This window comes from Streptomyces sp. NPDC029956 (assembly GCF_055574655.1).
The window spans coordinates 49,824-103,336 of record NZ_JBVHZJ010000030.1 but is presented as its reverse complement, the minus strand read 5'-3'; the positions used below and the strand labels follow the sequence as shown (position 1 = coordinate 103,336).

Below are 53,513 nucleotides of genomic sequence, written 5' to 3'. Positions count from 1 at the left end.
GTGCGGTGTAGTCCTAGACACCTCCACCACACCGGAGGTCTTCGCCATGATCAAGCCCGGTAAGCGTTAACAACGTTCGTGATCAATACACCTAGGGCCGCGGGGCTCAGGGGTGCACGACTCCGGAGCCACCACTCCGGGTCCGTGACTCCGGAGTGCCGTCCGGCTCCCGCGGCTTCGGGGTCTACGACTCCGGTGTCGCGTCCGGCTCCGGCGGCTTCGGGCTCGCCCTCTTCTTGGGCTTGCCCGAGGCCGCCATTCCCGCTGCCGTGGGCATGAAGTCGGAGAGCAGTTCGTGCGTCTCCTTGACCAGCGGGCGCAGGATCCGGAAGCGGGAGAGGGAGATCGCGCGGGCGGTGACCGGCGCGAGCCGCTCGACCAGCCTGCGGCTGTTGGCCGCGCCCTCCGAGCGGTCGTACACCCAGAAGAGGACCAGGCCCATCTGCTGGAGCCACAGCAACTGCGGGAGGGCTTCCCTGAGTTCCGGGTCGACCTTCACCGAGGCGCCGGAGATGACCCGCCGGTGGACCTCGATCGCGGCCTCGCGCGGGCCCTCCGACTCGGGTGAGAAGGGGCTGAGCGGGCTGTCCGGGTCGGCGGCGTTCTTGAAGAACTGCGACGCGAACTCGTGGTACGGCTCGGCGATGTCGAGCCACCCGAGGTAGACCCCCCGGATCCGGGCCGTGAGGTCCTTCTCGCCACCGGTCAGGATGGGCTCGACGGCCGCCTGGTGCTCCTCGGCGATCCGGTCGTAGAAGCCCTGGACGAGGTGTTCCTTGGACGAGAAGTAGTAGTACGCGTTCCCGACGGAGACCCCGGCCTCCTGGGCGATGGCCCGCATCGTCGTCTTGTCGTAACCGCGCTCCTTGAACAGCCGGAGCGCGGTTTCGAGGATGAGCGTGCGGGTCTGCTCGCTCTTCGGGGCCTTCTTGTCTTCCTTCACGTCCGTCACACGGACGAGCCTAGCCGGGCGGACCGGGCGCTTCGCAGCGCCCGTCCACGCAGGGCCCCGCCCCGTACGGACCGGCCCCGTGCGGCCTGGCCTCGTGGTCCGGCTCCTTCAGGGCCTCGCGCCACTTCGCCGCCGCCAGGACGGTCATCCGGGCGAAGGGCTGCCCTGTCGGGGTGGCCAGCCAGTGGGCCTTGGCCCGGTGGTCGGCGAGCGCCCAGAGGCAGACGATCCAGGCGGAGGTCTCCCGGTAGACCTGGCCCCGGTCCCCGACCACGGTGATCTCCCGCAGGGTCGCGGTGTGGTCGAGCTCCGGGAAGCGGCGCCGGGCCTCCTGCGACCCGGCCGGTACGAGGTCCAGCGGGACGAGCTGCCGCTGGCGCAGCAGCCAGTGCCTGAGGTGCACACAGAGCGGGCAGTCCGCGTCGTACAGCACGGTCAGACGTCCCACGGGGGGCGGCACGGTGGTCGCCCCTCAGCCCTGGGGTGCCGGCGGGGCCCAGGGGCCGCCCTTGGGGGTCGCGGTCCAGCCCTGCGGGCCGACCGGCGGCACCTGCTCGCGTTCCATGACCCCGCGGCGCCGGATCTTGTTGAGGACGTAGACGTTCCCGAGGTGCATGAAGCCGAGGACGAGCAGGACGACCCCGAGCTTGACGGAGAGCGCCTCGAAGAGTGCGCGGGCGTCGAGGACGGTGTCGTCCTGGTTCAGGTAGAGGGCGACGAAGCCGAAGTTGACGAGGTAGAAGCCGACCACCAGGAGGTGGTTGACGGCGTCGGCGAGCTTCTCGTTCCCGTGCAGGACGTCCGCGAGGAAGATCCTTCCGTTGCGGCTGAGCGTGCGTGCGACCCAGACGGTCAGGGCCACGCTGATCAGCAGGTAGACGATGTACGCGATGACAGTGAGGTCCATGCCCCACCCTCCCTTGAACGCGTTCAAAAGCTGTTGGTCATGACTGTAGACCTCTCTTTGAACGTGTTCAAGTCAAGGGTGGGGACGGGTGGGCGGCGCGGGGGACCCCGGCCGGGAAACTCCCTGGTCGCCTGCGGTCCCGCCGCCTAGGGTCGGTCGGATGACGCTCTCTCATGATCTGGCCGGTCAGGGCCCCTCGACCGTCCTCCTGCTCCACTCCGGGGTCTGCGACCGCCGGATGTGGGACGGGCAGTTCCACGCCCTCGCGGAGGCCGGACACCGGGTCGTCCGCTGCGACCTCCGCGGCTTCGGCGACACCCCCGTCGACGCCGCGCACAACCACGCCGACGACGTGCGCGACCTCCTCGACCACCTCGGCATCGAACGGGCGGCCGTCGTCGGCTCCTCCTTCGGCGGCGAGGTCGCCCTGGAACTCGCCGTCCGCCACCCCGGACACGTCTCCGCCCTCGCCCTGCTCGCCTCCGGCATCCCCGGCTTCGAACCCGGCGACGAGCTGCGCGCCTGGGGCGGCCGCGAGGACGAACTGCTCGAAGCGGGCGACCTCGACGGCGCCGTCGAGCTCAACGTCGACACCTGGCTCGGCCCCGAGGCCGGCACCGAGGCCCGCGCGCTCGTCCGGGAGATGCAGCGGCACGCCTTCGAGGTCCAGCTCGCCGCCCCCGAGGAGTTCGACCCGGTCACCCCCGAGGTCACCGCCGACGACCTCGCCGGGATCAAGGTCCCCGCCCTGGTCGCCGTGGGCGCCCACGACGTCCCCGACTTCCGGGCGGTCGCCGACGACCTCACCCGCCTGCTGCCCGCCGCCCGCCGCGTCGACCTCGACTGGGCCGGGCACCTCCCCGCCCTGGAACGTCCGGCCGAGACGGCCCGCCTGCTCATCGCCTTCCTGGCGGAGGCCGACCGGTAGGGGATCCCGCGGTCAGTGACCGGCCGGGGTTCCCGTGGTGGCCGGTAGGGGCTCCCGTGGTCAGTGGCCGGCCGGGGCTCCCACGGCGCCGAGGGCCTTGGCTATCTCCTTGGACAGGGCCCGGTGGCGCACCGCCCCCGCCAGCCGGCCGAGCCATCGCCCGGCCTCCTCGCCCCGGCCTCCCTCGCACGCGCCGAGCGCGGCGACGGCGGCGGTGGCGAGGGGCCGGCTGCGACAGGCGGTGCCGGAGCCGCCGGCCGAGGCCGTGCCCGCGTGCAGGGCGACCGCGCCCACGAGCGGGACGACCCAGTCGGCGTCGATGTCGAGCGCCGACCGGAGCAACCCGCGCAGCAAGGACGTGTTGGTGTCCCCTGCGATGTCCTGTCTGACCATGACCAGCGGGGCGAGGTCGCTCACGCGGTGCTCGGGCTGCGCGGCGGCGCCCTCCAGGAGGCGCCGTACCAGCTCCTCCCCAAGCCTCGTCTCCGCGAGCAGGACGGCCGCGCGCCGGCGCCACGCGCGCGTGGGCCGCGTTCCGTCCAGGAGCGCGCAGTGCCCGAGGAGGAGCGCCGCGCCCGCACCCGTGAGCAGATCGCCGTGGGCGGCGCGCATCGCAGGGCCGTACGCGTCGAGCCCGTCGAGGAGATGGTGCGGGAGCCTGCCGGGCACGATCGTCGGCTCCCGCCGCAGCAGCGCGTCCATCCGGTCCCGCAGCGCCGCGAGTTCCTCGCCCGGCGGGAGGGACACCGACTCGGCCGACCGGCGCAGCGAGCCGACCCGGGCCCGGTCGAACTCCTCCGCCTGCTCGGCCGCGGCGAGGGCGATCGGCACCAAGGAAAGGAACGCGCCCTGGAGTTCGTGCGGTGCGACCTCGGCGTCCTTCCCGACGAGCCGCACCAGCAGGACGTCCGACTCCGCGGTCGTCCAGCCGAGCTCCCGCCCGGACAGCTCCGCGAGGGCCGCGCCCGCCTCTTCCTCCGCGCCGCGGCAGGCCCGCAGGTGCAGCGCGAGGGCGTGGTCCCGGTGCTTCCGCGCGTCCGGACCGCTGCCCGGTCCCGTGTTCCCCATGCGTACGAGGCTAGAAGACACGACCGACGCAGGCACCGACACCGGCACCGGCCACCGACACCGCCCCGACCCGCCCCGCCACCGCCCCCGGCCCCCGTCCCGGCCTCAGCGGAAGCGCCGTACCCCCGGCACGAGCGCCGTCGCGGCGCAGCAGCCGCCCACGGCGACCGCCGCGACGATCAGCGGCACCTCCGGCCCCCAGGCCGAGGCCGCGAGGGGCGCCAGCGCGTACCCCAGGGGCATCGCGGCCAGCGAGAGCAGCCAGTCGTACGAGGTGACCCGGGCCAGCGCGTGGGCGGGCACGGCCCGTTGGACGGCGGTCGCCCAGACGGGGGAGAGGAATCCGAGGCCCGCCTGCGCGATCCCGTAGGCCGCGATCGTCAGCGGCGCGGGTGCGGCGACCGCGAGCAGGACCAGTGGCAGCGCGTACGTGGCGAGCCCGAGGTTCGCCGTGAGGACCGGGCGCCGGGGTGTGACCCGGTCGGCGATCAGCGCCCCGAGGAGGAAGCCGACGGCGCCGACCTGGAGCAGGACGACCCAGACGGTGCCGCCGCCGAGCTGCTGTACGGCGATGGCGGGTCCGAGGGTCATCAGGACGGCGGCGGCGCCGTTCCAGGCGCTGTGGCCGATCAGGCTGGTCCAGTACCAGTCGCGGGAGCGGACCTCCTGCCAGCCCTCCGCCAGGTCGGCGCGGAGCGAGCGGCGGGGGATCGGCACCCGCTTCACCTTCACCGCGGTCAGGAGGAGCGCGCTGACGGCGAACGTCGCCGCGTCGAGGATGAAGGCCCAGCCGGGGCCCACGGTCAGGACGAGGGTGCCGGCGAGCGCGGGGCCGCCGAGTCGGGTGGCGCTCTTGGCGGCGCTCATCGCGGCGTTGGCCCGGTGCAGCGACTCGGTCGCCACCGTGCCCTTCACCAGGGGCGCGTCGGTCGGCATGGCGAAGGCCCCGGCCGCGCCGCCGAGCGCCTCGGAGACCGCGAGGACGGCCAGGCTGGGCGCATCGCCGAGGAGTTGGACGCCGACGACCAGCTGGGTGCCGCAGCGCACGAGATCCGTGGTGAGCGCGACCGTACGGGCGTCGAACCGGTCGCCGACCACGCCGCCGAGCGGCAGGAGCAGCAGCTTGGGCACCATCGCGCAGCCGAGGACGAGGGCGAGCGCGGAGGTGGAGCCGGTGGCCTCGAGGACGGCGAGGGCGAGGGCGGCGGGGATGGCGGCGTCGCCCAGGAGGGAGAGGAAGCGGCCGGTGAAGAGCAGCCGGAAGGAACGGGTGCGCAGGGGGTGCGGGGCAGGCGGCGGTGCCGTGGTGGTGGCAGCAGTCATGACCGAAGAGTATTTCGGTGCCGAATAATTCGTCAACGAAATACTTCTCGGGTGATTCCCGGCCCGCCGACGTACGATCACCCCATGGCGCAACCCGAGGAACGGCGTACTCCGAGCGAGCCCCTCACTCCGAGCGAGCCGAGTGCCGCACACGAGCCGAATGCCGCACACGCGGGGAGTACGGCACACGAGCCGAGTGCCCCGCACACCGCGCACACCCCGCACACCGCGCGCGACTGGACCGACGGGCACGTCGCCCGCTGGCAGCCCGTCCTGCCCGACCTCGACCCCGTCGTCGAAGGCGCCGTCACCCGGATGAAGAAGCTCTCCGTCCATCTGCGCCGGGTCAGGGAGCAGTCCCTCGTCGACTTCGACCTGGAGCGCCACGAGTTCGACACCCTGCACAAGATCGCCGGCCGGGGAGGCAGCGCCGCGCCCTCCGAACTCGCCCAGGACCTCGACCTGGCCCCCGCCTCCGTGTCCGGCCGCCTCGACGCCCTGGAGAAGCGCGGCTTCGTCCGCCGCACCCAGTCCACCACCGACCGCCGCCGGGTCGTCGTCGAACTCACCGCCGCCGGCCGCGAGACCTGGCTCGGGGCGATGGACGTCCTCGGCCACGAGGAGTACCGCCTGCTCGGCGTCCTCTCCCCGGAGGAGCGTGCCCTCCTCAACGACATGCTGCGGCGCGTCATGGTCGAGGCGGAGTCGACGGAGCCGGCTCGCCACTGGTAGCCCCCCGGCCGCCGAGACCGGTCCCGGACGCGACGAAAGGGCGCCCGCGTCCGGACACGACGAGGGGGCGCCCGCGGGCGCCCCCTCACCGGTGACGACCGCTCACATGCTGAGCGACCGCGCGTAGTTGAGCTGTCCCATCACCCAGTGGATGGTGTCCGGGCCGCGCGCCGGGATCATCGTCGCGTGGTGCTTGCCGCCGCTGGTCACCGTGACCTGGATGAAGCCGGTGGTCGACTTCTCCTTCATCAGGAGGAACAGCAGGCCCAGCAGGCAGAAGATGAAGAAGATGACCGCGAGCACGATCGCGACCGTCGGCATCTTCTCCTCGGTCCGCGACATGTCCATCGCGTTCCACACGGAGCCCTTGAGCGGCATCGCGCCGGCCGGCGTGATGATCTGGTCGCCCACCACGGTGATGTCACCGAGGCTCAGCAGCGGCGTGCCGCCGCCCTGCGGGACGCCGGGCACCTGCTGCGGCGGCACCGGCACCCCGCCCGGCAGGGTCGGCTCGTACGCCGGAGGGTGCGGGTACCCGTAGGCGGGCTGGCCCGGCTGCTGCTGCCCGGGGCCCCACTCGTACTCCTCCGACCGGTATGGGTTCGGCTCGCTCATCAGTCCCCGTCCTTCACAAAGAAAAAGCCCGCTCCTGCACGCCGCAGCGTACAGAAGCGGGCCGAAGCACCGAACCGGGAGCCGGAAACCCGGCCCCCGGAACGCCGGTGATCAGAAGCGACGCGTGATCAGCGCGCGCTTCACTTCCTGGATGGCCTTCGTGACCTCGATGCCACGCGGGCAGGCGTCCGTGCAGTTGAACGTGGTGCGGCAACGCCACACGCCGTCCTTGTCGTTCAGGATCTCCAGGCGCTGCTCGCCGGCCTCGTCACGCGAGTCGAAGATGAAGCGGTGCGCGTTGACGATCGCGGCCGGACCGAAGTACTGGCCGTCGTTCCAGAAGACCGGGCAGGACGACGTGCACGCGGCGCACAGGATGCACTTGGTGGTGTCGTCGAAGCGCTCACGGTCCTCGGCGGACTGCAGGCGCTCGCGCGTCGGCTCGTTGCCCTTGGTGACCAGGAACGGCATGACGTCCCGGTACGCCTGGAAGAAGGGCTCCATGTCGACGACAAGGTCCTTCAGCACCGTGAGGCCCTTTATGGCCTCGACGGTGATCGGCTTGTCGGGGTTGAGGTCCTTGATCAGCGTCTTGCAGGCGAGCCTGTTCTTGCCGTTGATCCGCATCGCGTCCGAGCCGCAGATGCCGTGCGCGCACGAGCGACGGAAGGTCAGCGTGCCGTCGACGTCCCACTTGATCTTGTGGAGGGCGTCGAGCACACGCTCCTTCGGATCGATCTCGATCTGGAAGTCCTCCCAGACCGACGCGTCCGACACCTCGGGGTTGAAGCGGCGGATCCGCATCGTGACCGTGATGTACGGGGAGGCGGCGGACTCCGCCTCGACCTTGTCCAGTACGGGGGTAGCCATCAGTACTTACGCTCCATCGGCTGGTAGCGGGTCGTCACGACCGGCTTGTAGTCGAGACGGACGGTCTCGGAGCCGTCCTCGCCGACCTCGCGGTACGCCATGGTGTGACGCATGAAGTTGACGTCGTCGCGGTTCGGGTAGTCCTCGCGGTAGTGACCGCCGCGGGACTCCTTGCGCGCCAGGGCCGAGACGGCCATGACCTCGGCCAGTTCGAGCAGGTTGCCCAGCTCGATGGCCTCCAGGAGGTCCGTGTTGAAGCGCTTGCCCTTGTCCTGGATGGACACGTTCTCGTAGCGCTCGCGCAGCTCGGCGATCTTCTCGACGGCCGTCTTGATGGTCTGCTCCGTACGGAACACCATCACGTTGGCGTCCATCGTCTCCTGGAGCTCACGGCGGATGTCGGCCACCCGCTCGCTGCCCGTGGAGTTGCGCAGCTTCTCGATCGTCGCGACGACGAGGGACTCCGGGTTCTCCGGCAGCTCGACGTAGTCGTGCTTGGCGGAGTACTCGGCGGCGGCGATGCCGGACCGCTTGCCGAAGACGTTGATGTCGAGCAGCGAGTTGGTGCCCAGACGGTTGGCGCCGTGCACGGAGACACAGGCGACCTCGCCGGCCGCGTACAGGCCCGGGACGACGGTGGTGTTGTCCGCCAGGACCTCACCCTCGACGTTGGTCGGGATGCCGCCCATGGCGTAGTGCGCGGTGGGCTGGATCGGGATCGGGTCCGTGTACGGCTCGATGCCGAGGTACGTACGGGCGAACTCGGTGATGTCCGGGAGCTTGGCGTCGAGCTGCTCCGGCGGAAGGTGCGTCAGGTCGAGGTAGACGTGGTCGCCCTCGGGACCGCAGCCGCGGCCCTCGCGGATCTCCGTGTAGATGGAGCGGGAGACGACGTCACGGGACGCGAGGTCCTTCATGACCGGCGCGTACTTCTCCATGAAGCGCTCGCCGTCCTTGTTGCGGAGGATGCCGCCCTCACCGCGGGCGCCCTCCGTCAGCAGGATGCCCATGCGCCAGATGCCCGTCGGGTGGAACTGGAAGAACTCCATGTCCTCCAGCGGCAGGCCGCGGCGGTAGCAGGCCGCCTGGCCGTCACCCGTCAGCGTGTGCGCGTTGGAGGTCACCTTGAAGAACTTGCCCGTGCCGCCGGAGGCGTAGATCACGGCCTTGGCCTGGAAGATGTGGATCTCGCCGGTGGCCAGCTCGTACGCGACGACGCCGGCGGACTTCTTGACGCCGTCGACCTCGGTGATCAGCTGGTCCAGGACGTAGAACTCGTTGAAGAACTCCACGCCCTCCTTGACGCAGTTCTGGTACAGCGTCTGGAGGATCATGTGGCCGGTGCGGTCCGCGGCGTAGCAGGACCGGCGGACCGGGGCCTCGCCGTGGTTGCGGGAGTGACCGCCGAAGCGGCGCTGGTCGATGGTGCCGTTCGGGGTCCGGTTGAACGGCAGGCCCATCTTCTCCAGGTCGAGGACGGCGTCGATGGCCTCCTTCGCCAGGATCTCGGCGGCGTCCTGGTCGACCAGGTAGTCACCGCCCTTGACCGTGTCGAAGGTGTGCCACTCCCAGTTGTCCTCCTCCACGTTCGCCAGCGCGGCGGCCATGCCGCCCTGCGCGGCGCCCGTGTGGGACCGGGTGGGGTAGAGCTTCGTCAGCACGGCGGTGCGGCTGCGCTTCGTCGACTCGATGGCGGCGCGCATGCCGGCGCCACCGGCGCCGACGATGACGGTGTCGTACTTGTGGATCTTCATGACGTGGATTACCTCAGCCCCGTGCCTAGCGGATGTTCGGGTCGAAGGTGAAGATCACCAGCGTGCCCAGAAGGATGGTGAACACCGTGGCGGTGTACAGCAGGCCCTTGAGCCACAGGCGCGTGTTGGCCCGCTCCGCGTAGTCGTTGATGACGGTACGGAGGCCGTTGGCGCCGTGCAGCATGGCGAGCCAGAGCATCAGCAGGTCCCAGACCTGCCAGAACGGGGACGCCCAGCGGCCGGCCACGAAGGCGAAGCCGATCTTGGAGACGCCGCCGTCCAGGAAGAGCTGGATCAGCAGGTGGCCGAGGACCAGGACGACGAGGACCACGCCCGAGAGGCGCATGAAGAGCCATGCGGCCATCTCGAAGTTGCCGCGGGTCGCGCGCGGGGTCTTGCCGGTGCGCTTGCGGGGGGCCTCGATGTACGGCGCGGGGTTGTCCACGTCGTAGTGGGCGCCGCCCTCGACGGGACCGATCGCGGTGGAGGTGGTGTCAGCAGACATATCTGGCGTCAGCTCCCGAACAGTTCACGTGCGGCGTGGCCGAGGACGGGGTACAGCGAGCCCGCCATCAGTACGACCCAGATGCCCACGACGGTCCAGAGCATCTGCTTCTGGTAGCGCGGGCCCTTGGACCAGAAGTCCACGGCGATGACACGGAGACCGTTCAGCGCGTGGAAGAGGATGGCAGCGACGAGGCCGTACTCGAGGAGAGCGACGATCGGCGTCTTGTAGGTCGCGACGACCTCGTCGTACGCCTCTGGAGAGACGCGGACGAGAGCGGTGTCCAGCACGTGTACGAACAGGAAGAAGAAGATGAGGACGCCGGTGACTCGATGAGCCACCCAGCTCCACATTCCTTCCCGGCCGCGGTACAGCGTTCCAGCCGGCACGGAAAAACCCTCCGGGAGCGGGGATCAGGGTCGGCCGGCTTCTCTGTCGGTCTGACCCGGCCGGGTACGGTCCACCGGCCCCGGTCATCGTAGCGACGACTTGTCGGTTCGCTCGCGCGGGGTCCATCGGTGTGATCAAACAGGCACGGACGGACTATCGCACAGGCCGGAATCGCCGTATTCCGGACGGATTCACGGCCCGGAGTGTCGCGGTGTGAGGGCCTCGGCGAGTCGGAATGCCAGCCGGGCGCGGGCGAGCCGCCTCAGTTCCTCGGCGGCGACCACGCGTTCCTCCTCCGGTTCGTTGCCGAGACGTGACCGAATGCCTGCCAATACCTGGTCGAGACGCTCTCCGGGCCGTACTCCGTCGAGGCTGATCACGAACGCGTGTCCGAAGCTGCTCTCGTACGCGGCGTGGGCGGCCCGCAGCGCGGTCCGCGCGGCGGGCGGCGCGTCGGGGTGCGGCAGGGCCGAGGACTCGGCGGCCAGGGCCTCGTCGAGGTCGGCGCGGGACAGGTCGTACCCGGCCTCGTCGGCGGCGGCGAGCAGCGCGTCGACGGTGGGGTACGGGCGGTGCGCCGCCACCCGTTCGGCCCAGCGGGGGCTGTGGCAGCACGACAGGAGCAGGGCCTCGGCCTCGACGGGCGAGGCCGCGTTGAAGCCCGCGAGGCCGCGGACGGAGGGGCCCTGGTTCTGGGCGGGTATGGCAGGCGTGTCCGTGGAGCCCGGCTTGCGGCAGGGGACGTGGGTGTCGCTGGTCAGCGTGGGCTCCGGTACTCCGGGACGGGTGGGGCGATCCGCGCGTGGGACGGGCGCGATGGGGTGGGTGTGACGCAACGTTACCGACGGGACGAGGGAAGTGTCCGACGGATGCGCGAATTTCACCCGGAAGGGAGAGTTTCGGAACAGGTGATGGACGCATACGTTCCGGTCGCGGCCTCGTCGTGTCCCCCGATTGGCCGGACCGCCCGCCGTACGGGAGGATTCCGAATGATGCGGTACTCCATACGAGGGCCCCACAAGGGCCCCGCGCTCCTGGCGACGGCGGTGGCACTGGCCACCGTGGCGGCCTGCTCCGGCGGATCACCCTCCGGCTCGGGCACGTCCGCCGCCGCCCCCTCCGGCACGACCTCCGGCACGTCCGCGGGCGCGGCGCCCACCAGCGCACCGCCCAGTCCGACGCCCACCCCCACCCGGACCTACCCGCTCTCCACCGCGCCCCGCACGGTCCCCGCGGTCCGCGACCACGAGGCCGCCCGCGGCCCCGGCTGGAAGCCCGCGGCCCCGGCCGGGGTCGTCGTCGCGGCGAACAGCGCGGGCCTCGCCGACGAGGGGAGGCTCCTCGCCGGCGAACTCGGCATCCCGTACCGCGGCACCGCCGCCGCCGGGCCCGGGGACGTCGAGCTGGCGCTCGGCGGGACCGGGGCCCGCGAGTCGTACACCCTGACCGTCCGTGACAACCGGGTCCGGATCACCGGTCCCGACGAGGCCGGGGTCTTCTACGGCACCCGGACCCTCAAGCAGTCGGTGAAGGGCACCGGCGCGATGCCCGAGGGCGTCGTCACCGACGCGCCCGCGAAGCCCCAGCGCGGACTGAACGTCGACATCGCCCGCAAGTACTTCACCGCCGGCTGGATCGAGGACCGGCTCCGCGAGATGGCCGACCTCAAGCTCAACCAGTTCGGTCTTCACTTCTCCGACGACCAGGGCTTCCGGATCGCCTCGGACTCCCACCCCGAGATCGTCTCCGCCCAGCACCTCAGCAAGGCCGAGGTCCGGCGGATCCTCGCCCTCGCACAGAGCCTGCACATCACCGTCGTGCCCGAGATCGACTCGCCCGGACACCTCGGCGCCGTCCTGCGCGCCCACCCGGACCTGCAGCTGCGCAACGTCCAGGGGGTCCCGCGGCAGGGCGCCATCGACATCTCCAAGCCCGCGTCGGCGCAGATCGTCGACGATCTGCTGCGCGAGTACTCCGCGCTCTTCCCCGGCGGCTGGTTCCACGTCGGCGCCGACGAGTACCAGGCGCTGACCGTCCGCAGCCCCTCCGCCTCGTACCCGCAGCTGGCCACCGCGGCCCGGCAGAAGTACGGGCCCCAGGCCGGCGTCCAGGACCTGGCGGAGGGCTGGCTGAACGACCGCGCCGCCGTCGTGCGCGCGGCCGGGAAGACGGCCAAGGCCTGGAACGACGGCTTCTTCCGCGGCGGTGTCGTCACCGCGGACCAGCGCATCGAGGTCGAGTACTGGACGGGCAAGGAGATCGGCGCCCGCCCGCCCGCGGAGTACCTGGCCGAAGGCCGCAAGGTCGTGAACCTCAACGACGAGTACCTGTACTACGTCCTCGGCGAGCCGAACCAGTTCACGTACCCCACGGGCCGCCGGATCTACGAGCAGTGGACCCCCCTGGTCCTGCGCGGCACGACCCCTGTCGCCGCCCGGTACGCCCCGCAGATCCTGGGCGCCCGGTTCGCGGTCTGGTGCGACCTGTCGGCGGCCCAGACCCCGACCCAGGTGGCGAACGGCATCCGGATGCCCCTGACGGCCCTCGCCCAGAAGGTCTGGGACGCCAGGACACCGACCCTGACGTGGGACCAGTTCAGGGCGCTGGCGACGCAGGTACGCGGCTGACCTGCTGTTCTTCTGTGGACGTGCGGCCTCCGGATCGCGTACGTTCCCCCGGCGGCGGCCACCGGGCCGCCGCACGTTCCTTGGGGGGAACCGCATGCTCACGCTCCAGAATCCGAACGGCCTTGCGCGCGCCGTCGTGGCCCTGCTCGCGGGAAACATCGTCTTCGACGCCCTGCTCGGCCTGATCGACGTCCGCAGCCTCGCGGTCGGAGACGCGGGCCTCTCCGACTCGGCCGTCTTCGGGGCGGTCGCCCTGAACGCGGCCTACGTCATGTCGTTCCTGGTGTACCTGGCGACCGTGGTCGTCTTCATCGTCTGGTTCCACCGGCTGCGGACGAACGCCGAGGTCTGGGCCGCGGACCTGCAGAGCAGGAAGCCGGGCTGGGCCATCGGCGGCTGGTTCGTCCCGATCGGCAACTGGTGGATCCCCCGGGGAATCGCCGCCGACATCTGGCGGGCCAGCCGCGCGGAGCCGTACGCCGCCGACGGCAAGGGGGAGCTGACGCTGCTCAACGGCTGGTGGGTGTGCTTCATCGGCGGCTCCATGGCGGACTGGATCTCCACGCGGATGTACAAGCGGGCCGAGACCGTCGAGGCCTACGACACCGCGACCGTCTGGTCCCTCGCGGGCTACGTCCTCGGCATCGTCGCCGCCGTCCTCGCGATCCGCTTCGTCCGCCGTCTGACCTCTATGCAGCACGCCAAGGCCACTGGCATGATTCCGGCCGCGCAGTGACGAAAAAGCGCCGTATGGCGCAGTAGGGGAAGTACTGCGTCCGTATCGGGTGGCAAGGAGGCGTCCATGACGTCGGTGACGGGCCGGAGCCTGCTGGAAATGATCGACGGGGCCGACGAGCGAGGACTGGCCGCGGCCGGTCTCGCCTGCCTCGACCGCTGCCTCCCGCTGCTCCCCGGTGACCGGGGCGACGCCCTGCGCCCCGTGTGGGCCGCCGTCGCGCGCGGCGAGGGCGAGGCATGGGGCGAGGCCGTCGCGAAGGCCCGGGTCGAGCTCGACGTCGAGCCGGGCGCCGACGGCGGGGACGCCGAGGCCGTACGCGGCATGCTCGCGTACGCCCCGGCGGCCTGGACGGCCGACGCCCTGCGCTCCTGGGCCGCCGCGTGCTCCGTCACCGCCCTCGTCCTGCACGGGCGGTACGACGCCGCCGACGTGCCCGACGGTCTCGTCGAGCGCTGCCGGGCCGGCGACGCGGACGGCGCGGGCCCGCTGCTCGCGGGAGAGCTCCGCCGTCAGCAGGCCGTCCTCGACTCGGCCGCCCACGGCCCGACCGGCCTGCGCCGGGCCCGTGAACTCTCCGTCGAGGGCGGCCGGGTGCTGCGCGCGGTCGTCTCCCGCCGGGCCCGCACCGCTTGAGGCCTCAGACCTCGTCCTCCGGGGCGGGGGTCGGGATCGCCACGGAGGCGACCGTCTCGGAGATCTCCCGCTCCGCCGTCGCCTTGTCGAGGCCGAGGCCGGTCAGGACACCCGTACCGTCCTCGTGCTCCAGGAGCGCGAGCAGGATGTGCTCGGTACCGACGTAGTTGTGGCCGAGGCGCAGCGCCTCGCGGAACGTCAGCTCCAGGACCTTCTTCGCCGGCGCGTCGTACGGGACGAGGGTGGGCGGCTCGTCGACGGCCGGCGGCAGGGTCGCGGCGGCGGCCTCGCGGACCTGGTCGAGGGTCACGCCCTGCGACATGATCCAGTACGCCGCGAGCCCCTCGGGCTCGGCGAGCAGACCGAGCACCAGGTGGGCGGTGGTGATCTCGCCGTTGCCGACGGCCGTGGCCTCGTTCTGGGAGGCCATCACCACGTTCCGGGCGCGGGGGGTGAAGCGGTTGAACCCGGCGTTCGGGTCCGTCTTCTCCGCGTCCGGGTCCTTGGGGACGAAGCGCTTCTGGGCCGCCTGGCGGGTGACGCCCATGCTGCGGCCGATGTCGGTCCAGGAGGCGCCGGAGCGCCGGGCCTGGTCCACGAAGTGGCCGATGAGGTGATCGGCGACATCGCCGAGGTGGTCCGCCGCCATGACGGCACCGGAGAGCTGTTCCAGCGCGTCGGTGTGGACCTTCTTGATCGCATCGATGAGTTCGTCGAGACGGACAGGGACGTTCGGGCCGACTGGTTTCGTCATGAGGCAACCCTAGGTTGACACCCGCTCACTGTCAACGGCCGGTTGACACCCTGGGGGGGCGGCCGGACGGGGCGGGAAAAGGGAGACGGCCGGGGTCGCCACCCCCCACAGGAGAGACCCCGGCCGTCGTCCACGGAGCCGCAGCACGGCTCCGTACTCCATTCAGCGCCAGGAGTGCGCTTTGTGTCACACCCCCGGCCGCACCGGAGCGGCCCCGCACGCCACCGCCTGAAGGTTGCAAGTTGTACAAAGAGCCCGGACCGCGTGGACGCGGCGCCGCGACACGACGTAGCGTGCAGATGCGCGAGGCGTCGTGGCGGTGGTGACCAGCCGCGATCAAGCGACGACGCGACCGACGAACAGGGTTTGGGGAGTGCTGGGGGACGACGCGGAGCTGACGGCCGCGGTGCTCGCTGCGCAGGACGGGGACGAGGACGCGTTCCGTACTGTGTATCGCGCCGTGCATCCACGGTTGCTCGGCTACATACGCACACTGGTCGGCGACACCGAGGCGGAGGACGTCGCCTCGGAGGCCTGGCTCCAGATAGCACGCGACCTCGACCGCTTCGACGGCGACGCGGACCGCTTCCGCGGCTGGGCGGCCCGGATCGCCCGCAACCGCGCCCTCGACCACGTCCGCATGCGCGGCAGGCGCCCCGCCGTCGGCGCCGACGAGACCGAACTCACCGACAAGCCCGCGGCGTCCGACACCGCGGGCGAAGCCCTGGAGGCGCTGGCCACCGGCCACACCATGCAACTGATCGCCCAGCTTCCGCAGGACCAGGCCGAGGCCGTCGTCCTGCGCGTCGTCGTCGGCCTCGACGCCAAGACCGCTGCCGACACCCTGGGGAAACGCCCCGGAGCCGTCCGTACCGCGGCCCATCGAGGCCTCAAGAAACTGGCCGAACTCCTCGGCGTCGACGGCGACACGGCCGGACCCGACGGCGCCGGCGAGGCCGTCGTCCCGCTGGACGGAGTGCCTCCGCAACGTGGGCGCGTGCCGGGGCCCGTGGCCCCGGGCGGTGTGACGCAATCGCGTCCGCGTACGCAGAAGGACATGTGATGGCCGACGAGCGGTACCAGTGGCTCGACCAGGAGGCCGCGGAGCGGCTGCTCCGCGGCGAGCCGGTCGATGCCGTCGACGATCACGCGCGTTCCGGGGCCGAGCGCCTGGCCGGAGCCCTCGACGCGGCCCGCCCTCCGGCCGCGCGCACCGAACTCCCGGGCGAGGCCGCCGCGCTCGCCGCCTTCCGCGCGGCGCACGCCGAGCGCGCCGCCGCCCCCGTCGCGGCGACCGCCGCGAGCCGCACCGAACAGGCCGAACTCGGCCAGGTGCGGCTCGCACCCGTACCGGCCCGCCGCCCCCGCTGGGGACGCTCCCTCCGGTACGGACTCGCCGCCGCGGTCGCCGCCGTCACCGTCGGAGGGGTCGCCGTCGCCGCGGGAACGGGTGTGCTGCCCATGGTGGGTCCCGCACCCGCCAGCTCCGTCACGGCGGGGGAGAACGCAGACCCGCTCGTCTCGGAGGATCCCGGCATACGCAAGGACCCCGAGGCACCCTCGACGGAACCGGGCGGCGGCGGTGACCGCACGCCCGGCGCGTCCCCCTCGGCCGGCACCGGCACCACCCCGCCGCCCGGCGGAGTTCCCGACGGGCACGGCACGGGCACCCAGGGCCCGGGCACCCCGGAGCCGGGCACACCGGGCACCGGCACCGACCCGGGCGGGCCGGACGAGGAGTCCGGTGGCACGGGCACCGACCCGGGCGACAGCACGAACGACACCGGCGGCACGGGCGGTGACCTGAACGGCACGAAGTCCCGGGAGAGGGTCCTCGCGGCCTGCCGGGCGTTCCGCTCGGGCAAGCTCGACGCCACCGGCCGCAAGGGCCTCACGAGCATCCTGCGCGACGGCGAGACCCTGCGCCGCTACTGCGACCGGATCCTGGGCGGCGGCACGGCCGCGCCCGAGGACGGCGGCAGTGGCAAGGACGGCTCGAAGGACGAGCCCGAGGACGACCCCAAGGGCGACGGGGACGGACACGGGAGCGGCGACGGGCGCGACGGATGGGGTGGCGACAGTGGCCGGGACCGTCGCGACACGGCCCGTTCCTCGACCCCCGACACCGCGGGACTCACCGCCGTACTGCCCCTCGGAATCGGCGTCGACGCACGCGTTCCGCTGCTGGTGTAACACTTCTGGACCCGTCGGCGCAGTACTGAGTGAGCCGACTGGTCATCGGCCGCGCAGTGAGCCGGGGTTCCCCCCGTACCTACGGCTCCGCGCACATGGCGCGGGTGGGACACGTTCCCCCGGTCCCACCCGCGCCCTCTCCCTTCCCCTCCCGGGTCACCGGTGGACGGGGTCCCCGGTCACCGGTGGACGACGACTCACCAGTGGACGACGACCTTGTCGCCGACCTTCACCTGGTCGAAGAGGGTCGTGAGCTTGGCCCGGTCCCGGACGTTGACGCAGCCGTGCGAGGCCCCGTTGTAGCCGCGCGCCGCGAAGTCCGACGAGTAGTGCACCGCCTGGCCGCGGCTGAAGTACATCGAGAGCGGCATCGGCGTGTGGTAGAGCCGCGACCAGTCCTGCCGGACCTTGCGCTCCACGGTGAAGATCCCCTCGCGGGTCGGGGTGTTCTCCGAGCCGAAGCGGACGTCCATCGACGAGACGACCTTGCCGTCGATCATCCAGGCGAGGGTCCGGCTCTCCTTGCTGATGCACAGCACCCGGCCGGTCATGCACCGTGCGTCGGGGGTGTCCAGCTCGTTGGTCGTCGACGGCTTCAGCTCGTCGGCGGTCGGCTTCCGGCTCGCGCCGAGCAGCCGCTGCCAGGTCGCCTCGTCGACCGAACCCGTCCGGGGCAGGCCCTGCTTCTTCTGGAAGGCCTTGACCGAGCCGGCCGTCATCGTCCCGTAGAAACCGGTGGGCGCCCGGTCGAAGTACCTGAGCTGCCGCAGCCGCGCCTGCAGCTCACGGACCTGCTCGTTCTCGTCCCCGTCGCCCATCAGGGCCTCGGTCCCCGCCGTCCCGGAAGGCGTCCCGGAGGGTGTCTCGGTGGGCGCGTCGGTGGGCGCCGTCGAGGTGGCCGAGGGGGACGGGGGCTTGCCGTCCTCGGTGGGGGCGTCGGTCGGCGCGGGGGCCGAGGACGCCGGCGCGGTCGTCGGGGTCCCCGAGCCGCCTCCGGAGCCGGCCGCCTGGGCCGTACAGCCGGCGGCGAGGGCCACCGAGGCCGCTGCCAGAACCACTCTGCGTATGACGGAAGAAGACCGCTTCATTCTGTTGCCCCCCGGGACGATGCGTATGTCCCTAGGGATGCCTCCCGCGGGTGTGCGGTTGCGCGCGAAGGTCACGATCCGCGCATGCTGTGAGGAGGGGCCCATCTCTTCGGGAGGCACAGTCGATGGCGCGCGAGTCGGAGTCGGGACTGCCGATCGAGCCGGTCTACGGGCCGGCGGCGTTGGAGGGCTGGGATCCGGTGGGGAGGCTGGGCGAGCCGGGCGGGTATCCCTTCACGCGTGGGGTGTATCCGTCGATGTACACGGGCCGGCCGTGGACGATGCGGCAGTACGCGGGGTTCGGTACCGCGGTGGAGTCCAATGCCCGGTACAAGCAGCTGATCGCCAACGGCACGACGGGTCTTTCGGTGGCTTTCGATCTGCCGACGCAGATGGGTCACGACTCGGACGCACCGCTCGCGCACGGTGAGGTGGGCAAGGTCGGGGTGGCGATCGACTCGGTCGAGGACATGCGGGTGCTGTTCGACGGCATTCCGCTGGACCGGGTCTCCACGTCGATGACGATCAACGCTCCCGCGGCGCTGCTGTTGCTGATGTACCAGCTGGTGGGGGAGGAGCAGGGGGTTCCGGCGGAGCGGCTGACGGGGACGATCCAGAACGATGTGCTGAAGGAGTACATCGCCCGCGGCACGTACATCTACCCGCCGAAGCCGTCGTTGCGGCTGATCGCGGACATCTTCAAGTACTGCCGGGCCGAGATCCCGAAGTGGAACACGATCTCGATCTCCGGCTACCACATGGCGGAGGCGGGGGCGTCGCCCGCGCAGGAGATCGCGTTCACCCTGGCCGACGGCATCGAGTACGTCCGGACCGCGGTCGCGGCGGGCATGGACGTGGACGACTTCGCCCCGCGGCTCTCCTTCTTCTTCGTCGCCCGCACGACCATCCTGGAGGAGGTGGCGAAGTTCCGGGCGGCCCGCCGGATCTGGGCCCGGGTGATGAAGGAGGAGTTCGGCGCGCGGAACCCCAGGTCGCAGATGCTGCGCTTCCACACGCAGACCGCGGGCGTGCAGCTGACCGCCCAGCAGCCCGAGGTCAACCTCGTCCGCGTCGCCGTCCAGGGCCTCGCCGCCGTCCTGGGCGGCACACAGTCGCTGCACACCAACTCCTTCGACGAGGCCATCGCCCTGCCGACGGACAAGTCCGCCCGCCTTGCCCTGCGCACCCAGCAGGTCCTGGCCTACGAGACGGATGTGACCGCGACCGTCGACCCCTTCGCCGGCAGTTACGTCGTGGAGAGGATGACCGACGACGTGGAGGCGGCGGCGCTGGAGCTGATGGGCCGGGTCGAGGAGATGGGCGGGGCGGTCAGCGCGATCGAGCGTGGCTTCCAGAAGGGCGAGATCGAGCGCTCGGCGTACCGGATCGCGCAGGAGACCGACAGCGGCGAACGCGTCGTCGTCGGCGTCAACCGCTACACGGTCGACGTCGAGGAACCGTACGAGCCGCTGCGTGTCGACCCGGCGATCGAGGCCCAGCAGGCCGAACGGCTCGCCGCCCTGCGGGCCGGGCGCGACCAGCAGGCGGTCGACGCGGCCCTCACCGAGCTGCGGACGGCGGCCGCGGGCACGGACAACGTCCTCCACCCGATGAAGGACGCCCTCAGGGCCCGCGCCACCGTCGGCGAGGTCTGCGGCGCACTCCGGGAGGTCTGGGGCAGCTACGTCCCCACCGACGCGTTCTGATCTTCCGCGATACGAAACACACAGGCGGAGCCCCGTACTGACATGCGACACTCCGCTTCATGCTGGGTGTCACCGATCTTCCGACCTATCTCGTGGGTCTCGTCCTCATCATTCTCCTGCCGGGGCCGAACTCGCTGTACGTGCTGTCCGTCGCCGCCCGCAAGGGCACCAGGACCGGATACCAGGCCGCCGCCGGAGTCTTCACCGGCGACGCCGTCCTGATGACGCTGGCCGCGCTCGGCGCGGCCTCCCTCCTCCAGACCACCCCCCTGCTCTTCATGATCGTGAAGTACGCGGGCGCGGGCTATCTGGCCTGGATGGCGTACGGGATGCTGCGCTCGGCCCGGGAGATGTGGCGCACGCGCGGCGAGACGGCGCAGACGGCGGCCGACGGGTCCGAGGAGACCCAGGCCGGGCCGGGGGAGAACCCGTACCGCAGGGCGCTCGTCATCAGCCTCTTCAACCCGAAGGCCATCCTCTTCCTCATCTCCTTCTTCGTGCAGTTCGTGGACCCGGCGTACGCCTACCCGGCCCTCTCCTTCCTGGTGCTCGGCACGCTGCTGGAGATCGGCAGCTTCCTCTACCTGACGATGCTGATATTCGGCGGCACCCGGCTCGCCGCCGCGTTCCGCCGGCGCCGTCGGCTCTCCGCGGGAGCCACCTCCGCCGCCGGAGCCCTCTTCCTCGGTTTCGCCGCGAAGCTCTCCCTCAGCAGCGCCGCTTGACCCTCACACCGTGTGAGGCCGTTCCGTAGGGGTCGTCATGTTCTTCATCGGAGACTTCGCCCGGCACGGGCGGGTGTCGGTCCGGATGCTGCGCCACTACGACGCCATCGGACTGCTGCGCCCGGCCCGGGTCGACCCGCACACGGGCTACCGCCTCTACACGGCGGACCAGCTCGCCCTGCTCAACCGTGTCATCGCGCTCAAGGACCTCGGCTTCACCCTCGAACAGGTGAGGGCGATCCTCGACGAGAAGTTCGACGCGGACGAGCTGCGGGGCATGCTGCGTCTGCGCCAGGCCGAGCTGGAAGCGGCCCTGGCGGAGGCACGGGCACGGCTCGCCCAGGTCGGCGCGCGGCTCCAGGCCATCGAGAGTGAGGGACGCATGTCCACCCAGGACGTCGTCGTCAAGAAGATCCCCGCCGTCCGGATCGCCGAACTGAGCGGGGTCGCCGCGAGCTTCGCCCCGCAGCACATCAGCCCGGTCATCGGACCCCTGTACGACGAGCTGTGCGGCCGCCTGGAGGCCGCCGGACTCAGCGGATTCGGCCCGGGGATCGCGTACTACGAGGACGCGGGCAGGGGAGACGGCTCGGTCCTCGTGCACGCCGGCACGACCGTCCCGGAGGGGACGGTCGTGGAGGGCGTCGAGGTGCACGTGCTGCCCGGCATCGAGGAGGCGGCGACCGTCGTCCACCGGGGCTCGATGGACGGCATCCTGCCGACCGCGCAGACGCTGGCCCGCTGGATCGAGGCCAACGGGTACAGGACGCGGCACTACGCGCGCGAGCTGTACCTGGAGTGCCCCGAGGACCGCTCGCAGTGGGTGACGGAGCTCCAGGAGGAGATCGTCCGCGCCTGACGGATCTCCAGGAGGGAGATCCCTACCTCTTCAGCGCCTTGCGCAGCCGCAGCGCGCGCCGCGCCAGGCGGCGGACCCTCGGGTGCCGGGGGAGCGGGATGCCGCCGGGCAGGTTCAGGACGGTGAGGCGGCGGCGGGTGAAGTGGTGCCGGGTGCGCTCGGCGAACGGCCCGGACAGGTGCCGTACCGCAGGCTCCCTCAGCTCCGGCCGGATCTTCGGCTGCATCGCGAAGCCGACCGCCGCGACCAGGTCGTTCAGCTCGGCCGTCGCGATCACGCCGCTGTCCTCCGTACCGGCCTCCGCGCCGCCCTCCGCACCGGCCTCCAGGGGCGGCACGACCGCGTCCACGACGGTGAGGGGGATGCGGTTGCTGTTCTGGAAGGGGGTGAGCCGCTCGAGCAGGCCGCGCGTCCCGACCCGGGCGACCGGCAGCCCGTAGAAGGTCCGCGCGGTGAGCAGCGCCGTGGAGAAGCAGCCGACGACGAGGGCGGGCCGCAGCTCGCGGTAGAGCACCTCGGCGAGCACCGGCCGGTCCTCGACGGTCAGCTCGGCGCCGAGCGCCGCCGCCTCCTGAGCCAGCGCCTTCGACCAGGTGTCGGGGGCCGTCGGGTGCGGCTTGAAGACGAGCCGCCGGTGGCCCAGGGCGACCGCGCCCCGGACCATCCGCAGGTGCAGCTCCTCCTCCTCGGCGGCGGTCAGCAGCTGGAGCGCCGCCAGGTACTGGCCGAGGAGCAGCACGGGCCCTTCCTCGGAGGCGGCCGTGGCGGCGGGCCCGGCCAGCTCGTCCACGCACGCGGTGAACGCCTCCGTCGGTACGGCCTCCGGCACCGCCCCGAACTCGGCGAGCAGCAGCGGCGCGAGGCCGGGCACCAGGTCCAGGTGGAGGAGCCGGCCGACGCGCCCGCCGATCAGCGGGTCGATCTTGTTGCGGGTCGGCCCGTAGCTCATCAGCCCGTCCGCGTAGACGGTGACGGGCGCGTCGGGCAGCAGTTGGGCGATGGCGAGGGCGGGCGTCACCTGGATCGATTCCAGGGCGAGTTCGACGTGGTCGTCGCCGAGGTCCCAGATCCTGCGCAGATGGCGCTGGAGGAGCGGCAGGTCGCTCGCCCGGGGGGTCCAGCCGCCCGGGTGGAGCGGGGAGATCGTCTCGTTCCACGACAGGACGGAGTCGAAGCGGCCGCTGAGCCGCTCGAAGCCCTCGGCCTCGTCGAGGGGCGGGGTCGTCTCCGGCACGGCCGCGTTGTTGGTGACGAGGAGGATCCGGCGGTCGGCGGGACCGAAGGCGCCGCTGTCCAGGGCGGCGGCGATCGTCACCGCGCCGTAGAGGGTGGAGGCGCAGAAGATCTGGGTGGTCCGGCGGGTGCTCACGCGGCCACCTCCGCGGAGGCCGAGCCGGTACCGGCGCCCGATCCGGAGCCCGGGCCCGCACCCGGGCCCGCACCGGGTGCCGGCGGCGGTGCCGGGCGGCGCCGCCGCAGTCTCCGCAGCATCGTCGCGCGGTCCCCGCCCATCGCGGTGAGGGCCTCGTCGAGGACGTCCTGCGGCATGCGCCGCAGCGCGCCCGCGCTCATCGCCTTCAGCTGACGGGCGACGTCAGGCTCGAAGCGTTCGATCGAGCCGATGTGATGGGAAATCACCGCGCAATAGGTGCGCACGGCCTTCGGGAGAAGAAGGTCCGCTTCCGGGTCCTTCGTGGTCTCTTCGATCACCTGGTCGAAAGCGCGGATGAAATCCAATTGCCTTATGTCGCCGATCTGGGTGAGTGAGGTCGCCACTCCGCGCCGGTAGAAGACGCCGAGTTCGCCGATCGCGGCGAATGATTTCGCCTCGCGGTGCAGTCGCCAGATCCACGGCCGGTCCTCGGCGGTCCGCAGTCCGTGCGTGAAGTGCAGCAGGCCGCGGTCGAGGAGCCGCCGGTGGTAGATCCCCGCCCAGGCGTACGGGTAGTCGACCGAGGTCGTCCGGTGCGCCGGCAGGATCGCGTCCCGCGGGTTCAGCGCCTCGCCCCGCCGGGGGACCGGCGCGCGGCGGATGCCGCGGTTCCTGCCGGTGACGGAGACGTGGTCGGTGCGCAGGAAGTCGCAGCCGAGGTCCTCGGCCGCGGCGACCAGCCGGGAGTAGTAGCCGGGTGCGAGCCAGTCGTCCCCGTCGAGGAAGGTGAGGTACTCGCCGCGAGCGGCGTCGAGACCGGTGTTGCGTGCGGTGGCGAGGCCCCCGTTGTGCTCGTGCCTGATCAGGACGGCACCCGGGATCTCGCGCGCGGCCCGTTCGAGGATCTCCGGGGTCCCGTCCGACGAGCAGTCGTCGACGAGCAGGAACTCGAAGTCCTCCCGGGCGTTGGCCCGCAGGCTGGTGAGGGTGTCGGGGGCGTATGTCTGCACGTTGAAGAACGGCACGACGACGGAGAGCTTGACCACGCGGTCGACGCTAGGTGCCGTCCCGGCATTCCCACCGACCGTTGGGCGACTCTTCGGTGAACACGAAGCGGCGGGCCGATTAACCGCCTTTCCCGGCAGGGAAATTCAGCCCCGATACGTCCGGTTCACGACCCGCTTCAACCGGAGGAGAGGCTCTGTTCACCGTTTGTTGTGTCTCAGTTGGGCCGAAAAGCAAAATGCCCTTCTAGCGTCCTCGACGTGCCAGCAAGTACCAGAGAAGCGGTACGGATCGCCGTACTCGCCGACTCCGACACCCGGTGGAAATGGGGCGCCCTCACGGCGCGCCGCATCACCACGGCGACCGCCGAACCCACCGGATTCGTCCTGCGCGGACGGGCGACCCCCACCGAACGCCAGCTCGCCGAGACAGGGGTGTCCACCACGACCCCGCGCGAGGTGACGGGTGCGGAGTTCCTGCGCGCCGTACGGGACGCGGAGACGCGCGGCGAGGGATACGACGTGGTCGTCCTCGCTCTCGTCGGCGGCACCGTACGGGCCGTCCTCCAGGGTCTCGCCGACCTGGGTCTCGAACGGCGTCCCGTGGTCGTCACCGGCTATGTCGGCGTCGTCTACGAGAAGCTGACCGACGGCCTGCTGCTGCGCCACGGCGCCGATGTCGTCCTCGCCAACTCCCGTCACGACGCGGAGCGCTTCCGCGCCGTGTACGAGGGCGTGGGCGCCGGGGCCGGCTCGGTCGTCGAGGCGGCCCTGCCCTTCCTGGGCGGCGCCCCGTACACCCCGGAGACCGGCCGCGACACGCTGGTCTTCGCCGCCCAGCCGTCCGTGCCGGTCACCCGCACCGAACGCGCCTACGTGCTGCGGCGGCTGATCGAGCACGCCCGGCTCCACCCGGGCCGCGAGGTGCTCCTCAAGCTCCGCTCCAAGCCGGGCGAACACACCACACACCTGGAGGAGTTCCCGTTCCAGAAGCTGGTCCGCGAGCTCGACCCGCCGGCCAACTTCTCCCTCGTGTACGGGCACATGGGCGAGGTCCTCGACCGCACCGACCTGCTGGTGACCGTCTCCTCGACGGCCGCCCTCGAAGCCCTCCACCGGCGCATCCCCACCGCGATCCTCACCGACCTCGGGGTCCGCGAGGTGCTCGGCAACCACCACTTCGTCGGTTCCGGTCTGCTCGCCTCCTTCGACCGGCTCGACAAGGGGCTCGCCCCGAAGCCCGACGAGACCTGGCTCGCCCGGCAGGGCGTGGCGTCCGACGGCTCGTACGACCTGGCCTTCGACGCGGCCCGCGCCCGGGTCACCGCACTCCTGGCGCTCCCCGCGCTGCCCCCGATCACCCCCTACTACACGACGGAGACGGCGCCCGGCTACCTGCCCGGGATCCTCGCCCGCCACCGCCTGGACGTCACCGCCCCGGAGCCCCGCGAAAGCGGCCTCCGCAGGGTCGTCCGGGAGGCCGCGCGGGGCGCGTACCGCCACGGCGTGCAACGCGTCGCCCCCGTCATCCGCCGTCTGGGAGAACTCTGATGTCCGCCACCGCCACACCGGCCGCGAAGCCGGCCACGGGGCCCACCACCGTGCTCGCCGTGATCCCCGCGAGGGGCGGTTCGAAGGGCGTACCCGCCAAGAACCTCGCCCCGGTGGCCGGAGTCCCCCTGGTCGCCCGCGCCGTCCGGGCCTGCCTCGGCGCCCGCCCCGTCACCCACGTCGTGGTCTCCACCGACGACGCCGGCATCGCGGCCGCCGCCCGCACCGCGGGGGCCGAGGCCGTGCAGCGCCCCGCCGAGCTCGCCGGCGACACCGCCACCAGCGAGGCCGCGGTCCTGCACGCCATGGACGCCTTCGAGGCCACCCACGGCCGCCCGGCCGACGTGGTCCTCCTCGTCCAGTGCACCAGCCCCTTCCTCAGCTCCGCCGAGGTCGCCGAGACCGTCGAGCGCATCACCTCCGGCGCCGCCGACACGGCCTTCACCGCCGCCCCGTCGCACGGCTTCCTCTGGCGCGCGGCCTCCGGCCCCGGCGCCGAGGACGGCGCCATCGGCGTCAACCACGACAAGGCGCACCGCCCCCGCCGCCAGGACCGGGAGCCGGAGTACCTGGAGACCGGCGCCGTCTACGCGATGGACGCGGCCGGCTTCCGTACCCACGAGCACCGCTTCTTCGGCCGTACGGCGCTCGTCGTCACCGACCCCGCCCGGGTCCTGGAGATCGACGACCCGCACGACCTGGCCCGCGCCCGCGCCCTCGCGCCACTCCTCGAAGGCGCTGACGCCCCGGCCACCCCCGGCTTCGCGGACGTCGACGCCGTCGTCCTCGACTTCGACGGCACGCAGACCGACGACCGGGTCCACCTGGACGCCGAGGGACGCGAGTTCGTCTCCGCGCACCGCGGCGACGGCCTCGGCATCGCCGCCCTGCGCCGCGCCGGACTGCCCGTCCTCATCCTCTCCACCGAGCAGAACGCCGTCGTCGCCGCCCGCGCCCGCAAGCTCAAGATCCCCGTCCTGCACGGCATCGACCGCAAGGACCGGGCCCTCAAGGAGTGGTGCGAGGCCGAGGGCATCGACCCGCAGCGCGTGCTCTACGCCGGAAACGACGTCAACGACCTTCCCTGCTTCCACCTCGTCGGCTGGCCCGTCGCGGTGAGCAGCGCACACGACTCCGTACGGGCAGCGGCCCGCGCGGTCACCGTCACCCCGGGTGGCTCGGGGGCGATCCGCGAGATCGCCGCCTGGCTCCTCGGACCCGAGCTCGACACCCCCAACTCCTAAGGACCGGCACCATGAACACCCGTATCCGCACCCTCGGCGACAAGACCGCAGGCCCGGGCCACTCCGTCTACATCACCGGCGAGATCGGCATCAACCACAACGGTGACCTCGACAACGCGTTCGCGCTGATCGACGTGGCCGCCGAGGCCGGCTGCGACGCCGTCAAGTTCCAGAAGCGCACCCCCGAGATCTGCACCCCGCGCGACCAGTGGGACATCGAGCGGGACACCCCCTGGGGCCGCATGACGTACATCGACTACCGCCACCGCGTCGAGTTCGACGAGACCCAGTACCGCGCCATCGACGAGCACTGCAGGAAGCGCGGCATCGACTGGTTCGCCTCCCCGTGGGACACCGAGGCCGTCGCCTTCCTCGAGAAGTTCGACGTCCCGGCCCACAAGGTCGCCTCGGCCTCCCTCACCGACGACGAGCTGCTGCGCTCGCTGCGCGCCACCGGCCGTACGGTCATCCTCTCCACCGGCATGTCGACCCCGGCGCAGATCCGTCACGCCGTCGAGGTCCTCGGCAGCGCGAACATCCTGCTCTGCCACGCCACCTCGACCTACCCGGCCAAGGCCGAGGAGCTCAACCTGCGCGTCATCCAGACCCTGCAGGAGGAGTTCCCGAACGTCCCGATCGGCTACTCCGGCCACGAGACCGGTCTCCAGACCACGCTGGCCGCCGTCGCCCTCGGCGCCACCTTCGTCGAGCGTCACATCACCCTCGACCGCGCCATGTGGGGCTCCGACCAGGCCGCCTCCGTCGAGCCGCAGGGCCTGCAGCGCCTGGTCCGCGACATCCGCACCATCGAGGCCGCGCTCGGCGACGGCGTCAAGAAGGTCTACGAGTCGGAGCTCGGCCCGATGAAGAAGCTCCGCCGGGTCCAGGGGCTCGTCGCCGCATGACCGGGCAGCTGGCGTTCGTCGAGAGCCCGGTCCAGCTCCTCAACGTCCTGGAATGGGCGCACACCCGGGTTCCCGCCCCGGGCGCGCCCTCCGCGGCACCCGCCGGCACCCCCGGCCCGGCGGACGCCGTGCCCGCCGGAGCGGCCACCGCGGCGCCCGGTTCAGCGGACGCCGGTGCGTCCGCGCGGGCGCACCGCTCGACGGACGCCACTCAGGGTGCGGCACGCCCCGCACCCGCCCTGACGGTCGTCGTCCTCTCGCCGACCGACCCCATGTCGCGGGGCCAGCTGCGCCGGATGGCCCAGCTGGCCCGCGACGAGGGCCTCACCGTCCACTGGCAGGAGGCCCGCGGCGGCCGGGGCGCGCTCGTCCGCACCCTGCGGGAGCTCGCCCGGCCGCTGCGGTCGGCGGAGCGGGTGATCATCGGGGATCCGTTCTCCCGGTACGTCCAGCTCCTCCTCACCCTCTTCGCCCCCCGGCACCTGACCGTCGTCGACGACGGCACCGCCACCATGGAGTACGCCGCCCAGATCGGCCGCGGCGAGCGCCTGGTGCGCTGGCACCGCAGGAGCAGCGGCCTCGACCCGCGCGAGCTGGTGCTCGCCCCGGTGAGCCTGCTCGCCAAGAAGCGCCTGGCCCCGACCCCCGGCCGTACCGTCGAGATCTTCACCTCGCTGCCCGTCGAGGTCCCCGAGGGCATCACGGTCACCGAGAACTCCTACGCCTGGACCCGGGCCCGTTTCGGCCCGCCGCTGCTCACCGGCGGCGCCGACCTGGTGGGGACCTCGCTGGTGGAGACGGGGGTGGTCGACGCCGGCCACTACGACCGGGTGGTGGCGGAACTGGCCCGCGCCCACGGCGCCACCCGCTACTTCGCGCACCGCAGGGAGAGCGCCGAGAAGCTGCACCGGATCGCGGTCGAGACGGGCCTCCAGGTGGTCCGCCCGGAGCTGCCCCTGGAGCTGATCGCCCGCCGCGGGCCCATCGGGCGTACGGTCGTCAGCTTCCCGTCGACGGTCGTGCACACCCTGCCGCTGGCGCTCGCCGGTACCGGGGTGAAGGTGGCGGTCTGCGAGATCTCGCCCGAGTGGCTGCGGGCCACCGCCTCCCCGCGGGCCCAGGGCTTCCTGTCCGGGGTGACGGGCACGGCGGCCCACGAGGTGGACCGGCTCACCTCCCGGGCGGCAACCCCGACCGATCGTCTCGAATTCGGCTGAGCGTACCCATATGGAACGGCCTTCATGCCTGCCGAACCGAGATTCTTTCCCCTAACGGGCTGAACTTTTTGTGATCAACGGGCAGTTGACCTCTCCGGAGGCCTACCCTTCAAAGGGTGAACCAGTTGAAGTCCCGTGAGCCAGGCTCCGTCACCCTGCCCGGAACGCTGTCCGAACCCCTGCGCGTCGAACTGATCGCCTTCCGCAGGGACTTGCACATGCACCCCGAGCTCGGGAACCAGGAGTTCCGTACGACCGCCGCGCTCAAGGCCCGCCTGGAGGCGGCCGGCCTCGCGCCGAAGGTCCTGCCGGGCGGCACCGGGCTCATCTGTGACATCGGCACCCCGGACCCCGCGCGTCCCATGCTCGCGATCCGCGCCGACCTCGACGCACTGCCCATCCCCGACGTCAAGACCGTCGCCTACCACTCCACCGTGGCCAACCGCGCCCACGCCTGCGGACACGACGTCCACACCACCACCGTCCTCGGTGCCGGACTCGTCCTCGCCGAGCTCGACCGGCAGGGCCTCCTCCCGGCCGCCGTGCGGCTGCTCTTCCAGCCCGCCGAGGAGGTCCTCCCCGGCGGCGCCGCCGACGCCGTCGAGGCCGGTGTCCTGGACGGGGTCGGCCGGATCATCGCCGTGCACTGCGACCCCAGGGTGGACGCCGGGAAGATCGGGCTCCGTCCCGGCCCCATCACCTCCGCCTGCGACCGGCTGGAGATCACCCTCGACGGGCCCGGCGGCCACACCGCCCGCCCGCACCTCACCACCGACCTCGTCACGGCCGCCGCCCGGGTCGCCGTCGACGTCCCCGCCGTCCTGTCCCGCCGCGTCGACGCCCGCTCGGGGCTCTCGGTCACCTGGGGCCGCATCGAGTCCGGCCACGCCTGCAACGTCATCCCGCAGCACGCCGAGCTCTCCGGCACCGTCCGCTGCCTCGACCTGCCCACCTGGCGGGACGCGCCCGACCTGGTGCACGCGGCCGTCGACGAGATCGCGACCCTGCACCGGGCCAAGTCGACCGTCACCTATGTGCGCGGTGTCCCCCCGGTCGTCAACGATCCGGCCGTCACCGAGCTGCTCCAGGCAGCGATGACCGCCCGCCGCGGACCGCACGCGGTCGAGGACACCGAGCAGAGCCTCGGCGGCGAGGACTTCTCCTGGTACCTGGAGCACGTGCCGGGCGCCATGGCACGCCTCGGCGTCCGTACGCCCGGCGACACCCGTGTCCGCGACCTCCACGCCGGCGACTTCGACGTGGACGAGCGCTGCATCGAGGCCGGGGTGGAGCTCTTCACGGCGGCGGCGCTGCTCGACGCGGCACCAAAGCACTGATTTCAGGCCAAACGGCGACCCTGCTTCCGGCCGGTCGGACCCTTCGTCCGTCCGGCCGACCGGCGTCCCCCCTTCGGGGCAACCGCCCGGCGTGGCGCCCCCGGACCCCCTTCCCGGAGCTCCGACCCGGAGATATAACCGGCGGTACCGGGCCGAACGCCCCCGGTCGCCTCGACTGGCCGGTTCGCGACGATCCGATAACGACTCATGAACGGGTCTTTAACTGACATCTACGCGCGTTACGATCGCCGCGAAACCAGCGCCGGAAGAGGCGCTTTCGGTCAGTCTTGAAGGGACCCTCCTCTTGCGCCGGATCACCAGGATCACGACCGTGGGCATCGCCTCCGCGGCGCTCGCCCTCTCCGCCACCGCGTGTGGCAAGTCTTCGACGGACTCCGGCTCCAGCCCGAGCTCCAGCGCGAAGGCCACGAAGGCCGCCATCGCCTACGACATCGGCGGCCGTGGCGACCAGTCCTTCAACGACGCCGCCTACGCGGGCCTCAAGAAGGCCGAGGACGAGCTCGGCGTCAAGGGCGCCGAGGCCGAGCCCTCCGAGGGTGAGGGCGACGCCGACAAGGTGCAGCGCCTGACCGCGCTCGCCCGCGCCGGGAACAACCCGGTCATCGGCGTCGGCTTCGCCTACGCCCCGGCCATCGAGAAGGTCGCCAAGGCCTACCCGAAGACCACCTTCGGCCTCATCGACGACACGTCGAAGACCGGCCCGAACATCGCCAACCTCGTCTTCAACGAGGAGCAGGGCTCCTACCTGGCCGGCGTCGCCGCCGCCAAGGCGTCCAAGACCGGCACGGTCGGCTTCATCGGCGGCGTCGAGGTTCCGCTGATCAAGAAGTTCGAGGCGGGCTTCGCGCAGGGCGTCAAGGACACCAACCCCAAGGCGAAGGTGCTCGTCCAGTACCTGACCCAGCCGCCGAACTTCGACGGCTTCTCGAAGCCCGACCTCGGCAAGGCCGCCGCGGAGGGCCAGCTCGACAAGGGCGCCGACGTGATCTACGCCGCCGCCGGTCTGGCCGGCTCGGGCTCGATCGAGGCCGCCTCCGCCGCCGGCAAGTGGGCGATCGGTGTCGACTCGGACCAGTACAACCAGCCGGGTCTTGCCTCGTACAAGGACAGCATCCTGACCTCGGTCACCAAGGACGTCTCCGACTCCGTCTTCAACGTGATCAAGTCGGTCCAGGACGGCAAGCCGCAGTCCGGTGAGGTGCGCTACGGCCTCGCCACGGACGGCGTCGCCCTGGCCGACTCCAACCCGAAGTACAAGGAGATGACGGACCTCATCGCCGCGGTGGACAAGGCGAAGAAGGACATCATCGACGGCAAGATCACGGTCAAGACCGCTCCGTAAGGACAGCAGGTCACGACCTGAGCCCGAGGGCCCGGACCCAGTGGCACTCCACTGGCGCCGGGCCCCGGGCCCATTCCCGTACGGGTTTTCATTTTTCGGCAGCGCTACGCGTGTAGATGTCTCCCTGGCACGATAACTTCACCCCGCCCTGCCCTCCCGCTCCCACTCCTTCCGGCCAAGGAGAGTGCGTCATCAACGCGTCCAGCCCCCCTGCCGTAGAACTGCACGGCATCACCAAGCGATTCCCCGGCGTCGTCGCCAACAAGGACATCGCCATCACGGTCCGCAAGGGCACCGTGCACGCCCTCATCGGCGAGAACGGTGCCGGCAAGTCGACCCTCATGAAGATCCTCTACGGCATGCAGAAGCCGGACGAGGGCACCATCGCGGTCGACGGCCAGCAGGTCACCTTCTCCAGCCCCGGTGACGCCATCGCGCGCGGCATCGGCATGGTGCACCAGCACTTCATGCTCGCCGACAACCTCACCGTCCTGGAGAACGTCGTCCTCGGCGGCGAGAAGCTCTACGGCATCGGCGCCAAGGCGCGGAAGAAGATCCGCGAGATCTCCGACGCGTACGGCCTCGGGGTCCGCCCCGACGCCCTCGTCGAGGACCTCGGCGTCGCCGACCGGCAGCGTGTGGAGATCCTCAAGGTCCTCTACCGCGGCGCCAAGATCCTCATCCTCGACGAGCCGACCGCGGTGCTCGTACCGCAGGAGGTCGACGCGCTCTTCGACAACCTGCGCGAGCTCAAGTCCGAGGGCCTGACCGTCATCTTCATCTCGCACAAGCTGGGCGAGGTCCTGAAGGTCGCCGACGACATCACCGTCATCCGCCGGGGCACCACCGTCGGCACCGCCGACCCGAAGACCGCCACCACCAAGCAGCTCGCCGAGCTGATGGTCGGCAGCGAGCTGCCCTCGCCGGAGACCCGCGAGTCGACGGTCACCACCGTCCCGATGCTCCAGGTCCAGAACCTGACGCTGAGCGAGAGCGGAGTCTCGGCCGTGCCGCTGACCACCGCCGCCCCGGCCGACCCGTCGAGCGCGGCGACCATGCACGAGGAGGCCACGGGCGGCCGCAAGCTCCTCGACGACATCTCCCTCACGATCCACAAGGGCGAGATCCTCGGGATCGCCGGTGTCGAGGGCAACGGCCAGACGGAGCTCATCGAGGCCCTCATGGGCATGTCCTCCCCCGACGCGGGAGTCATCTCGCTCGACGGCAAGGACATCTCCAAGGTCTCCGTGCGCAAGCGCCGCGAGGGCGGCATCGGCTACATCCCCGAGGACCGGCACCGCCACGGCCTGCTCCTGGAGGCCCCCCTCTGGGAGAACCGCATCCTCGGCCACGTCACCGAGGCGCCCAACTCCAAGCGCGGCGTCCTCGACCCGAAGGCCGCCCGCAAGGACACCGAGCGGATCGTGCGCGAGTACGACGTGCGCACCCCCGGCATCGACGTCACCGCGGCCTCCCTCTCCGGCGGCAACCAGCAGAAGCTGATCGTCGGCCGCGAGATGAGCCACGCGCCCAAGTTCCTGATCGCCGCCCACCCCACCCGTGGTGTGGACGTCGGCGCGCAGGCACAGATCTGGGACGCGATCCGGGACGCCCGCCGCGAGGGTCTCGCGGTGCTGCTGATCTCCGCCGACCTCGACGAGCTGATCGGTCTCTCCGACACCCTCCGGGTCATGTACCGCGGCAAGCTCGTCGCGGACGCCGACCCCGCCACCATCACGCCCGAGCAGCTCGGCTCCGCCATGACCGGCGCGGCCAGCGGCCAGCTCGAAGGCGACGCAGAGCAGCCCGAAGACGGTGACGCCCGATGATGAAATTCGACAAGGACAAGCTGATCCTGGGCGCGGCGGGACCCGTGCTCGCCCTGGTCACCTCGTTCGTGCTCACCGTGCTGGTGCTGCTCGCGACGGGCCTGGACCCGATCGAGCCGATCCGGCTGATGATCGACAACGCCGGCTTCGCCGACATCCAGGTCCTGATCATCAACCAGACCGGGATCTACTATCTGGCAGCCCTGGCCGTGGCCATCGGCTTCCGGATGAACCTGTTCAACATCGGTGTCGACGGCCAGTACCGGCTCGCGGCGATGGTCTCGGCCCTCGTCGGTGCCTCGATCGAGCTGCCCGGCCCGCTGCACATCCTCGTGATCGTGATCGTCGCGATGCTCACCGGCGCCTTCTGGGCCGGCATCGCCGGCATCCTGAAGACCACCCGCGGCGTCTCGGAGGTCGTCTCGACGATCATGCTGAACGCCATCGCGACCTCGCTGGTGGCCTGGCTGATCCTGCCGAAGAACTTCGGCGTCCAGCCCGAGGGCTCGAACAACCTCACCACCGGTGAGATCTCGGAGTCCGGCTGGTTCCCCGGCATCGACATGGGCGAGGGCAACGGAGTCATCTACGGCTTCACCTTCGTCGCGCTCGCCCTGGGCGTCGTCTACTGGTTCGTCCTCAACCGCACCCGGTTCGGCTTCGACCTGCGCGCCACCGGCGCCAGCGAGTCCGCCGCCCAGGCCAGCGGCGTCGACGCCAAGAAGATGGTCCTCACCGCGATGCTGCTCTCGGGCGCGCTGGCCGGTCTCTCCGGCATGCCGACGCTGCTCGGCGATTCGCACACGTACAGCCTGGACTTCCCCGTCGGTGTCGGTTTCACCGCCATCACCATCGCGCTGCTCGGCCGGAACCACCCGGTCGGCATCCTCTTCGCGGCCCTGCTCTTCGCGTTCCTGGACAAGGCGTCCAGCAACCTCGACGTGTACGGGTACCCGAAGGAGATCACCAAGATCATGCAGGGCATCATCGTGATCGCGGTCGTCGTCTCGTACGAGCTCGTCCGCCGTTACGGCCTCCGTCGCCAGCAGCAGAAGGTCGGCGAGGAACTCGCCGCCGGCGGCGCCATCAAGACCGACAAGGAGGTCTCGGCATGAGCACCGTCACCGCCACCAAGCCGAGCGCCGCGCCCAAGGGCGGCGGACGCCGCAAGCTCACCTGGCCGTGGATCATGCTGATCGTCGCGGCCGGTCTCCTGCTCTTCTCGCTCGTCCGGGCCGTCTCCGGGGCCAACGACCTCACCTCGGTGGGTCAGGTCTCCGGCGCCCTCCAGCTCGCCGTGCCGATCGGTCTCGCCGGTCTCGGCGGTCTGTGGGCCGAGCGCGCGGGCGTCGTCAACATCGGCCTCGAAGGCATGATGGTGCTCGGCACCTGGTTCGGCGCCTGGGCCGGATACCAGTGGGGCCCCTGGGTGGGTGTCCTCTTCGGTCTCCTCGGCGGCGCGCTCGGCGGTCTGCTGCACGCGATCATCACCGTCACGTTCAACGTGAACCACATCGTCTCCGGTGTGGCGATCAACATCCTCGCGGTGGGCTTCACCCAGTACCTGTCGAACTTCACGTTCGCCGAGGCCGAGGGCGGCTCCTCCAAGCAGTCCCCGCGCATCGACCAGATCACCAAGATCACCATCCCAGGGCTCTCCGACTGGCTGGCGGATCTCCAGGCCAAGCACTGGTTCTTCATCTCCGACCTGGCCGGCATCCTCGGCGGTCTCGTGACGAACCTGTCGCTCCTGACGGTCGTCGCCCTGCTGCTGATCCCGGCCACCTGGTGGCTGCTGTGGCGCACGGCCTTCGGCCTGCGGCTGCGCTCCTGCGGTGAGAACCCGGTCGCGGCCGAGTCCCTCGGCGTGAACGTCTACAAGTACAAGTACATCGCCGTCACGGCCTCCGGCGCCCTGGCCGGCCTCGGCGGCGCGTTCCTCGCGATCGTCGCCACCGGCATCTACCAGGAGGGCCAGACCGGCGGCCGCGGCTACATCGGTCTCGCCGCGATGATCTTCGGTAACTGGATGCCCGGCGGCATGGCGCTCGGCGCGGGCCTCTTCGGCTTCACCGACAGCCTCAAGCTCCGCGGCGGCGCCGAGAACGTCCACGCGCTGCTGCTGCTGGTCGCCGTGCTCCTCCTGATCGCGGCCCTGTGGCAGCTGTACAAGAAGAAGTACGTGGTCGGCGCGATCTCCGCGGCCTTCTCCGCCGGGTTCTTCCTCTGGTACGCGCTGACCGACGAGGTCCCGAGCCAGTTCGTCGACGCGGCCCCGTACATCACCACCCTGCTCGTGCTCGCCCTTTCGGCGCAGCGCCTGCGGATGCCGAAGGCGGACGGCCTGCCGTACCGCAAGGGCCAGGGCAAGTGACGACCGCCCTCTCCGAGGCCGACTGGGAGGCACTGCGGGTCACGGCGCGCGAGGCCATGGCCCGTGCGTACGCCCCGTACTCGGGCTACCCGGTCGGTGCGGCGGCCCGCGTCGAGGACGGGCGGACGGTCTCCGGCTGCAACGTGGAGAACGCCTCGTACGGCCTTGCCCTGTGCGCCGAGTGCGGGCTCGTCTCCGAGCTCCAGGCGACCGGCGGCGGACGCCTCACGCACTTCGTGTGCGTGGACGGCCACGGCGAGTCCCTGGTGCCGTGCGGCCGCTGCCGGCAGCTGCTGTACGAGTTCGGCGGCCCCGAGCTCGTCCTGGAGACGCCCGCCGGGCTCCTGACGCTCGCCGAGATGCTGCCGCAGGCATTCGGCCCGGACCACCTCGCGAAGTAAACCTCGGAGCGGCCCTTCCGGCACGATGGGAAGGGCCGCTCCCCCTTTCCCCCCTCTATGCGCGTAGAAAGAGGCACCACCATGGACGTCATCTCCGTCATCCGCACGAAGCGGGACAAGGGCGAGCTGAGCCCGGAGCAGATCGACTGGGTCATCGACGCCTACACCCGCGGTGCGGTCGCCGACGAGCAGATGTCCGCCCTGGCCATGGCCATCCTGCTGAACGGCATGAACCGCACGGAGATCGCCCGCTGGACGGCGGCGATGATCGCCTCCGGCGAGCGCATGAACTTCGACTCGCTCTCCCGCCCCACCGCCGACAAGCACTCCACCGGCGGAGTCGGCGACAAGATCACCCTCCCGCTCGCCCCGCTCGTCGCCGCCTGCGGCGCGGCCGTCCCGCAGCTCTCCGGCCGCGGCCTCGGCCACACCGGCGGCACGCTCGACAAGCTGGAGTCCATCCCGGGCTGGCGCGCGCTGCTCTCCAACGAGGAGATGCTGCACGTCCTCGACACCACCGGCGCGGTCATCTGCGCGGCGGGCGACGGCCTGGCCCCGGCGGACAAGAAGCTCTACGCGCTCCGTGACGTCACGGGCACGGTCGAGGCCATCCCGCTGATCGCCTCCTCGATCATGTCGAAGAAGATCGCCGAGGGCACCGGCTCCCTGGTCCTCGACGTCAAGGTCGGCACCGGCGCCTTCATGAAGACCATCGAGGACGCCCGCGAGCTGGCCTCCACGATGGTCGGCCTCGGCACCGACAGCGGTGTGAAGACGGTCGCGCTGCTCACCGACATGTCCACCCCGCTCGGCCTCACCGCCGGAAACGCCCTCGAGGTCCGCGAGTCGGTCGAGGTCCTCGCCGGCGGGGGCCCGGCCGACGTCGTCGAGCTGACGATCGCGCTGGCCCGCGAGATGCTCGAAGCGGCCGGCATCAAGGACGCCGACCCGGCGAAGGCGCTGGCCGACGGCTCGGCGATGGACCACTGGCGCCGGATGATCGCGGCCCAGGGCGGCGACCCGGACGCGGCCCTCCCGGTCGCCCGCGAGCAGCACGTCGTCACGGCCCCGTCCTCCGGCGTCCTGACCCGCCTCGACGCCTACGACATCGGCGTCGCCGCCTGGCGCCTGGGCGCGGGCCGCGCCCGCAAGGAGGACCCGGTGCAGGCCGGCGCGGGCGTCGAGATCCACGCCAAGCCCGGTGACACGGTGACGGCGGGCCAGCCGCTCGTCACCCTCCACACGGACACCCCGGAGAAGTTCGACTACGCGCTGCAGTCCCTGGGCTCGGCCTGGGACATCGCGCTGCCGGGCACGGAGTTCACCCCGAACCCGATCGTCCTGGACCGCATCGCGTAGTGACCCGATCGACGCTGGCATGTGCCAGTGACACCTTCGGGTGAACGGGACCGGTGGACCCCCGCCGGTCCCGTTCGGCATGCTGGGATCGGTGACGACCGAATGAGGAGCACGCGATGAGCGCACTCGCTGCCGAGCCCCAGTACGGCCAGGGCAACGGCTGGGAGGACCTGGTCCGTCGCTGGGAGTCGATGGACTGGCCCGAGGGCTGCAAGGTGGAGATCATCGAGGGGATCATCACCGTGGCACCGTCGCCCGGTGTCCGCCACAACCTCACGGCGTCGAAGGTGCACCGACGCCTGTACTCCGTGATTCCGGACGACTGGGCGGTCTTCCAGACCCAGTCCATCGCTGTCCGTTCGCGCTCGGGCATGTTCATCCCGGACCTCGTGGTCGTCCCGGAGGACGCCCTCACCGAACCCGGTTCCTACATCCCGGCCGAGATCTGCCTGCTGGCCGCGGAGGTCACCTCGCCCTCGAACGCGAACCACGACCGCATCACGAAGGCGGCCGCGTACGCGCGAGCGGGAGTCCCGCTGTACCTGCTCATCGACGCGCACGCCCCCGGCGGCCCCACCGTGACCCTCTACGGAGAGCCGAAGGGGGACGTCTACCGCGTCCTCCGTGCCGTGCCGTTCGGGGAGGAGATCCGCCTCCCCGCCCCCTTCGACCTCGCCCTCGACACGGCGGAGTTCCCGGTCAGCTGAGCCCCGCTCCCAGCAGCCCCCTCAGCTCCCGCATGTCCTCGAAGACCACCGTCCCCGGGCCCGTCAGCCGGGCCGCCGGCGTCAGGCCGCCGGTGTAGCCGAAGGCGCGCATCCCGGCCGCCCGGGCCGCCCGGACGCCGTACGGGCTGTCCTCGACCACCGCGCAGCGCTCCGGCGCGACGCCCATCGCGGCCGCCGCGTGCAGGAAGAGGTCCGGGGCCGGCTTGCCCCGGGCGACGTCGCGGGCGCTGAACATCCGGCCCTCGAAGCGGTCCAGGAGGCCCGCGCGGCCGAGGTTCTTCCGTATGGAGGCGTGGCTTCCGTTGGAGGCGAGGCAGTACGGGACGGCCAGCGCGTCCAGGACGTCCGTGACGCCCTCCACGGCCGTCAGCTCCGCGTCCAGGGCGTCCTCGTACCGCTGCGTGAAGGGCGCCTGCCAGTCGGGCTCCAGCGGGCGGCCCCGGCGCTCCTCCACGATCGCGGTGAGCATGTCGTGCGGGGAGCCGACGAAGTACTCGACCATCTCCGCCTCGGTGAACTCCGCTCCGAGGCTCGCGAACACCTCCCGGTCCACCCGGCAGTAGATCCGCTCGCTGTCCACCAGGACACCGTCGCAGTCGAAGATCACCAGTTCAGCGGGCTCAAGAGTCATGATCCCGACCCTAAGGCCGAAGTGATCACCGATGAGTTCCGGTCCGAGGGCCGGTCTCAAGCCGTGTGGACACCAGTCGACCGCTCGTCGTGACCCTGACCACCCGCCCCACCGGGGACGAGGTGGCGCGTCTCTGTGCCGAGCTCGGGGCCGCGCCGCCCGGGGACGTGGTCTGCGAGGTCGGCGCGCTCGCACCCGCCGATCTCGCCGCCGTCGACGCCCTCGCCCGGCTGAAACTCGCCGCCGGGCGCAGGGGGCACCGGATCCGCTTCCACGGAGCAGGACCCGAGCTACGGGCCCTGCTCCTGCTCACCGGCCTCGACGGGACCCTGGGCCTCTAGCCTCCGGGCCTGCGGGCCCTGGGGCCCTACGCCTCCAGCCGGGCCGGCAGGTCGAAGAGCGGGAACCAGCGCTCGGTGTCCAGGAAGAAGTCCATCCCGGCGACCTTGCCGTCGCGGAGCTCCAGGACGATGAGCGCCCACGGGCTGAAGCCGCCCGCCGGGTCCGGGTGGTACTGGGCGAAGGCCGGCGAGCCGTTCGCCACGGTCGGCACCAGCTTCGAACCGGCGCACACCTCACCGACGCCCAGCATCCAGCCGACGATGTCGTCGTGCCCCTGGAGCCAGAGGTCGTACGGCGGCATGGACATGGTCGCGTCCTCGTGGAGGAGCGCGGTCAGCGCCTTCATGTCGTAGCCCTCGAACGCGGCGACATAGCGCTCCAGGAGCGCCTTCTGCTCCTCGTCGAGGGGATTCGCGGTGTCGGAGGCGGCCGGCGCCTGCTCGGCCAGCGTCGCGCGGGCCCGCTGGAGGGCGCTGTTGACCGAGGCGACGGAGCTGTCGAGGAGCTCGGCGACCTCGCTCGCCTTCCAGGCCAGCACCTCGCGCAGGATGAGCACCGCCCGCTGCTTGGGCGGCAGATGCTGGAGCGCGGCCACGAACGCGAGCCGTACGGTCTCCCGGGAGACGGCCGTCTCCGCCGGGTCGGCGACCGAGGGCAGCACCCGCCCGTCGGGCACGGGCTCCAGCCAGGTGATCTCCGGCTGCTTGACGAGCTGCGCCTGCGCGACCGGTGTCGGAGAGGTCAGGTCCATCGGCCGTGCCCTCCGGTTGCCCGCGTTCAGCGCGTCCAGGCAGACGTTGGTGGCGATCCGGTAGAGCCAGGACCGCAGGGAGGAGCGCCCCTCGAAGGAGTCGATGGCCTTCCAGGCCCGGACCATGGTGTCCTGCACCGCGTCCTCCGCCTCGAAGGAGGAGCCCAGCATCCGGTAGCAGTAACCGGTCAGCTCCCTGCGGTACGTGTCGAGTTGGTCGGTCGTCGCGGCCGCGGCGTCACTCATCGGGTCCACACCCCACTCACCCCTCACCGGCACCCGTTCGGTGCCGGTGAGAGGGAAGCTACCGCAGCGGACTGACAGCCGGGGTCAGGTTCCCGGCTTGCGCCCGTAGATGAAGACGTCGTCGCCGTTCCGGAGCAGGCTCCAGTACGCCTTGGCGTCCTTCGACGTCATGTTGACGCAGCCGCCCGAGCCCGGCGGGTTCCACATGGACTTGGTCGTCGAGTGGAAGGCCTGGCCGCCGTCGAAGAACTGCGAGTACGGCATGGAGACGTGGTAGAGCGTCGACCAGTGGTTGATGTTCCGCCAGTAGATCTTCTTCGAGCCCGTACGGGTCTCGGTGCCGTCCTTGCCCGTACGCACCGGCACGGGACCGTACTTGAGGCGCGAGCCGTCCTGGATCCAGCTCAGCTGGCGGGTGAGGTCGACGCACGCGATCCGGCCCCGGTTGGTCGGACACTTGCGGTCCTTGTTCGGGTTGGACCCCGCCGCCCTCTGCTGGAGCATCGTGTTCATCGTGCGCCAGGTGATCGTCCCGGCGTACCCCGCGCTCGGGGTGATGCCGTGCTTCTTCTGGAAGGCCTGGATGGCCTTGCAGTCGGCGGACGACTGGCGTCCGTCGACCGGGCGTCCGAGGAACTTCTCCACCTGCTTCTGGTGCGGGCCCGTCGTCACGTTGCAGGACGCCGCCTGCGCCGGAGCCGCACCGAGCGCGATCGTCATCGGCAGCACCAGCGAGGTGAGGCCTGCCGCGATACCGGCTCTTCTGGCTATTCGACCCGTGATTCTCTTCATGATCGTCAACTCCCCCTTGAGTCCTATCTGTCAGGACGTCCGGGGAAGCGAGTCAGTTGCAGCGGATTCGGCCGGAATCAGCAGGACGCGGCGAGCCGTCCCTGCCGTGCCTCCACGCGCGCGCTGTGGGTGCCGTACAGGGTCACCGAGACGACACCGAGGACCGCGACGAGACCGATGAGCACCGTGCCCGGCCACCCGCCCGCGTGGAACGCGATCGCGCCGAGCGTGCCGCCCGCGCTGCTGCCCAGGTAGTACGCGGACTGGTAGAGGGCCGAGGCCTGCGCCCGGCCCGTCGTGGCCGTACGGCTCACCGAGGAGGAGGCGATCGCGTGCCCCGCGAAGAAGCCGGCCGTGATCAGGACGAGGCCCGCGAGGACCGCCGGCAGCGCGTCGGAGAGCGACAGCAGCAGGCCCGCGGCGGTGGTGGAGACCGCCAGGTAGAGCGCTCCGCGCCGGCCGAGCCGGCCGACGAGCCGGCCCGCGGCGGCGGAGGAGACCGTGCCGACCAGGTAGATCAGGAAGATCGAGCCGATCACGCCCTGCGGCAGCGAGAACGGGGCCTCGACCAGGCGGTAGCCGATCACGGTGTACACCGCGCCGAAGACCGTCATGAACAGCGCGCCGATCACGTAGAGACGCATCAGCAGCGGGTCGGCGAGGTGCGTCCGCACGGTCCGGGCGAGCGCCTTCGGGTTGAGCGTGCCGGGCGTGAAGTGCCGTGCCTTCGGCAGCAGCGCCCGGAAGGCCAGCGCGCACAGCAGGGAGGTCAGGCCGACGGCGGCCAGACCCGCCCGCCAGCCCCACATCTGGGCCACCCAGCCGGTCACGAGACGGCCGCTCATGCCGCCGATCGAGTTGCCCGCCACGAACAGGCCGATCGCGGCGATCAGCGCCTTGGGGCGGACCTCCTCGGCGAGGAAGGCCATCGCGGAGGCCGGAAGACCGGCGAGCGCGGCGCCCTGGATCGCGCGGAGGGCGATCAGGGACTCCAGGTTCGGGGCGAGCGGCACGAGGAGCGCGATGCCGACCGCGACCGACAGGGAGGCGATCATCATCGTGCGCCGTCCGAAGCGCTCCGAGAGGGCGCTCAGCGGGAGCACGCACAGGGCGAGGGCGCCGGTCGCGGCCGAGACCGTCCAGGAGGCGGCGGAGGCGGAGGCGCCGAACTCGGCCGAGATGGCCGGGAGGAGGGCCTGCGTGGAGTAGAGGAGCGCGAAGGCGGCGAGGCCGGCGGCGAAGAGCGCGAGGCTCATGCGGCGGTGACCGGGCGTGCCGGGGGCGAGGCGGGTGTCGGCAGGGGCGGGGCGGGAGTCGGCGGACGCGTGGGTGGCGGCCGCCTTGGTACTGGCGGGAGGCATGTCTCGAACGTAGGACGACCCGCCTCATGCGTCCAATGCACGGAACTGCTGTAATCGTTCCCATGGTGCATGAGTACAGGTCACAGCTTCGCCTGTCACCGAACAGTAACGAAGAAGACATGGGACTGCTGCTCGCCCCGCGGCTCGCGTACTTCGCCGCGGTCGCCCGGCACGAGCATGTGACCAGGGCCGCGGCCGAGATGGGCGTCCCGCAGTCCACGCTCTCCCGCGCGATGGTCCGGCTCGAACAGGACCTCGGCGTCACCCTCTTCGCCCGCCGCGGCCGCACGGTCTCCCTCACCCCCGCCGGGCGCCGCTTCCTCACCGCGGCCGAGCGGGCCCTCGCCGAGGTGGAACGGGCCGCCGACACCGTACGCGCCGACGCCGACCCCACCGCGGGCCGCGTCGCCTTCGGATTCCTCCACACCATGGGCTCCGAGACCGTCCCCGGTCTCATCCGCGCCTTCCGCGTCGACCACCCGAGGATCCGCTTCACCCTCGTCCAGAACTACGGCGAGGCCATGATCGAACGGCTCCGGGCCGGCGACCTCGACCTCTGTCTGACCTCGCCGGTGCCGGACGCCCCCGACCTCGTCGCCCGGCGCCTCGACGAGCAGCGGCTCCGCCTCGTCGTCCCCGACGACCACCGGCTCGCGGGCCGAAAGCGCGTCCGCCTCGCCGAGGCCGCCGACGAGACCTTCGTGACCCTGGAACCGGGGTACGGGCTCCGCCGCATCACCGACGACCTGTGCGCGGACGCCGGCTTCAAGCCCCGGATCGCCTTCGAGGGCGAGGAGGCCGAGACCCTGCGCGGCCTGGTCGCCGCCGGCCTCGGCGTCGCCCTGCTGCCCCCGCCGGCCGTGCCGCGCCCCGGCGTCGTCGAACTCACCGTCACCGCGCCGCGCGCGGTCCGCGAGATCGGCGTCGCCTGGCTGGACGGCCACCCGGACACGGCCCCGGTGGCCGCCTTCAAGAAGTTCCTGCTCGGCAGGCGCGGCCACCTGCTCCCGAAGGAGCCCGCCGCGCCCCTGCGCACGGAGGACCCCTCACCTCCGGAGTGAGCCCCCGAAACCCGCCGAGAGCGGCATCCGCAGGCCCAGCGGCGGGGGAGCGGCCATCGCGTCGGTCACCGGCCGGGCGAACGGCCGCCCGAAGAGCGCGCCGAGGACGAAGTCGGCGGCGAGCGCCCGCACCTCGTCCGCGTACTGCCGCAGCGCATGACCGTCCGAATGCACCTCGAACCGGCAGGTGTCGCGGTTCGCCTTCTTCGCCCGCTCGGCGTACCGGAACGACAACTCCGGGTCCGTACGCGCGTCGTTCGTGCCGTGCACGAGCAGCACCCGGCGCCCCACCAGCTGCCGTACGGCCTCCGGCTCCGCCGCCATGTCGTCCTCCGGCAGCCAGGGGGCGAGCGCGAGGACCGCGCCGACCGCGCCGTGCCCGGCGGCCCGCAGCGCCGCCCTGCCGCCGAGGCCGTGGCCGACGAGGCAGACCGGGACGTCGCCGTAGCGCCGTACGGCCTCCTCCACGGCCCAGGAGGCGTCCGCCGCGAGGTTCGCGTCGGTGCCGTTCCAGCCGCGCCCGCGGTAGCGCACCACATGGGCGGCGAGCCCTTCGGACCGGCCGGCCCGGACCAGTCCGCGCCCGAGCGGCAGCATCGCCGCGTGCGCCGGCGTGGAGGCGCGTCGCCCCGACACCGGCTCGCCGTCCGGAAGGAGCAGCACCACGCCGCCCACCGCCGCCGACGTGCGGGATCCTCCAACAGGCCGACCGAGCCGGGGTCTCCGGGTGTCGGGCGGCCCCACGAGTGCGAAGTGCGCCATGACAGAACAGTCTCAGAAGGAGAGGTGTACGCCAGTCGTACGCGCGGTCTCTGTTACGTATCGTCCGGCGGGGCACCCTTGTCCGGCCGGTTCAGTACGTGACGGTGATGCGCCGCGCGGGACCGTCGACGCGGATCGGGCCACCGCACGGGAGCACCAGCTGCGGGTCGGTGTGCCCGAACTCGACGCCGAAGACCGCCATGGTCTCGGGCGCGTACTCGCCCAACGCCCGTAGCACCGCATCGCGTTGGGACTTCCGGTAGGCGGCTCGGGCCGAGGCCTCCAGCGGCTGCTCGAAGCTCCAGCTCTTGGGCCTGGCCATCAGTACGGCCGGGAACTGCCGCAGCAGTCCGCGCTCTCCCATGTTCCGCAGGATCCGGTACACCTCGTCGGCGACCGGCATCTCCTCGGAGGTCTCCAGGTAGAGCACCTGCCCGGCGTACTCCTCGACCGGCCGGATCTCCCGGTCGGCCATCAGCATCCAGGCCAGGATCTCCAGGCAGCCGCCCCAGCCGGTCCCGGTGACGACCCGGTCGGCGTTGTGCCAGGACCAGCCCTCGCCCGGCTCCATCACCGGTTCGCCGTCGAAGGTCTCCGGCGTCTCCCACGACCCGTTGACGTCGCCGACGTCCGCCGAAGGCGTCAGCTCGTACGGACCGGAGCCGAGCAGCGCGGCCCGCAGGGAGTCCGCCGTCCGCGGGTGGAGCGCCCCGGGCCGGCCGAGCTCCACCATCACCGAGCCACCGTGGTAACTCACGATGCCGAGGTTGCGCAGGAGGAGCAGGAGGTTGGTGTTGTCGCTGTACCCGAAGAACGGCTTCGGGTGCGCGCGGATCGACTCCCGGTCCAGATGGGGAAGCACGGTGATCTGGTCCTCGCCGCCGATGCTCGCGATGACGGCCTTGATCTCCGGGTCGGCGAAGGCGGCGTTCAGGTCGGCGGCACGCTCCCGGGGCGTCGAGCCCCAGGCGCGGGTGGTCGGGTACTCGACCGGGACCAGACCGAACTCGTTCCGCAGCCGGTCGAGCCCCAGCTCGTAGGGGAGCGGGAGGAGCCCCGGCAGGGCGCTCGACGGGGAGACGATCGCGACCTTGTCGCCGGGGCGCGGCTTGGGCGGGTACACGGGTGTCGACATGCGGCTACGCCCTCTCGAAGCAGTGGATGGTGTCGGCGACGGCGAAACCCTTCCGCCCGTACCAGCGGTGCGGCCACTTCGCCTTGTTCGCGCTCAGGAAGCGGAGGTCGCAGCCTGCCTCGGCCGCCAGGTGCAGCGCCGTGTCGAGGACCCGTCCCGCATGGCCCTGTCCGAGGTGCGCCTCGGCGGTGACCAGGTCCTCCATCTGGGCGATGCCGGACTTCGGGTCGAGATACAGGTCGACCCAGGACGCCACCTCGCCGTCCTCGGTGTGTGCGGCGAGGAACCGTACGTCCTCGGCGGCCCCGAGCCGGGCGGCCCGCCGCTCCACCAGGTGGTGGACCTCCTCGTCGGACACCCCCGGAGCGAACCGGCGCCAGGCCTCCGAGGCCGGCGCGCGCAGCTCCTCGACCCCCACCCTCCGGGCCCCGCCGTGGGCCGGGACCGGGCCGGTGTGCCGCATGAGGTAGATGGCCGCGTGTGTGTAACCGGCCCGCTCCAGCGGACCTCGGCAGGCGGCCGCGACCTCGTCGTCGATGACGTACACGAGCCGGTGCGAGAGATGGCCGAGCAGTTCTTCAGCCCGCGTGGGCAGCACCTCGGGGTCGGTCGAGCCGTCGACCAGCAGGTGGTTGTTGCCCCGGGAGTGCGTGTACCGGTCGTCGAGCGCGGCGAAGCCACCGGGGAAGTCGACGACGCGGTCCGCCTGGCGACGGTGGAACTCGGACAGGAAGCCGTGGATGCGCGGCAGTTCGGAGTCGGTCGGTCGAGAAGTCATTCCGACAGCCTAGGAGTCGACCGGCCGGCGCGCCGGTCCATATCGGCTGCGAGGGCGGAGGCCGGGAGCACGGTGTCCTCGGGGTCGGCGGCCCGCGTGGCAGGGGGAACGACCGCCACACGGGCCGCCGGACGGCGTCGGCGGCGGTCGCGTGTGCTCGCGGGGCGCCGCCTCCTCCCTCAGGTCGACGGCCGCGTCGACCGGGTGGGAGCTATCGGGTGGGCGTGGTCAGGGCGGTCTTGCCGGTGGCGCCCTTGGTGCCGGTGGTGGCCGTCGTGCCGGTCGCGCCCTTGGCGGTCGTGGTCTCGCCGGTGGCGGTCCGGCCGATGAGCCCGGTCGGACCGACGAGACCGGTCGGGCCGAGGAGTCCCGCCGGGCCGAGGAGCCCGTTGGGACCGAGCAGCCCGTTCTCGCCGCTGAGAGACACATCCCCCAGGAGCTCCGGAGCGTAGTTCACCTCCTGGGAGCAGGAGCCGAACGTGCTGTTCTGACAGCTGTGGTCGAGGCTCTGGTTCGACTGGTCGGTGTCGGCCTGCGCGCCGCCGATCATGCCGAGCGACAGAGCGCCCGCAGAGAGTGCGACGAGCAGTCCACGGATGTACCGCATGCCACGTCCTTCCATGGTCCGGCGGGTTTCGGCTCCCGCCGTGATCGCCCCACGTAACCGTGAGCAGGCGGGACCCGTTGCACACGGAGAAGCCGGTGTCGTCTCAACAGCGCAATAAGTCGTATACGCGAAGGTCTGAACGCGCGTCACTCTTCCCCGACGTGCGGTCGACGCGGGGGCGGAGCGCCCGCGGGCGGGGGAGAGCGGGCATGGACCCTGTGCCGTGGGGCGCGCTCTACGCGCGTAGGGGCTAGAGTGCGAAAATGACGAGCCAGACCCCCAGCGTCCCCACCGCGGACCAGATCCGCCGTGCCCCGAAGGTGCTGCTCCACGACCACCTCGACGGCGGACTGCGCCCCGGCACGATCATCGAACTCGCCCGGGAGCAGGGCTACGCGCAGCTCCCCGAGACGGAGCCCGACAAGCTCGGCATCTGGTTCCGCGAAGCCGCCGACTCCGGGTCCCTCGAGCGGTACCTGGAGACCTTCGCGCACACCTGCGCCGTCATGCAGACCCGTGACGCCCTCTTCCGCGTCGCCGCCGAGTGCGCCGTCGACCTCGCCGAGGACGGCGTGGTGTACGCGGAGGTGCGCTACGCCCCCGAGCAGCACCTGGAGGCCGGCCTCACCCTGGAGGAGGTCGTCGAGGCCGTCAACGACGGCTTCCGCGAGGGCGAGCGGCAGGCCAGGGCGAACGGGCACCGCATCCGCGTCGGCGCCCTGCTCACCGCGATGCGGCACGCCGCCCGCGCCCTGGAGATCGCCGAGCTCGCCAACCGGTACCGCGACACCGGCGTCGTCGGCTTCGACATCGCCGGCGCCGAGGCCGGCTACCCGCCCACCCGCCACCTCGACGCCTTCGAGTACCTCAAGCGGGAGAACAACCACTTCACGATCCATGCGGGCGAGGCCTTCGGACTGCCCTCGATCTGGCAGGCGCTCCAGTGGTGCGGAGCCGACCGGCTCGGGCACGGCGTCCGGATCATCGACGACATCGAGGTCGCCGACGACGGCTCGGTGACCCTCGGACGGCTCGCCGCCTACGTCCGCGACAAGCGGATCCCGCTGGAGATGTGCCCCTCCTCCAACCTCCAGACCGGAGCCGCGGCCTCGTTCGCCGAGCATCCCATCGGTCTGCTCCGCACCCTGCACTTCCGGGCCACGGTCAACACCGACAACCGGCTCATGAGCGGGACCAGCATGAGCCGCGAATTCGAGCTGCTGACCGAGGCATTCGATTACACGCTCGACGACATGCAGTGGTTCACGGTCAATGCGATGAAATCAGCGTTCATTCCTTTCGATGAACGGCTGGCCATGATCAACGAGGTCATCAAGCCCGGATATGCCGAGCTGAAGTCCGAATGGCTGTTCCAGCAGACCGCCACCACCAGCGACTCTTCCCGTACGGCGGGCTGAACAGCACCTCGTCAGGAGGAACCGAGCGGCCGGGAGAAGCGCGACACCCGGCCGCTTTCCGGTGTTTGCGGCCGGGTCGATCACTGGTTAGGTTGCAGAGCCGCTCTGCATTCCCAGGATTTCCCCGCCCGGCTTTCCCGGAAGCCCCCGGATTCCCCAAGGAAGATTTTCAGATGAAGCAGTCTGCCGCCAAGAAGCTCGGTGTCGCCGCTCTCGGTGCCGCTTTCGCCGCTGCCGCCGCCGGCACGGCCTCCGCCGCCCCGGTCGCGCCCGCCGCCCCCGACGCCCTCGGCCTGGTGACCCAGACCGTGCCGGTGGGTGACGACCTCACCAAGCTCCCCGACGGCGCCGCCGAGTCCCTCGGTGCCGGCCAGGGCGCCCTCGGCCAGGGCCTCGACCAGGGCGTGAAGACCCTCCCGGCCGCCGCCGGGCAGGCCACCCAGAGCCTCCCGCTCGACGCCGCCGCCGGTGGCCTCGGCGCCACCCCGCTGGGCGGCCTCCTCGGCGGCCTGCCGCTGGGCGGCCTGCCGATCGGCTGACCCCGGGGCCGTACCCGGCTCCACGTACGCCGAAGGGGCGCGCACCCGGTCTCCCGGGAACGCGCCCCTTCGGCGTAGGTCCGTCACCAGGCCGTGGTGGCCTTCCGCTCGTCCGGCATGAAGATCCACAGGCCGATGTAGATCAGGAACTGCGGGCCGGGCAGCAGGCACGAGACCAGGAAGATCAGACGCATCGTGTTCGCGGAGATGCCGAAGCGCCGGGCCAGACCCGCGCACACTCCGCCGATCACGCGTCCGTCACGAGGGCGGGTCAGTGCGGCCATGGTGGGCTCCTTCGGATTCGGTCCGGGAGCCGCTCCGTCGGGCTCCCGATGACTCCATGGTGCGCCCGGAGGACCCTCCGGGGCGTCGGTCTACCGGGCGATCGGGACCCTGGGAATCGTCGGGGTCGCACCCTGAGAACCCTCGTTCCGCAGCAGGGCGGAACCCCGACCCGGCCTGCTCCCCGCGGAGGAGTCCGCCCGCCCCTCGTCCGACCTGCGACGCAGCCAGACACGGCCGGCCGGGACGAACAGGAGATGGGCGAGCGCCACCCCGGCGGTGTTCAGGAGGACCGAGTCCACGTCCACGACCTGACCGGGCACGGCGGTCTGCAACAGCTCCACCGCCAGGGACACCAGCGCGCCGGCGGCGGTCGTACGGGCGAGGGAGGCCCACCCGGACACATGGAGCCGTCCGTCGGCCATCGGAAGCAGGATCCCGAGCGGGGCGAGCAGCAGCAGCCCCTCGCCGACCAGCCGGACGGCCTCGGCGGTGCCGAGGGCGAAGTCGGCGCGGAGGCCGTCGAGGGGGACGATGTTCGGCGCGGTCACCCAGGCGACGTCCCGTGGGCGCAGGCTGACCCAGGCGACGAGCAGCAGATGCGCGAGGACGAGGGCGAAGCCTGCCACGCGGACGACCATGGCGGCACTGCCGCCCGAACCTTGACGCTGCACGCCCCCCAAGACGCCCCGAACAGCGAACTCGGTTCCCGGACACCCGCCCGGACCCCACGCCTCCGCCCGGCCCCGCCCCGGCGAGCGGGTCGCACCCGCCCCGGCCGACGAGGCCCACACCCGCGACCCGGACCTCCCGAACCACCCCACCGCCCGCGGCGTGGGGGCGTCTGTGGCGGCGGGCTCGGGTCAGTTCGGGGTCGGCGCCGTGGGCGGGGTGGATTCCGGGCGTTCGCGGAGTTCTGTCGTGCACCGGTAGCGCTTCGGGGCGTACGCCGCGCCCGGCCCGCCCAGCAGCACCGACTGTTCCCCGGACCCCGCCGAGCTCGCCGCGAACGTGCAGACCAGCTGCGACAGAGCCGTCGGCGCCAGGTCCTCCGGCTGGCGGCTCAGCCGCAGCGTGCCCGCCGGGTCGCCCTTGTGCCCGCCGCGTACCACCAGCGGGCCGCGGACCGCCGTCGTGTATCCGGCCCGCTGCTCGCTCTCGGAGGGCTCGGCCAGCAGCTGCGAGAGCAGCCCCGACGCCGTGCGCACCGGATCGCCGCCGGCCTTCTCCTCCGGCAGCGAGCGCCGGTCCACCGCCTCCAGCTGCGAGCCGCAGACGAGGAACACCCGGACCGGCACGCCCTGCACCGCCGCGCCCGTGGTCCCCTCCTGGGTCACGCTGCACGGGACGCGGGACGGGGCCGCGCCCGCGTCCACCGGGACCGACGTGGTCCTGATCCCGCAGCCGGTGGCCAGCGCGGTGAGCGCGACGAGCCCGGCCGTCACGGCCGTACGCCCCACTGTGCGGCGTCTCACGCTTCCTCCACCTCGCCCTGGCTGCTGCGGGTCTGCACCTCGCGGGTGATGCCCGACGCGTCGAGCGGCAGCCGCAGGACGAACACCGCGCCGTCCACCGCGCCGTCCTCGCCGACCGAGTTGGCGGCGGTGATCGAGCCGCCGTGGATCAGCGCGTTCTCCATGGCGATCGACAGGCCGAGCCCGCTGCCGTCGGAACGGGGCCGGGACGCGCTCGCCTTGTAGAAACGGTCGAAGACGTGCGGCAGCACCTCTTCGGGGATGCCGGGGCCGTGGTCGCGTACGGCGATGACGAGTTCGTCGTCCTCGGTGCGCACGGAGACCCTGACCGGGGAACCTCCGTGCTTCAGCGCGTTCCCGATGAGGTTCGCCAGGATCACGTCGAGCCGGCGCGGATCGAGCGGTGCCACGATGCCGCGTTCGGCGTCCAGGTCGACCGCGTCGAGCCACGCGCGCGCGTCGATGCACGCGGTGATCTGGTCGGCGATGTCCACCTCGTCGAGGACGAGCCGGGCGGTGCCCGCGTCGAAGCGGGTCACCTCCATGAGGTTCTCGACCAGGTTGTTGAGCCGCCGGGTCTCGCTGACCACCAGGGCGACCGCGGGGGCGATCATCGGGTCGAGGGAGTCCTGTTCGTCCTCCAGGACCTCGGTGACGGCGGTGAGCGCGGTCAGCGGGGTCCGCAGTTCGTGCGACATGTCGGCGACGAACCGCCGGGAGGACTCCTCGCGGGCGCTCATGTCCGCGACCTTCTTCTGCAGGGACTCGGCCGCCCCGTTGAACGTACGGGTGAGGTCGGCCAGTTCGTCGGCGCCGGTGACCCGGAGCCGGGTGTCGAGCTTGCCCTCGCCGAGCTGCCGGGCCGCCTCGCCGAGCCGGTGGACCGGACGCAGCACGGTGGTCGCCGCGACCTGGGCGAGCAGCACGGAGCCGGCCACCGCGAGCGCGGTCGCGATCCCGAGGGACCAGGCGAGCGAGTTCAGGTCGGCCTTCTCCGCGGCCAGCGACTTGAACATGTAGCCGGCGGGGCCGCCGCCGTCGATGCGCGTCCCGCCGACCAGGTACGGCGTCCCGTTCCGCTCCGTACGCTGCCAGAACAGGTGGTACGGGTACGGGTTGGCCTCCGTCACCGGCCGCTCGGTGTCCACGGCCTCGCGCAGCGGGCGCGGCACGTCGGCCAGGGTGAAGTCGTCCGGGTCGGAGGCGCCGACGATCGGCTTGCCCGCGTCCCGCTCGCCGAGCAGCAGCACCTGGTAGTCGGCGCTGCCCGTGGCCATGAGTTCGGCCGTCCGCCGCAGATCCTCCTGCGTGGGCCGCAGCGGCAGCGTCGCCGCCCGGTTCTGCATCTCCTGCCGGAAGTCGTTGAGCGCACCGTCCTGGGTACGCGTCAGGACCGCCTCGCGGTTCAGCCAGTACGCGATGCCGGAGGCGGCGACGGCCGCGGTGAGCGCGACCAGGGCGAAGACGACGACAAGACGCAGCCGCAGGCTGGAGAGACGCAGCCGCGTGACGATCCCCTTGCTCACGCAGGAACGTCCAGCCGGTAACCGACCCCGCGGACGGTACGGATGAGCGTGGGCGAGGACGGCACGTCCTCCACCTTGGCGCGCAGCCGCTGCACACAGGCGTCGACGAGCCGCGAGTCGCCCAGGTAGTCGTGCTCCCACACGAGCCGCAGCAGTTGCTGCCGGGAGAGCGCCTGTCCGGGCCGGCGGCTCAGCTCCAGGAGGAGCCGCAGCTCGGTCGGGGTGAGCTGGAGGTCCTCGCCGTTCTTGGTGACCGTCATCGCGGAGCGGTCGATCACCAGGGAGCCGTAGGTCGCCGAGTCCGTCGACTCCCTTTCCCCGCGCCGCAGGACGGCCCGGATACGGGCGTCGAGGACGCGGCCCTGTACCGGCTTGACGACATAGTCGTCGGCTCCGGACTCCAGGCCCACGACCACGTCGATGTCGTCGCTGCGCGCGGTCAGCAGGATGATCGGCAACTGGTCCGTGCGGCGGATGCGCCGGCAGACCTCGAAGCCGTCGATGCCGGGCAGCATGACGTCGAGCACGACCAGGTCCGGCCGCTGCTCGCGCAGCAGCTGGAGGCCGTCCTCACCGGTCGCGGCGGTGGCCACCCGGTGGCCCTGCCGTGACAGGGAGAGTTCGAGGGCCGTGCGGATGGCGTCGTCGTCCTCGATCAGCAACAGAAAAGGCACGGGCGACATTCTGTCGCATTGGGCCGTCCGAGTTCGACCGCTGGGAGGCGCGCTTCTGTCCGGGCCCCTGTGACACGCCTGTGACAGTCGGCGGACAACGCCATGAAGTCCGATGGGCAAGCTTCTTGGCACACGGACCGAAACACACTCCAACCGACGGGGGGCGCGAGATGAACGCACTGCACAGCACCACCTCAAGCGCAGTAGTCACGCGTCTCCACGACGTCGTGCGGAGCACGGAGAAGTCCGGCGCGGTGAACGGGCGGGGGTGCGTTCGCAGCGTCGGGCGTCAGCGCAAGGCGCCGTACATGGTGGCCATTGCTGACGGGGGAGCGGCGTACGGGGAGGTCACGGGGGAGCGCAACTGTTCGGAAGCCGAGTTCACGGCTTACGTCCAGGAGCGTCGTGCCTCCCTGTACGCCACCGCCTACCACCTCACCGGTGACCGGTTCGAGGCCGAGGACCTGCTCCAGAGCGCGCTGTTCTCCACGTACCGCGCCTGGGAGCGGATCAGCGACAAGGCCGCGGTCGGCGGGTACCTCCGCCGCACCATGACCAATCTGCACATCAGCGCCTGGCGCCGGCGCAAGCTCAACGAGTACCCGACCGAGGAGCTCCCGGAGACGGTGGGCGAGACGGACGCGATGCGCGGCACGGAGCTGCGCGCGGTGCTGTGGCAGGCCCTCGCCCGGCTGCCCGAGCTCCAGCGGACGATGCTGGTGCTGCGCTACTACGAGGGCCGTACCGATCCGGAGATCGCGGAGATCCTGGACATCAGTGTCGGCACGGTGAAGTCGAGCATCTGGCGGTCGCTGCGGCGACTGCGCGAGGACGAGGTGCTCAGCTTCGGCCGTGACGAGGAGGAGTCCTTCGGCGAGCTGGTGGCCTGAAGGCCGGGGGGAAAGACCCACGGGGGCTACGGGGGAAACGGAGCCGTCGGGGGAGCACGGGGGAACCGTACGGGGGTACGGGGGAACAGCGACGCGGGGGGGGGGGGGGGGGGGGGGGGGGGGGGGGGGGGTGGGGGGGTGGGGGGGGGGGGGGGGGGGGGGGGGGGGGGGGGGGGGGGGGGGGGGGCGTT

General features: G+C 71.7%; 55 protein-coding genes. 27 read left to right on the top strand and 28 right to left on the bottom strand.

Annotated elements, in window-relative coordinates:
* Positions 1-184: 184 nt before the first annotated feature.
* From ACZ4XX_RS23620 to ACZ4XX_RS23610, 3 genes are read right to left on the bottom strand one after another with little or no spacing between them, the layout of a single operon-like run.
* A complete protein-coding gene (locus tag ACZ4XX_RS23620; protein ID WP_468509841.1) occupies positions 185-952 on the bottom strand; it encodes a TetR/AcrR family transcriptional regulator in 768 nt (255 codons plus the stop codon).
* A 10-nt stretch (positions 953-962) separates the two neighbouring features.
* On the bottom strand, positions 963-1,400 hold the full coding sequence (locus ACZ4XX_RS23615; protein ID WP_468509840.1) for a thiol-disulfide oxidoreductase DCC family protein: 438 nt from the start codon (positions 1,398-1,400) through the stop codon (positions 963-965).
* Between the two features lie 24 nt (positions 1,401-1,424).
* Positions 1,425-1,859: a hypothetical protein gene (locus ACZ4XX_RS23610; protein ID WP_468509839.1), complete on the bottom strand. Its 435-nt coding sequence runs from the start codon at positions 1,857-1,859 to the stop codon at positions 1,425-1,427.
* 160 nt (positions 1,860-2,019) lie between these two features.
* On the opposite strand from ACZ4XX_RS23610, the gene ACZ4XX_RS23605 reads away from it, so the two are divergent.
* Positions 2,020-2,787, top strand: a complete 768-nt coding sequence (locus ACZ4XX_RS23605) for an alpha/beta fold hydrolase (RefSeq protein WP_468509838.1) — start codon at positions 2,020-2,022, stop codon at positions 2,785-2,787.
* A 60-nt stretch (positions 2,788-2,847) separates the two neighbouring features.
* Here ACZ4XX_RS23605 and ACZ4XX_RS23600 read toward each other — a convergent pair whose 3' ends face one another.
* On the bottom strand, positions 2,848-3,855 hold the full coding sequence (locus ACZ4XX_RS23600; protein ID WP_468509837.1) for a hypothetical protein: 1,008 nt from the start codon (positions 3,853-3,855) through the stop codon (positions 2,848-2,850).
* Between the two features lie 105 nt (positions 3,856-3,960).
* Positions 3,961-5,178, bottom strand: a complete 1,218-nt coding sequence (locus ACZ4XX_RS23595) for an MFS transporter (protein ID WP_468509836.1) — start codon at positions 5,176-5,178, stop codon at positions 3,961-3,963.
* 273 nt (positions 5,179-5,451) lie between these two features.
* Between ACZ4XX_RS23595 and ACZ4XX_RS23590 the strand changes: the two genes are divergently transcribed.
* Positions 5,452-5,910 (top strand): MarR family winged helix-turn-helix transcriptional regulator, encoded by a 459-nt coding sequence (locus ACZ4XX_RS23590; RefSeq protein ID WP_468509845.1) that lies wholly within the window; start codon positions 5,452-5,454, stop codon positions 5,908-5,910.
* 102 nt (positions 5,911-6,012) lie between these two features.
* Here the strand turns inward: ACZ4XX_RS23590 and ACZ4XX_RS23585 are convergent, their stop codons facing one another.
* The 6 genes from ACZ4XX_RS23585 to ACZ4XX_RS23560 form a co-directional block, all read right to left on the bottom strand.
* Complete coding sequence (locus ACZ4XX_RS23585; protein WP_468509835.1) at positions 6,013-6,525, bottom strand: hypothetical protein; 513 nt, start codon at positions 6,523-6,525, stop codon at positions 6,013-6,015.
* A gap of 111 nt (positions 6,526-6,636) precedes the next feature.
* Positions 6,637-7,395 (bottom strand): succinate dehydrogenase iron-sulfur subunit, encoded by a 759-nt coding sequence (locus tag ACZ4XX_RS23580; protein WP_351901713.1) that lies wholly within the window; start codon positions 7,393-7,395, stop codon positions 6,637-6,639.
* Positions 7,395-9,149: a succinate dehydrogenase flavoprotein subunit gene (gene sdhA, locus ACZ4XX_RS23575; RefSeq protein ID WP_468509834.1), complete on the bottom strand. Its 1,755-nt coding sequence runs from the start codon at positions 9,147-9,149 to the stop codon at positions 7,395-7,397. Before sdhA ends, ACZ4XX_RS23580 begins: the two co-directional genes overlap by 1 nt.
* A gap of 25 nt (positions 9,150-9,174) precedes the next feature.
* Positions 9,175-9,654, bottom strand: a complete 480-nt coding sequence (locus ACZ4XX_RS23570) for a succinate dehydrogenase hydrophobic membrane anchor subunit (protein WP_030318423.1) — start codon at positions 9,652-9,654, stop codon at positions 9,175-9,177.
* Positions 9,655-9,662: 8 nt separating this feature from the next.
* Complete coding sequence (gene sdhC, locus ACZ4XX_RS23565; protein WP_015035721.1) at positions 9,663-10,043, bottom strand: succinate dehydrogenase, cytochrome b556 subunit; 381 nt, start codon at positions 10,041-10,043, stop codon at positions 9,663-9,665.
* 192 nt (positions 10,044-10,235) lie between these two features.
* Positions 10,236-10,805 (bottom strand): 2-oxo-4-hydroxy-4-carboxy-5-ureidoimidazoline decarboxylase, encoded by a 570-nt coding sequence (locus ACZ4XX_RS23560; RefSeq protein WP_468509844.1) that lies wholly within the window; start codon positions 10,803-10,805, stop codon positions 10,236-10,238.
* A 228-nt stretch (positions 10,806-11,033) separates the two neighbouring features.
* On the opposite strand from ACZ4XX_RS23560, the gene ACZ4XX_RS23555 reads away from it, so the two are divergent.
* From ACZ4XX_RS23555 to ACZ4XX_RS23545, 3 genes are all read left to right on the top strand, one after another.
* Positions 11,034-12,671, top strand: coding sequence for a beta-N-acetylhexosaminidase (locus tag ACZ4XX_RS23555; protein ID WP_468509833.1), 1,638 nt, complete (start codon positions 11,034-11,036; stop codon positions 12,669-12,671).
* Between the two features lie 94 nt (positions 12,672-12,765).
* Positions 12,766-13,407 (top strand): DUF4328 domain-containing protein, encoded by a 642-nt coding sequence (locus ACZ4XX_RS23550; protein ID WP_468509832.1) that lies wholly within the window; start codon positions 12,766-12,768, stop codon positions 13,405-13,407.
* Between the two features lie 66 nt (positions 13,408-13,473).
* Positions 13,474-14,043: a hypothetical protein gene (locus ACZ4XX_RS23545; protein WP_468509831.1), complete on the top strand. Its 570-nt coding sequence runs from the start codon at positions 13,474-13,476 to the stop codon at positions 14,041-14,043.
* Between the two features lie 4 nt (positions 14,044-14,047).
* Here ACZ4XX_RS23545 and ACZ4XX_RS23540 read toward each other — a convergent pair whose 3' ends face one another.
* Positions 14,048-14,797, bottom strand: coding sequence for a Clp protease N-terminal domain-containing protein (locus ACZ4XX_RS23540; protein ID WP_468509830.1), 750 nt, complete (start codon positions 14,795-14,797; stop codon positions 14,048-14,050).
* 373 nt (positions 14,798-15,170) lie between these two features.
* On the opposite strand from ACZ4XX_RS23540, the gene ACZ4XX_RS23535 reads away from it, so the two are divergent.
* Both ACZ4XX_RS23535 and ACZ4XX_RS23530 read left to right on the top strand, forming a co-directional pair.
* On the top strand, positions 15,171-15,860 hold the full coding sequence (locus ACZ4XX_RS23535) for an RNA polymerase sigma factor (protein ID WP_468509829.1): 690 nt from the start codon (positions 15,171-15,173) through the stop codon (positions 15,858-15,860).
* Positions 15,860-16,990: a hypothetical protein gene (locus ACZ4XX_RS23530; RefSeq protein WP_468509828.1), complete on the top strand. Its 1,131-nt coding sequence runs from the start codon at positions 15,860-15,862 to the stop codon at positions 16,988-16,990. Before ACZ4XX_RS23535 ends, ACZ4XX_RS23530 begins: the two co-directional genes overlap by 1 nt.
* A gap of 197 nt (positions 16,991-17,187) precedes the next feature.
* Here the strand turns inward: ACZ4XX_RS23530 and ACZ4XX_RS23525 are convergent, their stop codons facing one another.
* Entirely contained in the window at positions 17,188-18,078 is an 891-nt protein-coding gene (locus tag ACZ4XX_RS23525; RefSeq protein WP_468509827.1) for a L,D-transpeptidase family protein, read from the bottom strand.
* 125 nt (positions 18,079-18,203) lie between these two features.
* Between ACZ4XX_RS23525 and ACZ4XX_RS23520 the strand changes: the two genes are divergently transcribed.
* From ACZ4XX_RS23520 to ACZ4XX_RS23510, 3 genes are read left to right on the top strand one after another with little or no spacing between them, the layout of a single operon-like run.
* Positions 18,204-19,784: an acyl-CoA mutase large subunit family protein gene (locus ACZ4XX_RS23520; RefSeq protein WP_468509826.1), complete on the top strand. Its 1,581-nt coding sequence runs from the start codon at positions 18,204-18,206 to the stop codon at positions 19,782-19,784.
* Between the two features lie 59 nt (positions 19,785-19,843).
* Positions 19,844-20,509: a leucine efflux protein LeuE gene (leuE, locus tag ACZ4XX_RS23515; protein WP_468509825.1), complete on the top strand. Its 666-nt coding sequence runs from the start codon at positions 19,844-19,846 to the stop codon at positions 20,507-20,509.
* A 37-nt stretch (positions 20,510-20,546) separates the two neighbouring features.
* Entirely contained in the window at positions 20,547-21,368 is an 822-nt protein-coding gene (locus ACZ4XX_RS23510; protein ID WP_468509824.1) for a MerR family transcriptional regulator, read from the top strand.
* Positions 21,369-21,390: 22 nt separating this feature from the next.
* Here ACZ4XX_RS23510 and ACZ4XX_RS23505 read toward each other — a convergent pair whose 3' ends face one another.
* Both ACZ4XX_RS23505 and ACZ4XX_RS23500 read right to left on the bottom strand, forming a co-directional pair.
* Positions 21,391-22,737, bottom strand: a complete 1,347-nt coding sequence (locus ACZ4XX_RS23505; RefSeq protein ID WP_468509823.1) for a polysialyltransferase family glycosyltransferase — start codon at positions 22,735-22,737, stop codon at positions 21,391-21,393.
* The gene (locus ACZ4XX_RS23500) at positions 22,734-23,786 is read right to left on the bottom strand and encodes a glycosyltransferase family 2 protein (RefSeq protein ID WP_468509822.1); all 1,053 of its coding nucleotides are present in this window, start codon (positions 23,784-23,786) and stop codon (positions 22,734-22,736) included. Before ACZ4XX_RS23500 ends, ACZ4XX_RS23505 begins: the two co-directional genes overlap by 4 nt.
* 219 nt (positions 23,787-24,005) lie before the next feature.
* Between ACZ4XX_RS23500 and ACZ4XX_RS23495 the strand changes: the two genes are divergently transcribed.
* The 12 genes from ACZ4XX_RS23495 (at position 24,006) to ACZ4XX_RS23440 (ending at position 38,031) form a co-directional block, all read left to right on the top strand.
* Positions 24,006-25,295, top strand: coding sequence for a DUF6716 putative glycosyltransferase (locus tag ACZ4XX_RS23495; RefSeq protein WP_468509821.1), 1,290 nt, complete (start codon positions 24,006-24,008; stop codon positions 25,293-25,295).
* Positions 25,295-26,539, top strand: coding sequence for a cytidylyltransferase domain-containing protein (locus ACZ4XX_RS23490; RefSeq protein WP_468509820.1), 1,245 nt, complete (start codon positions 25,295-25,297; stop codon positions 26,537-26,539). Before ACZ4XX_RS23495 ends, ACZ4XX_RS23490 begins: the two co-directional genes overlap by 1 nt.
* 11 nt (positions 26,540-26,550) lie before the next feature.
* Positions 26,551-27,444, top strand: a complete 894-nt coding sequence (locus tag ACZ4XX_RS23485) for an N-acetylneuraminate synthase family protein (protein ID WP_468509819.1) — start codon at positions 26,551-26,553, stop codon at positions 27,442-27,444.
* Entirely contained in the window at positions 27,441-28,661 is a 1,221-nt protein-coding gene (locus ACZ4XX_RS23480; protein WP_468509818.1) for a hypothetical protein, read from the top strand. The genes ACZ4XX_RS23485 and ACZ4XX_RS23480 overlap by 4 nt, the downstream gene beginning before the upstream one ends.
* 116 nt (positions 28,662-28,777) lie before the next feature.
* Positions 28,778-29,998, top strand: a complete 1,221-nt coding sequence (locus ACZ4XX_RS23475) for an amidohydrolase (protein ID WP_468509817.1) — start codon at positions 28,778-28,780, stop codon at positions 29,996-29,998.
* 304 nt (positions 29,999-30,302) lie between these two features.
* Positions 30,303-31,361, top strand: coding sequence for a BMP family lipoprotein (locus tag ACZ4XX_RS23470; protein ID WP_468509816.1), 1,059 nt, complete (start codon positions 30,303-30,305; stop codon positions 31,359-31,361).
* A 116-nt stretch (positions 31,362-31,477) separates the two neighbouring features.
* The gene (locus tag ACZ4XX_RS23465) at positions 31,478-33,190 is read left to right on the top strand and encodes an ABC transporter ATP-binding protein (RefSeq protein WP_468509815.1); all 1,713 of its coding nucleotides are present in this window, start codon (positions 31,478-31,480) and stop codon (positions 33,188-33,190) included.
* The gene (locus tag ACZ4XX_RS23460) at positions 33,187-34,305 is read left to right on the top strand and encodes an ABC transporter permease (RefSeq protein ID WP_468509814.1); all 1,119 of its coding nucleotides are present in this window, start codon (positions 33,187-33,189) and stop codon (positions 34,303-34,305) included. The genes ACZ4XX_RS23465 and ACZ4XX_RS23460 overlap by 4 nt, the downstream gene beginning before the upstream one ends.
* Positions 34,302-35,564 carry an ABC transporter permease gene (locus tag ACZ4XX_RS23455; RefSeq protein WP_468509813.1) on the top strand — a complete coding sequence of 421 codons (1,263 nt, stop codon included), beginning with the start codon at positions 34,302-34,304 and terminating at the stop codon, positions 35,562-35,564. Before ACZ4XX_RS23460 ends, ACZ4XX_RS23455 begins: the two co-directional genes overlap by 4 nt.
* Positions 35,561-35,965 carry a cytidine deaminase gene (locus tag ACZ4XX_RS23450; protein WP_468509812.1) on the top strand — a complete coding sequence of 135 codons (405 nt, stop codon included), beginning with the start codon at positions 35,561-35,563 and terminating at the stop codon, positions 35,963-35,965. The genes ACZ4XX_RS23455 and ACZ4XX_RS23450 overlap by 4 nt, the downstream gene beginning before the upstream one ends.
* Before the next feature lie 81 nt (positions 35,966-36,046).
* Positions 36,047-37,324, top strand: coding sequence for a thymidine phosphorylase (locus ACZ4XX_RS23445; RefSeq protein ID WP_468509811.1), 1,278 nt, complete (start codon positions 36,047-36,049; stop codon positions 37,322-37,324).
* Between the two features lie 116 nt (positions 37,325-37,440).
* Positions 37,441-38,031, top strand: a complete 591-nt coding sequence (locus tag ACZ4XX_RS23440; RefSeq protein ID WP_468509810.1) for a Uma2 family endonuclease — start codon at positions 37,441-37,443, stop codon at positions 38,029-38,031.
* Here ACZ4XX_RS23440 and ACZ4XX_RS23435 read toward each other — a convergent pair.
* Complete coding sequence (locus tag ACZ4XX_RS23435; protein WP_383582854.1) at positions 38,024-38,683, bottom strand: HAD family hydrolase; 660 nt, start codon at positions 38,681-38,683, stop codon at positions 38,024-38,026. The two genes, ACZ4XX_RS23440 and ACZ4XX_RS23435, sit on opposite strands and share 8 nt — an antisense overlap.
* Before the next feature lie 65 nt (positions 38,684-38,748).
* On the opposite strand from ACZ4XX_RS23435, the gene ACZ4XX_RS23430 reads away from it, so the two are divergent.
* Positions 38,749-39,024 carry an STAS domain-containing protein gene (locus ACZ4XX_RS23430; protein WP_468509809.1) on the top strand — a complete coding sequence of 92 codons (276 nt, stop codon included), beginning with the start codon at positions 38,749-38,751 and terminating at the stop codon, positions 39,022-39,024.
* Between the two features lie 26 nt (positions 39,025-39,050).
* On the opposite strand, the gene ACZ4XX_RS23425 is transcribed toward ACZ4XX_RS23430, so the two are convergent.
* The 3 genes from ACZ4XX_RS23425 to ACZ4XX_RS23415 form a co-directional block, all read right to left on the bottom strand.
* Positions 39,051-40,022, bottom strand: coding sequence for a sigma-70 family RNA polymerase sigma factor (locus tag ACZ4XX_RS23425; RefSeq protein WP_468509808.1), 972 nt, complete (start codon positions 40,020-40,022; stop codon positions 39,051-39,053).
* A gap of 84 nt (positions 40,023-40,106) precedes the next feature.
* On the bottom strand, positions 40,107-40,814 hold the full coding sequence (locus ACZ4XX_RS23420; RefSeq protein ID WP_468509807.1) for a L,D-transpeptidase family protein: 708 nt from the start codon (positions 40,812-40,814) through the stop codon (positions 40,107-40,109).
* A 77-nt stretch (positions 40,815-40,891) separates the two neighbouring features.
* A complete protein-coding gene (locus tag ACZ4XX_RS23415) occupies positions 40,892-42,175 on the bottom strand; it encodes an MFS transporter (RefSeq protein ID WP_468509806.1) in 1,284 nt (427 codons plus the stop codon).
* A gap of 62 nt (positions 42,176-42,237) precedes the next feature.
* Between ACZ4XX_RS23415 and ACZ4XX_RS23410 the strand changes: the two genes are divergently transcribed.
* On the top strand, positions 42,238-43,236 hold the full coding sequence (locus ACZ4XX_RS23410) for a LysR family transcriptional regulator (RefSeq protein WP_468509805.1): 999 nt from the start codon (positions 42,238-42,240) through the stop codon (positions 43,234-43,236).
* Here ACZ4XX_RS23410 and ACZ4XX_RS23405 read toward each other — a convergent pair.
* The 4 genes from ACZ4XX_RS23405 to ACZ4XX_RS23390 all read right to left on the bottom strand — a co-directional run bounded on the left by ACZ4XX_RS23405 (position 43,222) and on the right by ACZ4XX_RS23390 (position 46,518).
* Complete coding sequence (locus tag ACZ4XX_RS23405) at positions 43,222-43,998, bottom strand: alpha/beta hydrolase (protein WP_468509804.1); 777 nt, start codon at positions 43,996-43,998, stop codon at positions 43,222-43,224. The two genes, ACZ4XX_RS23410 and ACZ4XX_RS23405, sit on opposite strands and share 15 nt — an antisense overlap.
* A 91-nt stretch (positions 43,999-44,089) precedes the next feature.
* Positions 44,090-45,133 (bottom strand): S66 family peptidase, encoded by a 1,044-nt coding sequence (locus ACZ4XX_RS23400; protein WP_468509803.1) that lies wholly within the window; start codon positions 45,131-45,133, stop codon positions 44,090-44,092.
* 4 nt (positions 45,134-45,137) lie between these two features.
* Positions 45,138-45,911: a GNAT family N-acetyltransferase gene (locus ACZ4XX_RS23395; protein ID WP_468509802.1), complete on the bottom strand. Its 774-nt coding sequence runs from the start codon at positions 45,909-45,911 to the stop codon at positions 45,138-45,140.
* Between the two features lie 211 nt (positions 45,912-46,122).
* Positions 46,123-46,518 (bottom strand): hypothetical protein, encoded by a 396-nt coding sequence (locus ACZ4XX_RS23390; protein WP_468509801.1) that lies wholly within the window; start codon positions 46,516-46,518, stop codon positions 46,123-46,125.
* A 263-nt stretch (positions 46,519-46,781) separates the two neighbouring features.
* On the opposite strand from ACZ4XX_RS23390, the gene ACZ4XX_RS23385 reads away from it, so the two are divergent.
* Together ACZ4XX_RS23385 and ACZ4XX_RS23380 are read left to right on the top strand one after the other, a co-directional pair.
* Positions 46,782-47,936, top strand: coding sequence for an adenosine deaminase (locus ACZ4XX_RS23385; RefSeq protein WP_468509800.1), 1,155 nt, complete (start codon positions 46,782-46,784; stop codon positions 47,934-47,936).
* A gap of 173 nt (positions 47,937-48,109) precedes the next feature.
* Positions 48,110-48,475, top strand: coding sequence for a hypothetical protein (locus tag ACZ4XX_RS23380; protein ID WP_468509799.1), 366 nt, complete (start codon positions 48,110-48,112; stop codon positions 48,473-48,475).
* 83 nt (positions 48,476-48,558) lie between these two features.
* On the opposite strand, the gene ACZ4XX_RS23375 is transcribed toward ACZ4XX_RS23380, so the two are convergent.
* The 5 genes from ACZ4XX_RS23375 to afsQ1 form a co-directional block, all read right to left on the bottom strand.
* The gene (locus ACZ4XX_RS23375) at positions 48,559-48,759 is read right to left on the bottom strand and encodes a PspC domain-containing protein (RefSeq protein ID WP_030318354.1); all 201 of its coding nucleotides are present in this window, start codon (positions 48,757-48,759) and stop codon (positions 48,559-48,561) included.
* 90 nt (positions 48,760-48,849) lie between these two features.
* Complete coding sequence (locus tag ACZ4XX_RS23370) at positions 48,850-49,398, bottom strand: VanZ family protein (RefSeq protein ID WP_468509843.1); 549 nt, start codon at positions 49,396-49,398, stop codon at positions 48,850-48,852.
* Between the two features lie 222 nt (positions 49,399-49,620).
* On the bottom strand, positions 49,621-50,232 hold the full coding sequence (locus tag ACZ4XX_RS23365) for a hypothetical protein (protein ID WP_468509798.1): 612 nt from the start codon (positions 50,230-50,232) through the stop codon (positions 49,621-49,623).
* Positions 50,229-51,758 carry an ATP-binding protein gene (locus ACZ4XX_RS23360; RefSeq protein WP_468509797.1) on the bottom strand — a complete coding sequence of 510 codons (1,530 nt, stop codon included), beginning with the start codon at positions 51,756-51,758 and terminating at the stop codon, positions 50,229-50,231. Before ACZ4XX_RS23360 ends, ACZ4XX_RS23365 begins: the two co-directional genes overlap by 4 nt.
* The gene (afsQ1, locus tag ACZ4XX_RS23355; RefSeq protein ID WP_017239746.1) at positions 51,755-52,432 is read right to left on the bottom strand and encodes a two-component system response regulator AfsQ1; all 678 of its coding nucleotides are present in this window, start codon (positions 52,430-52,432) and stop codon (positions 51,755-51,757) included. Before afsQ1 ends, ACZ4XX_RS23360 begins: the two co-directional genes overlap by 4 nt.
* 170 nt (positions 52,433-52,602) lie before the next feature.
* Between afsQ1 and ACZ4XX_RS23350 the strand changes: the two genes are divergently transcribed.
* The gene (locus ACZ4XX_RS23350) at positions 52,603-53,322 is read left to right on the top strand and encodes a SigE family RNA polymerase sigma factor (protein ID WP_030318346.1); all 720 of its coding nucleotides are present in this window, start codon (positions 52,603-52,605) and stop codon (positions 53,320-53,322) included.
* The last annotated feature ends 191 nt before the right edge of the window (positions 53,323-53,513 follow it).

Bases quoted from the DNA above. Each gene is read 5' to 3' on its own strand.
- ACZ4XX_RS23610 (WP_468509839.1), bottom strand. From the start codon at position 1,859: ATGGACCTCACTGTCATCGCGTACATCGTCTACCTGCTGATCAGCGTG.
- ACZ4XX_RS23605 (WP_468509838.1), top strand. From the start codon at position 2,020: ATGACGCTCTCTCATGATCTGGCCGGTCAGGGCCCCTCGACCGTCCTC.
- ACZ4XX_RS23600 (WP_468509837.1), bottom strand. From the start codon at position 3,855: ATGGGGAACACGGGACCGGGCAGCGGTCCGGACGCGCGGAAGCACCGG.
- ACZ4XX_RS23595 (WP_468509836.1), bottom strand. From the start codon at position 5,178: ATGACTGCTGCCACCACCACGGCACCGCCGCCTGCCCCGCACCCCCTG.
- ACZ4XX_RS23585 (WP_468509835.1), bottom strand. From the start codon at position 6,525: ATGAGCGAGCCGAACCCATACCGGTCGGAGGAGTACGAGTGGGGCCCC.
- ACZ4XX_RS23580 (WP_351901713.1), bottom strand. From the start codon at position 7,395: ATGGCTACCCCCGTACTGGACAAGGTCGAGGCGGAGTCCGCCGCCTCC.
- sdhA (WP_468509834.1), bottom strand. From the start codon at position 9,149: ATGAAGATCCACAAGTACGACACCGTCATCGTCGGCGCCGGTGGCGCC.
- ACZ4XX_RS23570 (WP_030318423.1), bottom strand. From the start codon at position 9,654: ATGTCTGCTGACACCACCTCCACCGCGATCGGTCCCGTCGAGGGCGGC.
- ACZ4XX_RS23555 (WP_468509833.1), top strand. From the start codon at position 11,034: ATGATGCGGTACTCCATACGAGGGCCCCACAAGGGCCCCGCGCTCCTG.
- ACZ4XX_RS23550 (WP_468509832.1), top strand. From the start codon at position 12,766: ATGCTCACGCTCCAGAATCCGAACGGCCTTGCGCGCGCCGTCGTGGCC.
- ACZ4XX_RS23545 (WP_468509831.1), top strand. From the start codon at position 13,474: ATGACGTCGGTGACGGGCCGGAGCCTGCTGGAAATGATCGACGGGGCC.
- ACZ4XX_RS23540 (WP_468509830.1), bottom strand. From the start codon at position 14,797: ATGACGAAACCAGTCGGCCCGAACGTCCCTGTCCGTCTCGACGAACTC.
- ACZ4XX_RS23530 (WP_468509828.1), top strand. From the start codon at position 15,860: ATGGCCGACGAGCGGTACCAGTGGCTCGACCAGGAGGCCGCGGAGCGG.
- ACZ4XX_RS23525 (WP_468509827.1), bottom strand. From the start codon at position 18,078: ATGAAGCGGTCTTCTTCCGTCATACGCAGAGTGGTTCTGGCAGCGGCC.
- ACZ4XX_RS23520 (WP_468509826.1), top strand. From the start codon at position 18,204: ATGGCGCGCGAGTCGGAGTCGGGACTGCCGATCGAGCCGGTCTACGGG.
- leuE (WP_468509825.1), top strand. From the start codon at position 19,844: ATGCTGGGTGTCACCGATCTTCCGACCTATCTCGTGGGTCTCGTCCTC.
- ACZ4XX_RS23510 (WP_468509824.1), top strand. From the start codon at position 20,547: ATGTTCTTCATCGGAGACTTCGCCCGGCACGGGCGGGTGTCGGTCCGG.
- ACZ4XX_RS23490 (WP_468509820.1), top strand. From the start codon at position 25,295: ATGTCCGCCACCGCCACACCGGCCGCGAAGCCGGCCACGGGGCCCACC.
- ACZ4XX_RS23485 (WP_468509819.1), top strand. From the start codon at position 26,551: ATGAACACCCGTATCCGCACCCTCGGCGACAAGACCGCAGGCCCGGGC.
- ACZ4XX_RS23480 (WP_468509818.1), top strand. From the start codon at position 27,441: ATGACCGGGCAGCTGGCGTTCGTCGAGAGCCCGGTCCAGCTCCTCAAC.
- ACZ4XX_RS23465 (WP_468509815.1), top strand. From the start codon at position 31,478: ATGTCTCCCTGGCACGATAACTTCACCCCGCCCTGCCCTCCCGCTCCC.
- ACZ4XX_RS23460 (WP_468509814.1), top strand. From the start codon at position 33,187: ATGATGAAATTCGACAAGGACAAGCTGATCCTGGGCGCGGCGGGACCC.
- ACZ4XX_RS23455 (WP_468509813.1), top strand. From the start codon at position 34,302: ATGAGCACCGTCACCGCCACCAAGCCGAGCGCCGCGCCCAAGGGCGGC.
- ACZ4XX_RS23445 (WP_468509811.1), top strand. From the start codon at position 36,047: ATGGACGTCATCTCCGTCATCCGCACGAAGCGGGACAAGGGCGAGCTG.
- ACZ4XX_RS23440 (WP_468509810.1), top strand. From the start codon at position 37,441: ATGAGCGCACTCGCTGCCGAGCCCCAGTACGGCCAGGGCAACGGCTGG.
- ACZ4XX_RS23435 (WP_383582854.1), bottom strand. From the start codon at position 38,683: ATGACTCTTGAGCCCGCTGAACTGGTGATCTTCGACTGCGACGGTGTC.
- ACZ4XX_RS23425 (WP_468509808.1), bottom strand. From the start codon at position 40,022: ATGAGTGACGCCGCGGCCGCGACGACCGACCAACTCGACACGTACCGC.
- ACZ4XX_RS23420 (WP_468509807.1), bottom strand. From the start codon at position 40,814: ATGAAGAGAATCACGGGTCGAATAGCCAGAAGAGCCGGTATCGCGGCA.
- ACZ4XX_RS23415 (WP_468509806.1), bottom strand. From the start codon at position 42,175: ATGCCTCCCGCCAGTACCAAGGCGGCCGCCACCCACGCGTCCGCCGAC.
- ACZ4XX_RS23410 (WP_468509805.1), top strand. From the start codon at position 42,238: ATGGTGCATGAGTACAGGTCACAGCTTCGCCTGTCACCGAACAGTAAC.
- ACZ4XX_RS23405 (WP_468509804.1), bottom strand. From the start codon at position 43,998: ATGGCGCACTTCGCACTCGTGGGGCCGCCCGACACCCGGAGACCCCGG.
- ACZ4XX_RS23400 (WP_468509803.1), bottom strand. From the start codon at position 45,133: ATGTCGACACCCGTGTACCCGCCCAAGCCGCGCCCCGGCGACAAGGTC.
- ACZ4XX_RS23395 (WP_468509802.1), bottom strand. From the start codon at position 45,911: ATGACTTCTCGACCGACCGACTCCGAACTGCCGCGCATCCACGGCTTC.
- ACZ4XX_RS23390 (WP_468509801.1), bottom strand. From the start codon at position 46,518: ATGCGGTACATCCGTGGACTGCTCGTCGCACTCTCTGCGGGCGCTCTG.
- ACZ4XX_RS23385 (WP_468509800.1), top strand. From the start codon at position 46,782: ATGACGAGCCAGACCCCCAGCGTCCCCACCGCGGACCAGATCCGCCGT.
- ACZ4XX_RS23380 (WP_468509799.1), top strand. From the start codon at position 48,110: ATGAAGCAGTCTGCCGCCAAGAAGCTCGGTGTCGCCGCTCTCGGTGCC.
- ACZ4XX_RS23375 (WP_030318354.1), bottom strand. From the start codon at position 48,759: ATGGCCGCACTGACCCGCCCTCGTGACGGACGCGTGATCGGCGGAGTG.
- ACZ4XX_RS23370 (WP_468509843.1), bottom strand. From the start codon at position 49,398: ATGGTCGTCCGCGTGGCAGGCTTCGCCCTCGTCCTCGCGCATCTGCTG.
- ACZ4XX_RS23350 (WP_030318346.1), top strand. From the start codon at position 52,603: ATGAACGCACTGCACAGCACCACCTCAAGCGCAGTAGTCACGCGTCTC.